Raw genomic sequence first — 44,813 nt, 5'->3', positions numbered from 1 at the left:
GTGGGATCGGAGCGACACCGGGGTGTGCGAGCGGGAAGATGGCGAAGTCGGCAACGGGGTGGGCCGACGTCTCGCGGCCCGGCAGGACGCGGGGGAGCACGACGAGCGGCACGCACGCGGGGAGGCCGCCGTGCATCGACCGCAGCGGCGCTCCGGCGTTGAACCGGCGCCAGAAGAGCGAGTAGATGATGGTCGGCAGATGTCCGTTAGCCGCGAGGGCGAGCGCGAGCGCCGCGCGCTCGACGAGCGGCTGCAGCCGCGCGGGAGCGCCGTCGCGGAGCTCGGCCTCGGCGCCCATGGCCCGCGCGTCGCGGAGCGCGACGGGCGGGGTGCGCCCCCACGGCTCGACCGCGGCGACGATCGCCTCCACGAGCGCGTCGAGCGCACCGCGCTCGCGACCGGAGCCGTCCCCCGACGTCGCTTCGAGCGCCTCGCCGGCCCTCGCGATGGCGGCGTCGAGGGCGACCCACAGCGCATCCGCCTTGGATTCGCAGTAGGAGAAGACGGTCCCGCGCGAGACGCCCGCGCGGCGAGCGATGTCGTCGACGCTCACCGCGCCGTAGCCGCGCTCGAGGAAGAGCTCGAGCGCCGCCTCGTGGATGGTCGCCGGGCTCGAGGCTCGGGGCCGACCGGGCCCTCGCCCCTTGCTCCGCCGCTGCACGCGACCCGTCGCCATGGGAATCTCCTTCCGGCACTATTGTTGCACCCGGTATGACAATGCGCGCCGAACCGGCGCCCCGCGAGGAGATCCCGTGACCACCACCACCGCGCCCTCGGGCGCCGCTCCCGCACGCTCGAGCAGCTCCGCCCGCGTCGCCACCGCGGCGACGGTCGGCACCGCGCTCGAATCGTACGACTTCTACACCTACTCCTACTTCGCCGCGTTCTTCGCCGGCCCCTTCTTCTTCTCGGCGCTCGGCGACGCAGGCGCGCTCGCCGCCTCGTTCGCGACGATCGGCATCGCCTTCGTCGTGCGGCCACTCGGCGCGATTCTCTTCGGCCACCTCGGTGACCGCATCGGCCGCCGCTCGACGCTGCTCATCACGATCGCGCTCATGGGCGTCGCGACCGGGCTCGTCGGGCTGCTGCCGACCGGCGAGGGCTGGGCGCTGTTCGGCGCGATCGCGCTCGTCGTGCTGCGCATCGCGCAGGGCCTCTCGCTCGGTGGCGAGTGGGGCGGCGCGGTGCTGCTCGCGACCGAGCACGCCGACGCGCGACGCCGCCCGTTCTTCGCGTCACTGCCGCAGCTCGGCTCCCCCATCGGCTCGGTCGCGGCGGGCGGCCTCATGCTCGTGATGTTCTTCGGGCTCGGGCCCGAGGCGATGGCGGCGTGGGGCTGGCGCATCCCGTTCCTCATCGCCATCCCGCTCATCGCCGTCTCGCTCTATCTGCGCTGGTCGATCGACGAGACGCCCGTGTTCAAAGAGCTCGCCGCGAAGGGGCAGCGCGAGCGCAACCCCGTGTGGGCGGCGATCCGCACGCAGCCGGACGCGTTCGGCCTCGCGATCCTCGTGGCGCTCCTCGGCATCGGCTCCTACTCGCTCATGAACACCTACACGATGGGCTACGGCGTCACGGCGCTCGGCTTCGACGAGATGCAGCTGCTCGCGGCCGCGACGATCGGCGGCCTGCTGCAGTTCGTCACCGTCCCGGCGTTCGGGTGGCTCGCGACGCGCATCGGCTCGGCGCGCGTCGTCGCGCTCGGCGCGGCGGGCACGCTGCTCATCGCCTTCCCCATCTACTGGCTGCTCGGCAGCGCGACGTTCGCGGTGCTCGTCACGCTCATGATCGTCGGCGGCATCCTGCCGACCGCGTCGTGGGCGGCGCTCGGCGGCACGATGCAGGAGCTCTTCCGCGGCCGGCACGCCTACTCGGCGCTCTCGGTCGCCTACGCGCTCGCCGCCGTGCTCTCGGGCTTCATCCCCTACCTCACGACCGAGCTCGGCGTGCTCACCGGCGGCGCCTGGTGGCACCCGGGCGTCGTGCTCGCGGCGCTCTCGGCGCTCACGCTCGTCGGCGCGATCATGGCGGGGCGGATGCGTCGGCTCGGCGATGAGGACGCCGACGCCGCACAAGCCGCGGTCCCCGAGGAGGCGTCCGCGCCGGTGTGACGCGCGGCCCGGGCAGGATGATGGGGTGCTGCTGCCGACGATCGCGAGGGGCGCGAGCGCCGAGGTCGAGATTTCGCGCTCGCGCTTCACCGCGACGGCGCACCGCATCGCGAGCCTCGACGAGCTCGCGCCGCTCGTGCGCGACGCCCGCCGGGCGCATCCGGACTCCCGGCACGTGTGCAGCGCCGCGATCGCCGGCCCGCACGGCGAGTCGAGCCGATCGAACGACGACGGCGAGCCGGCGGGCACCGCGGGATCGCCGATCCTCTCGGCGATCGCCGGTCGCGGCCTCACGGATGTCGCGGTGCTCGTCGTGCGCTGGTTCGGGGGCGTGAAGCTCGGCACCGGTGGGCTCGTGCGCGCCTACGGCGGCATCGCGGCCGACGCGCTCGACGCGGCCGGCCGGCTCGAGCGCGTCGCCGCGACCGAGCTCGTCGCGCGGCTCTCCCACGCCGACGCGCCGAGGCTCGAGCACGCGATCCGCACCGCGGGCCACGAGCCGACGATCGACTACGAGTCGTCGGGCGCACGGCTCGCGATCGTCGTCGAGGACGCCCGGCGCGCCGAGGCCGATGCGCTGCTGGCGCAGCTCGGCATCGCGGCCGAGCCGGCCGGCACGCGCGTGCTGGAAGTGCCGGCGTGAGCGGCGCTCACGCGAGCGAGCGCCCGACCTCGACCAGCTGCGGCGCGTAGCCGCCGCCGAAGAGCAGCGTGTGCACGAGCAGCGGCTGCAGCTGCTGCATCGGGATGCGCTCGCGCCAGCCCTCGGCGAGCGGCGACGCCTCGTCGTAGGCCGCGAGCACGCGCTCGAGGAGCGGCAGGCCGAAGAGAGCGAGCATCGCGAGATCGGTCTCGGCGTGCCCGCCCTGCGCGTGCGGGTCGATGAGCACGGCCCCCGTGTCGACGTCCGACCAGAGCACATTGCCCGTCCAGAGGTCGCCGTGGATGCGCGCGACAGGCCCGACGAGCCGCGGCTGCGGCGCGTCGAAGCCGCCCGCCGCCATGCGGTCGACCGCCGCCCCGACCGCCCGCGCCTGGGACGCATCCAATCGCCCCTCGTCGACGCAGCGGCGCAGCACCGGCCGCACCGCTGTCTCGGCCCACGCCGCGCCCCACGAGTCGGCGACCGGCTCGGGCGCGAGCGGCACGCGCGAGGAGCCCCACTCGAGCGGCGGCTCGGCGCCCGCCGGCGGGCAGCAGTGCCACGGCGCGCCGGCGGCGTGCAGCGCGGCGAGGCTGCGGCCGAGCGCCTCGGCGCGCACGGGCGTCGGCGCCGCCTCCGCGACGCGGGCGACGTGCAGCGCGCCGCCGTCGAGCCGCGCGCGGGCGATGCGCGTGCCGCCGGCGGGCTCCGCCTCGGCGAGCCACGCGAGCCCGGCCGCTTCCATCGCGAGCCGGTGCTCGGCGCCGCCCGGCACGCGCTTCACGACGTCCACCTGGCCACCTTGGCACGGGTCGCTGAGGAGCGCCCGGCTAGCGTGGAGGCATGGCCGCTCCCCGCAAGCCCGCTCCCCGCAAGCCCGCTCCCCTCTGGCTCTACATCGGCGCCGCCGTGCTCTTCGCGGTCGCCGGCGCGCTGCAGAGCGACACCCTCCCGCGCGTGCTCTTCCTCATCGCCGCCGCGCTCTTCGCCGTCACGGCGGTGCTGCAGTGGCGCTTGCGCCGCAGGGCGTGACGCCCCGCGCGTAGACTGGCGCGGACCACAACCAGGCATCATGCCGTCGCCCCGCCCCGGGGCCCGGCGAGACGCGATGCCGCGCACAGCGAAAGCGAGACGCCATGAGCGCCAGCCCGACGCCCGGGATGCCGGACCGCCCCGCCCTCGAGGGACTCGAGCAGAAGTGGGGCGAGCGCTGGGAGGAGGCCGGCACCTATCGCTTCGACGCGACGGGCCTCGGCCGCGACGAGATCTACTCGATCGACACCCCGCCGCCCACCGCCTCCGGCTCGCTCCACGTCGGCCACGTGTTCTCCTACACGCACACCGACCTCGTGGCCCGCTTCCAGCGCATGCGCGGCAAGCACGTCTTCTACCCGATGGGCTGGGACGACAACGGCCTGCCGACCGAGCGCCGCGTGCAGAACTACTACGGCGTGCGCGTCGACCCGACGCTCCCCTACGACCCCGACTTCACGCCGCCGCACGAGGGCGGCGAGGGCAAGAGCTCGAAGGCCGCCGACCAGGTGCCCGTCTCGCGCCGCAACTTCATCGAGCTGTGCGAGCGGCTGACGGAGGAGGACGAGGAGAAGTTCGAGCACCTGTGGCGCACGCTGGGCCTCTCGATCGACTGGTCGCAGACCTACCGCACGATCTCCGACGACGCGCGCCGCACGTCGCAGCTCGCCTTCCTGCGCAACTTCGAGCGTGGCGAGGCGTACCAGGCGGATGCGCCCACGCTGTGGGACGTGACGTTCCGCACCGCCGTGGCCCAGGCCGAGCTCGAGGACCGCGACCAGCCGGGGGCGTATCACACGCTGCTCTTCACCTCGGAGGACGGCGACCTGCGGATCGAGACGAGCCGCCCCGAGCTGCTGCCGTCCTGCGTGGCCGTCGTCGCGCATCCGGATGACGAGCGCTATCAGCACCTCTTCGGCACGACGGTCTCGACCCCGGTGTTCGGCGTCGAGGTGCCGTTCGTCGCGCACGAGCTCGCGCAGCGCGACAAGGGCACGGGCGTCGCGATGATCTGCACGTTCGGCGACGTGACCGACGTCACGTGGTGGCGCGAGCTCGACCTGCCGAACCGCTCGGTGATCGGCTTCGACGGCCGCTTCGCCGCCGAGGCCCCCGAGGCGCTCGCGAGCGAGGCCGCGCAGGCCGCCTACGCCGAGCTCGCCGGCAAGACCGTCTTCAGCGCTCGCAAGGCGATCGTCGAGCAGCTGCAGGCCGCGGGCCGCATGATCGGCGACCCCAAGCCCATCCAGCACCCGGTGAAGTTCTACGAGAAGGGCGACAAGCCGCTCGAGATCGTCTCGACCCGCCAGTGGTACATCAAGAACGGCGGCCGCGACGAGGCCCTCCGCGAGCGGCTCATCGCGCACGGGCGCGAGATCGCCTGGCACCCCGAGCACATGCGCACGCGCTACGAGAACTGGGTGCACGGCCTCAACGGCGACTGGCTCATCTCGCGCCAGCGCTTCTTCGGCGTGCCGATCCCCGTCTGGTACGCGCTCGACGAGGAGGGCGAGACCGACTTCGACCGCGTGCTGCTGCCTCGGCCCGAGCAGCTGCCGCTCGACCCGACGAGCGACGTGCCCGACGGCTACGACGAGTCGCAGCGCGGCAAGCCGGGCGGCTTCGTCGGCGAGGTCGACATCATGGACACGTGGGCGACCTCGTCGCTCACGCCGCAGCTCGCAGGCGGCTGGGCCGACGGCGCAGAGCTGTGGTCGAAGATCACGCCCTTCGACCTGCGACCGCAGGGCCAGGACATCATCCGCACGTGGCTCTTCTCGACGCTGCTGCGCTCGATGTTCGAGGACGGCCGCGCCCCGTGGCAGCACGCCGCGCTCTCGGGCTGGATCCTCGACCCCGACCGCAAGAAGATGTCGAAGTCGAAGGGCAACGTCGTCACCCCGCTCGGCATGCTCGAGGAGCACGGCTCCGACGGCGTGCGCTACTGGGCCGCCTCCTCGCGGCTCGGCGTCGACGCGACGCTCGACCCGCAGAACCCGAAGATGATCAAGATCGGCCGGCGCCTCGCGATGAAGGTGCTCAACGCCGCGAAGTTCGTGCTCTCGATGGAGGGGCAGCCGGGCGAGATCACCGAGCGCCTCGACCGCGAGATGCTCGCCGAGCTCGCCGCCGTCGTGCGCGGCGCGACGCGCGCGTTCGAGGGCTACGACCACGCGAAGGCGCTCGAGTCGACCGAGGCGTTCTTCTGGACGTTCTGCGACGACTACCTCGAGCTCGTCAAGGAGCGCGCCTACTCGGGCGACGAGCCCGGTCGCGGCTCCGCGATCGCCGCGCTGCGGCTCGCGATCGACGTGCAGCTGCGGCTGCTCGCGCCGTTCCTGCCGTTCGCGACCGAGGAGGTCTGGTCGTGGTCGCACGATGGCTCGATCCACGTCGCGCCGTGGCCGGAGGCCGACGAGCTCGGCGTCGACCACTCCCCGACCGGCATGCTGCAGGCCGTCGGCCAGGCGCTCATCGGCATCCGGCGGGCGAAGACGGATGCGAAGGCGAGCCAGAAGACGCCCGTCGCGTCCGCGGTCATCGGCGTCCCGGCGGCGCTGCGCGAGCACCTCGAGGCCGCGACCGGCGACCTCAAGGCCGTGGGACGCATCCGCGACCTCACGCTGGTCGAGGCGGCGGAGCTCGCGGTGAGCGAGATCGAGCTCGAGGAGGCGTGATGCAGATCGGCACCCGCTGGGCGGTCGGCGGCGAGGCCCCGCAGTCGGTGCCGATCGCGATGCGCGCGGCGATCGACGAGGAGGAGCGCACGCTCGCCGAGCTCGGCGCCGACACCGCCTCGTGGCGATGGACGCTCACGTGGCTCGAGGGCCGGCCCGTCGTCGAGCTCGACGACGGCACGACGATCCGGCTCGAGGGCGACGACGTGATCGTCAGCCGCGAGGAGTGACGCACGAAGGCCCCCGGCAGCTGCCGGGGGCCTTCCTCCCTTGCACAGGAGTGTCCTTCGATCGACTCAGCGCATCGGCCGGGTCAGGATCTGCGCCATCACGAACGAGTCGTTGACGACGGCGATCGGCATGGTCACGGGGTGGTCTTCGCGCTTCGGCATGGTGTCTCCTCTGGATGGTCTCCCGATCAGTCGATCGGGAAGGCGTTGAACTGGATCTGGATGCGGTGGACGGGATCGCTCTCGTCACCGGTGTCTGCGGCGGCCTCGGCGAGGCGCAGTGCGATGAGGCGCTCGACGTCGCGCGTCAAGCGGTGCAGCTCGCTCGCGCGGAGCGAGACGGAGCGGCTCGAGAGGCGCGACGCGTCGAGGATCGGCTCCTCGAAGCGCTCCTCCCCTGTCGCGACGAACTTCGCGAGCAGCGCACTGTCGTGCTGCGTCCACGCGCCGAGCACCGTCGCGGTCGCCGCGCGGCCCTCGGGCACGTCGGCGAGCTCCTTCGTCCACACCTCGACGGGCTCGATCGATCGGCGCCACCAGCGCTCGCGGCCGGTGCCGATCGACGCGTCCTCGGCGATGAAGCCCTTCGCCTCGAGCTGTCGGAGGTGGTAGCTCGTCGAGCCGGTCGACTCGCCGAGCGTCGCCGCGAGCGACGACGAGGTCTGCGGCCCCTCAGTCGTCAGCACGTGCAGGATGCGCACGCGCAGCGGGTGAGCGAGGGCCTTCAGGGAATCGAGATCGACGGCCGGGGCCTCGCTCTCGCCGCCGGGACCGTCGACGGCGGCGTCGAGCATGACTCCATACTACTCTTTGCAAAGACCTCTTTGCAAGAGGAAGTCAGACAGCTCGGCGGGCGCAGAGTGCCGCCACTCTGCGCTCCTCGAGCCGCACCGCAGCAGAGTTCCGGCACTCTGCCGCCGCGAGCGGCGCCGGGCAGCGGCGTGGCGGCACGCTGCGGGGCGGCAGGTCAGTCGCGGGCGATGATCCAGCCGTGCAGCATGGCCATCCAGCCGTCGTCGTCGGCGGTCCATGCGCGCCAGGCGTCGGCGATGCGCTGCCGCTCGGCGGCGCCGGCGAGGCCGAAGCGCTCGGTGCCGTCGGCGAACGCCGAGTGCACGGCGCGCTCCGCCCACTGCCCGCCCCAGAACTCGCGGCCGCGCGCCGACTCGAAGCACCACGTCTCGACGTCGGTCTCGACGCTCGAGAAGCCGGCCTCCCGCGCCCACGCCTTGAGCTTCGCACCCGCGTCGCCGTCGCCGCCGTTCGCGGCCTGCAGCGCGACGACGAGCTCGCGCCAGCGTGCGAGCTCCGGGGTGAGCGGATGGATGGCGGTCGACGAGTAGACGATGTCGCGCGTCGCGACGATCCGGCCAGCGCCCCGCCACGCCGCGAGCGCCGTCACTGGCTCACCGAGGTGCTGCAGCACCTGGTGCGCGTGCACGATGTCGAAGTCCCCGCCCGGGGGCGCGTACGCATCCCCCACCAGGAACTCGACGTTGCCGACGCCGGCCTCCGCCGCCGCACGCCGCGCGTGCTCGACGACCTCCGCGCTCGCGTCGATGCCGACGACGAGCCCCGCGTCGCCGACGCGGCGCGCGAGGTCGATCGTGATCGAGCCGGGGCCGCACCCGACGTCGAGGATCCGCATGCCCGGCTCGACGAGCGGCGCGAGGTACGAGGCCGAGTTCTCGACGGTGCGGGCGGCGTGCGCGCCGACGACGCTCGCGTGATGGCCATGAGTGTAGGTAACCGGGGGCATGAGCACACTCTATGGCCGAGCGCGTGCCGCACCCGCACCTAGGGTGGTGGCATGACCAACCCCTTCCTGGCGCCCAGCGCGCTCCCGTACCACCTGCCGCCGTTCGCCGAGATCCGCGACGAGCACTACGAGGAGGCGCTCGAGGCCGGCTTCGCCGAGCAGCTGGAGGAGGTCCGCGCGATCGTCGAGGACGACGCCGCGCCGACCTTCGAGAACACCATGGAGCCGCTCGAGCGCTCCGGCCAGACGCTCTCGCGCGTCGCCCACGTCTTCTTCAGCATGACCTCGACCGACTCGACGCCGTTCCTCGAGGAGCTCGAGGAGCGCTTCGCGCCGCGCTTCGCCGCGCACGAGGACGCGATCACGCTCGACCCGCGGCTCTACGCACGAGTCGCGGCGCTGCACGAGGCGCCGGATGCGTCGTGGACGGACGAGCAGCGCTACCTCGTCGAGCGGCGCCACACGGAGATGACGGTCGCGGGCGCCGGCCTCGACGAAGCCGCCCGCGCGCGGCTCATGGAGCTCAACCAGCAGATCGCGACGCTCACGACGCGCTTCGACAAGCACCTGCAGGCCGACACGAACGACCTCGCGGTCGTGATCGACTCCGCGGCGGAGCTCGACGGGCTGAGCGACGGCGAGGTCCAGGCCGCCGCGGCCGCCGCGGCCGACCGCGGGCTCGACGGCAAGTGGCTCATCACCCTGCCGCTGTTCTCGGGCCACCCCTGGCTCGCGTCGCTCACCGACCGCGACGTCCGGCGCCGCGTGATGGAGGCATCCCTCGCTCGCGGCACGCGCGGCAACGAGCACGACAACCGCGAGACGGTCATCGAGCTCACGGCGCTCCGCGCCGAGCGCGCGGCGCTGCTCGGCTTCGCGACGCACGCGCACGCCGTCACCGCCGACGAGACCGCCGGCAGCCCCGACAACGTCATGGCGATGCTCACGCGGCTCGCGAAGCCTGCGGCGGCGAACGCGCGTGCGGAGGCCTCAGCGCTGCAGGCACAGATCGACGCCGCAGGCCTCGACTATCGGCTCGCCGCGTGGGACTGGGACTACTGGACCGAGAAGGAGCGCACCGCGCGCTTCGACGTCGACACGGCGGCGCTGCGCCCCTACTTCGAGGCCGAGCGCGTGCTGCGCGACGGCGTCTTCTACGCCGCGACCCAGGTCTACGGCATCACGTTCGAGGAGCGCGACGACCTCGTCGGCTACCACCCCGACGTGCGGGTCTTCGAGGTGCGGAACGAGGACGGCTCCGAGCTCGGCCTCTACCTGCTCGACCTCTACACGCGCGACTCGAAGCGCGGCGGCGCGTGGATGAACTCGCTCATCCAGCAGAACGAGCTGCTCGGCCACCCGACTGTCGTGATGAACAACCTCAACGTGCCGAAGCCCCCGGCCGGCACGCCGACGCTGCTGACCTTCGACGAGACCACGACGCTCTTCCACGAGTTCGGGCACGCGCTGCACGGGCTCTTCGCGCACGTCACCTACCCCTCGCTCGGCGGCACCAACGTCTTCCGCGACTTCGTGGAGTTCCCGAGCCAGGTGAACGAGATGTGGATGCTGTGGCCGGGCATCGTCGAGCACTACGCGCGCCACATCGACACCGATGAGCCGCTGCCGGCCGACGTCATCGAGCGGCTGCAGGCCTCGGAGTCGTTCAACCAGGGGCACGACACGAGCGAGTACCTCGCTGCGGCGCTGCTCGACCAGGCGTGGCACGCTCGCGTCGCGGGCGATGAGGTGACGGATGTCGCGGCCTTCGAGCAGGACGCCCTCGACCGCGTGGGCCTGCTGAGCGAGACCGTGCCGACCCGCTACTCGACCGGCTACTTCCAGCACGTCTTCTCGGGCGGCTACTCGGCCGGCTACTACTCCTACATCTGGTCGGAGGTCATGGACGCCGACACCGTCGAGTGGTTCAAGCAGCAGCCCTCGATCCGCGAGGCCGGCCAGCGCTTCCGCGAGCGCCTGCTCGGCGTCGGCGGCTCGAAGGATCCGCTCGCCGCCTTCCGCGACTTCCGCGGCCGCGACGCGGACATCTCGCCGCTGCTCAAGCGCCGCGGCCTCGACGCCGCGGAGTAGTCCGGGCACGGCGAAGGGGCGCTGCACCGATCGGTGCAGCGCCCCTCCGTCTCACGCGGCTACGGTGTCGCTCCGACCACCGGAGCGGACAGCACCGCCGTCGCCGTCTCCGCCGTCCCGAGGTTGTCGGTGTAGGTCACCGTCACCCGGATGTAGGAGCCGGCGTCGGCCGCCGTCGTCGTGTAGGCGTTCGACGTCGAGCCGAGCACCGTCGAGCCGGCCGGCACCGTCGGGTCGGTCGATCGCGTCCACGTGTAGGTGAACACGACGTCCTCCACGCCGTCGCCATCCGAGATGGGCGTCGCCCTGAGGAGCGTCCCGACCGGCGGGCCGGCCGGAGCGCCGCCGTAGGCGATGCTCAGTCCGACCGCGGGGTCGTTCTGGTTCTCCACCGTGCCCGTCGTGACGGGCGAGGTCGCCGAGTGCCGCAGCCCAGCGCTGTCGGTGAAGTTCACCGTCACCCGCATGAACTGATCGACAGCTGCGTCGTCGGGCGTGTAGCTGCTCGAGGCGGTGACGCCCGATCCAGCCGCGGGACCGGTTCGCACCAGCTCCTCCCACTCGCTCACCGTCGCGGGCGTGTCGCCCTCTCCGGCCCACCAGATGAACTCGATGTTGGTGAACTCGCTCGCGTCGAGCGGCGTGACGCCGTCCGTCGCGACGAGCGTCGCCGTGATCGACTCACCCTCGCGAGGAGCGTCGGTCGACATGGTGACTGCCGCGAGCGGCTCGCACGCATCCCAACCGTCGCCAGCCTCGTTGAGCGTGGCGCAGCCGTCCGAGAACTGGAGTCGCTCGAAACCGCGGATGACATCCGTGCCGTCGCTCTCCTCCGCCTCCACGACGTTGGTGTGCTCGACCTGCCAGTAGCCGTCGGGCAGCGCCGTCACCGTGTAGTCGGCCATCGGGTTGGAGTACACCGACGTGTCGGACGAGTCCGCCGCGTTCGGGTCCATCACGATCTCGCGCACGATCTCGATGTCGCCCGGGTTGAGCGTGCCCGCGAACACCGCCGCCTGGAGCTGCGCCGCGTTGTCGAAGCGCTGTCCGGTCGTCGTGTCCTCGAGCTGCACCACCAGCTGCGCGTCACCGTCGAGGTAGTCGTTGCCACCGCGTCCCTCGATGGTGTCGTCGCCGGCACCGCCGATGATGATCATGCTGACGCCGTCGGCATCGATCGGGGGCGTGTCCCGCATGAACGGCGCCGCGTAGTCGTACGCAGCTCCGGCCGGCCGCAGCAGCGCCTCGAGGCCGTCGATGAGGTCGAGGCTCTCCTGCGTTGCCTTGTGCAGCGGGATCTCGCTCGGCGCGATGTCGTCCGGCTCCACCAGCGGCCCGCGGAGGGTGTCGGAACCGGCACCGCCCGAGAGGGCCTCCATCTGGTCGAAGCGCGACGGCAGCGGGTTGTTCGGCTCGAAGGTCCGAGTGAACTGCCAGTCCGACGTGACTCCGGTGGTCTGCCCGTAGTAGGTCAGCCAGTCGAAGCCGATGTTGCCGAGGTGACGGTCGGTGCCGACGGCTGCGCCGACGAGGATGTCGTCGCCGCCCTCGCCCTCGATGTCGTCGTTGCCGAGACCGCCGATGACGACGTCGTTGCCGCCCAGCGTGTCGTTCTGGAACTGGTCGGCGTTGTCGCCCTGCAGCAGGTCGGCGTGCGAGCTCCCCTCGATCCAGTCGTGCTGCTCGCCGCCGAAGACGGTCGAGCGGCCCGACGTGCCGCGGAAGATGTCGTCGCCCATCCCGAGGAAGAACGTCGACGCGTCGCCGCCGCCGTTGACGACGAAGTCGTCACCGAGGCCGCCGAGACCCAGGTCGACACCGGGACCGACGTGGATGGCGTCGTTGCCCTGGTCGCCGTGGATGGTGTCATCGCCGAACGAGTCGGTGATGATGTCGTGGCCGGGTCCGCCGACGAGCGAGTCGTTGCCCGACCCGCCCTCGATGCGGTCGTCGCCCTCGTAGCCCCACAGCGCGTCGTCACCCTCGTCGCCGATCATGTGATCGCGGTTCGCGGTGCCGTGCATCTCGACGTGCTCGTCGCCCGTCCACCGCAAGCTGCCGTCGTTGCCCTGCAGCAGGCCCGCGGGGAGCGGGTTCGGCAGTGCGTCGAGGTCGATGATCGGGTCCTGCAGCGCGAAGATGTTCGCCGGCAGGTTCGATGCATCCGAGTTGCGCTGGATGAGGTCCGAGAACGAGTTCGCCTCGAGTGCGGCGAACAGCTGCTCGCCCTGGTTGCGGAACAGATAGTAGAACCGGTCGCCGAACTGCAGCTGCTCGAGCTGCGTCTCGAAGACGTAGTTGAACGTCGAGCCGAGCATGCCGCCGAACGCATCGAGCCGCTCCGCGAGACCGCCCACCCAGAACTCCACCGACTCGAGGCCCGTGGTGGTCGAGCCACCCTCGTCGCCCCAGGAGCCCGTGCCGTTCATGAAGTCGAGGCGGTCGTCCGGCGCCGTCACCGGCGTCGGCGCGAACCCGGCGAGCTCGAGCTCGATCTCGGCACTGACGGAGCTCGTTCCACCGACGATGAAGAGCTCGTCGGGGGCGAGCCTCCTGATCTCGGCGCGCAGGCCATCCGTCAGCCCGCCCGTCGGGACGAGCAGGACCGGCGACCGATGCATGCCGGCACCTGGTGCCGCGGCGAGGGCGTCGGGGAACTTGGAGCCGGTCGCGATGTAGACCCGGTCGGCGCCGTCGGGGAAGAATCGCTGGCTGATGTTGACCGCGACCTCGTATCGATCGGCTCCGCCCAGTCTGGTGACCGGACCCGAGGTGTACTGCCCGAGCTGGGACGCCACCGCCGGGCTCACCGAGACCGGGCCGCCCAGGATGACGATCTCTGCCGGATCCAGCCGCTCGAGCTCGTTCGCGGTCACGTCGGGCAGCGAGTCCGGCGTGACGAGGAGCATCGGCGAACCATCGCGCGCTGCGACCGCGGCGCCAGCGAGCGCGTCCGGGAAGTTCCGTCCGTTCGCGACGAACACTCGCTCGACCGGTCCCGTGAAGGTTCCGGAGATCGCAGCAGCGGTGCTGTAGCGATCCGGTCCGGCGAGCCTGGTGACAGGTGCGTCTACCGCGGAGAGGGCGTTGAGCGAGGTCAGGGTCTCCGGCGTCACCGACTCGGGCCCGCCCAGCACCACGATCCGCTGAGGCGCGAGCCTGAGGAGCTCGCTATGCGTCTCGAACGGGATGCCGCCGACAGGATCTGCATTGACGAGCAGGATGGGACCGCCGAGCGACCCGCCAGCGAGGGCGTCCGCGAACTTCGTGCCGTTCGCCACGTAGACGACCTCGGCGCCGCTCGGATAGTGCCGCTGTGAGAACAGCGCAGCGGCGTGGTACCGGTCGGTGCCGGGGAAGCGACTGACGAACTCCGCGCCGACGGGAGCACCGTTTACGAGCAGCGCTGCCGCGGCCCGCCTCTCGTCGAGCGTCGTCGCCGCGAGGATCGTCGGGTGCGTGCCGTACGCGGCGACGAAGTTCACCAGCGAGGCGTTGCTGCCGCCGCGGCCGAAGTTGTTGCCGTTCTTGAGACCGAGCCCGAAGTCGACCCAGTTGCTGTAGGGCTCGAGGGCCGAGTCGCCGGTCGCGGCGTAGAACGCCGCGCGAGCGTCCTGGAGCGGCGGGATGCCGACGTCGCGACCGCGGAGCAGGTTGATCGTCGCGAGGTCGAGCGGCAGGCCGAGCAGGTTGTTGCGCAGCGTGTCGGTGACGTGCTCGTCGATCTGGCTGCCGACGCGGCCGGTCATGCCGTTGATGAGCGATCCCGCCGCCTCGTCCGGCGTCAGGGTCCCGTTCATGTCGTACAGCTCGGGGTTCAGGAAGCCGTCGAGCAGCGGCACGTCCGTCAGTCCCGTGGCGCCTCCCGCGTCCTCTCGCCCGATCTCCTCCGTCATCATCGAGTGCCCGAAGCGGTAGACGACGTGCGCGAACTCAGCCATGATCGCCGGGTCGATGCCCGGGTTGTAGCTGTTCTCGTTGAACACGACGGCATCGATCGTGGGAGCGATCGTGCGCGCGAACTCCTCGAAGACGATGTGCTGGTACTGCATCTCGGTCGCGAACTTCGCGGCCTGGAAGAGCCGCTCCTCGTACGACCAGTCGTCATCCTGCGGGCCGGGCAGCGTCTCCTCCGGCTTGTCGGAGGGATAGCTGTGCAGCTCGCCACGGAAGGCCTTCGCGAACTCCGCGAGGAGCGTCGAGTCGGCCAGCGTCTTGTCGTTCCGCAGGAGCTCGGTGCTCGGGTCCCCGTTCAGGAGCGCCTCGATCTGGCCCACCATCCGGTTGTGCTCGGAGTGGAAGATCGCGTGCACTGCGGTGAGGCCGATGTTCTCGTTGACCCGGCCATCGCCGGCGACGAAGTGCGCGCCGAGCGCGGCGTTGTCGTAGCCGGTCAGGCTCGGGTCGGACACCGGCGCGCCGCTCCCGTCGAACAGCGGGATGCCCGGGTCGATGATGTCGCCGTTCTCGTCGAACTGGATCGGCACGAGGTTGCCCTCGGCATCGAACAGCGGCGTCGCGCCGTGGGCGATGTCGTCGAGGAACGCGTGGTTCGTCGACAGGGCGTTCGTCGTCGAGACCGGTGCTGCCGGGTCGCCCTCGACGAACGTCACGTCCTGGACGTTCGGTCCGTTCGAGACGATGAGCTGCGGCAGGCCGCGGGCGGGGCCGGGGACGTAGTTGCCGTAGGGGTCGACGAGCACCTGCGGGATGTCGAGCAGATCAGCGTCGGTCAGGCCGATGCCCAGGATCTCGTTCGCCTGCTCCTTGAGGTCGTTCCAAGTCGCCATGCCGCCTGCATCGCCCTCGAGCAGACGCCCGGTCGCGTCGCCGTCCGCGTCGTACTCGCGCAGGAAGACCTGGTGCGAGGGGTGCGACGAGTACGTCTGGTTCTGGTCGACGAACGGGGTCGTGAGGTTCGCGTGCTCCGTCGTCGGGTTGCCGTTCGCGTCCTCGATGCGGTCCGCGCGCGTGAGCACGAGGAAGTTCGAGTTCGACTCTGGGTCGTAGAGCGGGTCGTCCTCCTCGAGCGGCACGATGAGCGTGCCGTGGCCGCCCTTGTCGACCAGGTCGAGGCCGTGGTCGAAGAACTGGCCGAAGAAGCCCATGAATGTGTTGAACGGCGCCGACAGTCCTTCGTCGGGCGCCGTGTTCGGGGTGCGAGCCATGTCGGTGCCCTCGATGAGGGTCGCCGTGCCCGCCTCGATCTGGTTCACGATCGCGGGATTGGAGGTCGTCTGGTCGACGATCAGGTTGCTGATGACGCGCGGCTCGCTGTCATACACGAAGCCCTCCGTCTGGGCGTAGCACGTGTCGCCCCACGGGTCCATGCCCGCGCCTGGCGTGCCGGGCGCCGCGCACACCGCGTGCGGGCCGGGCGCCGACCCCGGCGGGTTGCCGCCGAAGTTCGGCGGGGCGTCGGTGCTCGGCGCGGGCTCCGCTTCGAGCCACACCGGGTCGAGCAGCCGCGGGAAGGCGAGGTCTGCGGCACCGTAGTCCGCCTGGCCGGCGCGCAGGTTGTTGTACGAGCCGTCGACGGTGCGCACGCCGGCGGGCCTGGCGACGTCCGGCACGCACGTGCCGCTCGCATCCTGAGGGCTCGAGCACAGCAGCGTGTAGTTCGACGGGTCCAGCTCGTCGGCGGCGTGCGCCTCCGAGATCTGGATCTGCCGGAGGATGAACTCGAGGTCGTTCTGGTTCAGGACGAACGACGGATGCTCGTCGGTGACGGCGAGCGCGGGGCTCGGCGTGGCGACCACCGCGATGGGGATCGCTATCGCGAACGCCGACAGGAGGGCGATCGAGTTGCGCCGCAGCTTCTCGCCGAGGGGGCGAGATCGTGGCGACGGGCGGCTGGGGGCGGGCGCGTGCACGGTGACTCCTCTTGCTGTGCCCGGCGGATGACACCGCCGGGCGGTCGCTCACGTGGTCCGCGGCGCCTTTGCCGCGGCCCGGCCCACGCGATGCGGGGGCCGATGAGCTGTGCTTGCTTCGGTCACCGTCAAGGGTGATTCGTGGCTGCATCTCGCTCAATACACAGACGCTTCAGCGCTGCTGAGGAGATTCGCATCCCGTCCGCGGGGTACGCCGATCTGCCCCCGCCGCTCGCGTCGCACTGAGCGGATCGACGGTGGAGCCTGAGCGAACACTGTTCACAACACGTTCTAGAACATGCTTCGTACACCGTTACGGCTCAGCGCGCGCGGCCCGCCTGGAGCACGAGCCAGATGAAGTACGGGATGCCGACGAGCGCGGTCATCACGCCCGCGGGCAGCTGCGCGGGCGCGATGAGGGTGCGCCCGAGCGTGTCGGCGAGGAGTGTGAGCGAGCCGCCGAGCAGGGCCGCGAGCGGCAGCAGCACCCGGTGCCTGGCGCCGACGAGCGCCCGCGCCGCGTGCGGCGCGACGAGCCCGACGAACGCGACGACCCCGATCGCGGCGACCGCCGTGGAGGCGAGCGCGACGGCGAGCACGAGCGCCACGACCTGCACGGCGGGCAGCCGCACGCCCAGCAGCCGCGGCGTCGACTCGTCGAGCTGCGCGAGGTCGAGGTCGCGGTGCATCCACACGAGCGCGAGCACGGCGACGACGATCGTCACCGCGACCGGCACGACGTCCTCGATGCCCCGGCCGTAGGTGCTGCCGGCGAGCCAGACGATCGCCTTCGCGCGGTTGTAGGGATCGGTGACGACGATGAGCATGCTCGTGAGCGCGGCGGTGCCCGCGGAGAGCGCGAGGCCGGTGAGCACGAGGCGGAGGCTGCCGAGCCGCTGCCAGCCGACGAGGGCGATGACGAGCGCGCCGACGGCCGCGCCGCCCGTGAGCGCGCCGCCCGCGACGGCCCAGCCGACCGCGGCGGGCGCGAGCGTGATGACGCCGATCGCCCCGAGGCCCGCGCCGCCCGCGACCCCGAGCAGGTAGGGGTCGGCGAGCGCGTTGCGGGCGATCGCCTGCACGAGCGCGCCGGAGAGCGCGAGCGCGACACCGGCGAGCACGGCGGCGACGACGCGCGGCGTGCGCGTGTCGAGCGTCACCCGCACCGCGTCGCCGGCTCTGCCCGCGACCCAGTTGGCGACGTCGCCGAGCAGCAGCATGCGGTCGCCCAGCAGCACCGCGCCCACCGCGAGCGCGGCGAGCAGCACGCCCGCGACGACGAGCGGCACCCACGCGCGCGCGGCGAGCGTGCGCGCGCCGAGCACCGTCATCGACTCTGTCTCGGCAGCGCCCGCCATCGAGCGCGCGAGGACGATGATGCAGATCGCGCCGATGAGGCTCGTGACGACTCCGGTCGGCACGTCCATCGAGCGGATCCCGCCGAGCGCGAAGCGCAGCAGCACGTCGGAGCCGACCACGAGCACCGCACCGGTGAGCGCCGCGAGCGGGATGGCGACGACGTGGCGGGCGGCGCCCGGGATCCGGGCCGCGAGCAGCCGCACGACGATCGGCGCGGCGAGCCCGACGAAGCCGATCGGTCCGGCGATCGCGACCGCGGCCGCGGCGAGCGCGACCGAGGCGACGAGCGTCGTGAGGCGGAGGCGGCCGACGCCCACGCCGATCGTGGTCGCCGCCTCCTCGCCGAGCGCGAGCACGTCGAGCCGGCGCGCGAGCAGCAGCAGCGCCGCGATGCCGAGCAGCACGATGGGCAGCAGCTGCGCGACCGTGCCGATGCCGTTCTGCGAGAGGCGGCCGACGCCCCACGCGTACAGCCCCGCGGTCTCCTGCTCGGCGAGGATGATGGCGACCGTCGAGACCGACTGCAGCGCGAGCGCGAGCGCGGTGCCGACGAGCACCATCTGCGTCGTCGAGCCGCGGCCGCGGCCGATCGCGACGACGGCGAGCGCGGCGACGATGCCGCCGCCGAAGGCGAGCGCGGCACCGCCGAGGCCCGGGAGGCTCACGCCGAAGACGGCGGCGAGCGCGATCGCGGCTCCCGCGCCGCCGTTGACCGCGAGCGTGTCAGGCGAGGCGAGCGGGTTGCCCGTGATGGTCTGCATCGCGTAGCCGGCGGCCCCGAGGGCGAGCCCGACGACGATCGCGGCGGCGATGCGCGGCAGCCGGCTCTCGAGGATGACGGCGCTGTCGCCGCGGTCCCCGCCGAGCCAGCCGAGCAGCTCCGGCACGCCGAGCTGGGTCGTCCCCTGCGTGACGTGCCACGCCGCGAGGCCGAGGAGTGCGACGAGGAGGGCCGCGCCGAGCGCGAGCCCTCCCGGTCGGACCCGGGTCACGGCGTGGGCGAGAGCGACGCGAGCACCGCGTCGAGGTACGCGCTCACGGAGTCGACGCCGCCGAAGAGCCAGATGCCGTCGGGCAGCCGGTGCACGCGACCCGCCTGGACCGCCGGCAGGCCCGTCCAGATCGCGTTGGAGGCGAGCTGGTCGACGAAGACGTCGCGGTCGCCGACGGTCATGTAGAGGATGTGCGACTCGGCGTCGAGCGCGGTGAGGCCCTCGACGTCGGTGATCCCGAGCCCGTACTGCGGGTCGCCCTCCCCCGGCCAGCCGTTCTCGAAGCCGATCTCCTGGAACGCGGCGGGCAGGAGCGCGCCGTCGGCGTAGGGGCGGATCTCGATCTGGCCGCCGTTCTCGTAGCCGTCCATGTGCGCGAGCGGCGTGCCCGCGAGCCCGGCGTCCTCGACCTCGGCGGCGAGCTCGTCGACGTGCGCCTCGAACTCCTCGATCGCTGCCTCCGCGGCGTCCTCGGTGCCGGTCGCCTCGGCGACGAGCCGCAGGTCCGCGAGCATCGTGCCGAGCGGGTCGGATGCGTCGGCGCCGGCGAGCACGAGGACGGGCGCGATGGCCTCGAGGTCGCCGTAGGCGGCGTCGTCGCGACCCGCGACGGCGACGATGAGGTCGGGAGCGAGCGCCGCGATCGAGTCCATCGACGGCTCGGTGCGCGCGCCGACATCGGTCGGCTCGCCCTCGAGCGGCGCGCCGACGCCGGCCCAGCTCGAGTACCCCTCGACGTCGGCGACGCCGACGGGGGCGATGCCGACGGTCTGCAGGTGCTCGACCGCGGCCCACTCGAGCGCGACGACGTCCGTGACGCCCGCGGGCACCTCGACCTCGACGCCGCGGGCGTCGGTCACGGTGACCGCCGAGCCCGCGGGCTCCGCGCCCTCGCTCGAGCCGGCGGGCTCGGTCGTGCCGCACGCTGCGAGGGCGAGCGCCGAGAGCAGCGCGGCGCCGGCGAGCAGGGTTCGCTTGGACATGGGGGTCCTTCCTCGGGCGCTGTGCCCGATGGGAGTGCGCGTCACGCGGCGCGCGACACGAGGGGCCGGCGGCGGAGCCGCTGCGGCCGGATGCGCAAGCCCGACGGGTCGGGCTCGACGTCGATGGGCACCTCGTAGGCGGCGCTGAGGCGCTCGGCCGTCAGCACCTCCTCGGGGCTGCCGGTGGCGACGATGCGGCCGTGCACGAGCAGCACGACGTCGTCGGCGACCTCGGCGGCCTGCTCGAGGTCATGGAGCACGATGCCGACGGCCACGCCGTCGTCGGCGAGGTCGCGCACGATCTCGAGGATCTCGCGCTGGTAGCGCACGTCGAGGAAGGTCGTCGGCTCGTCGAGCAGCACGATGCCCGTCTCCTGCGCGAGGCACGTCGCGAGCCACACGCGCTGCCGCTGGCCTCCGGAGAGCTGCGCGACGGGGTGCTCGGCGAGCGCGCCGATGCCGGTCGCCGCCATGGCGCGCTCGATCACCTCGACGCCGCGCGGGTCGCCCGAGCGGAAGCGGCCGCGGTGGGCGAAGCGGCCGTAGGCGACGACCTCGCGCACGCTCACGCCCGAGGGGTCGGGGTGCGACTGCGCGAGCAGCGCGATGCGGCGCGCGAGCTCGCGCTCGGCGAGGCTCGACGCGTCGGCGCCGTCGGCGAACAGCACGCTGCCCGCGCTTGGCCGGTGCAGCGCGGTGAGGCCGCGCAGGAGCGTCGACTTGCCGGAGCCGTTCGGCCCGACGAGCGCCGTCACGCGGCCCGGCGCGAGCGCGATCGACGCGGCGTGCACGATCGTCTCGCGCCCGTAGGCGAGGGTGACGTCGTCAGCGCGCAGCGCGCTCGATCCCGTGCGGTTCACGAGGTAAGGCTAGCCTTACCTGCGGTGGCTCCGCAACGCGGTCAGGCGGAGAGCTCCTGGATGTCGTCGGCGGTCAGCACGATCGGGGGCTCGCCGCCCGCGACGGACTCGCGCGTCACGATCACCCGCTCGACGCCTTCCCGCGAGGGCACGTCGAACATCACCGGCGCGAGCACGGTCTCGAGGATCGCCCGGAGTCCGCGCGCGCCGGTCTTCCGCTCGACCGCGAGGTCGGCGATCGCCTCGAGCGCCTCCGGCTCGAAGTCGAGCTTGACGCCGTCGATCTCGAACATCCGCTGGTACTGCTTCACGAGCGCGTTGCGAGGCTCGGTGAGGATCTGCACGAGCGCGGCGCGGTCGAGCGGCGACACCGTCGCGATGACGGGCAGCCGGCCGATGAACTCGGGGATGAGCCCGAACTTGTGGAGGTCCTCCGGCAGCACGTCCTCGAAGACGTCGAGGTCGGGCTTGAGCGACGCGACGGGAGCGCCGAAGCCGATGCCCCGCTTGCCCGAGCGGTTCGCGATGATGTCCTCGAGCCCGGCGAACGCGCCCGCGACGATGAACAGCACGTTCGACGTGTCGATCTGGATGAACTCGGAGTTGGGGTGCTTGCGCCCGCCCTGCGGCGGCACCGACGCGACCGTGCCCTCGATGATCTTGAGCAGCGCCTGCTGCACGCCCTCACCCGACACGTCGCGCGTGATCGACGGGTTCTCGGCCTTGCGCGCGACCTTGTCGATCTCGTCGATGAAGATGATGCCGGTCTCGGCGCGCTTGACGTCGAAGTCGGCCGCCTGGATGAGCTTGAGCAGGATGTTCTCGACGTCCTCGCCGACGTAGCCCGCCTCGGTGAGCGACGTCGCGTCTGCGACGGCGAACGGCACGTTGAGCTGCTTCGCGAGCGTCGAGGCGAGGTAGGACTTGCCGCAGCCGGTCGGGCCGACCATCAGGATGTTCGACTTCTGGATCTCGACGCCGTCGCCCGCGGTGTCGGCCGACTCGAGCTGCTTCGCGGCGCCGATGCGCTTGTAGTGGTTGTAGACCGCGACCGCGAGCGACTGCTTCGCGCTCTGCTGGCCGACGACGTACTCCTCGAGGAAGTCGAAGATCTCGCGCGGCTTCGGCAGGGTGAAGCGCTCGGGCTGCGTGCCCTCGCCGGCCTCGGCGGCGCGCTCCTCGATGATCTCGTTGCACAGCTCGACGCACTCGTCGCAGATGTACACCGCGGGACCGGCGATGAGCTGCTGCACCTGCTTCTGGCTCTTGCCGCAGAAGGAGCACTTCAGCAGATCGCCGCTCTCTCCGAGTCGTGCCATCGTCGCCCTCCAGACGTGCTACCGGACGCGGCTCGCGCCCTGATGGAAGCCTAGAGCAGGCGGGTGACACGGTCGCCGACCACGCCGCGATCGGCCCGATCGGCCCGGCTCTGCGGCAGGGGCGCTCGATAGGCTGAAGGCATGCATGCCGCCCTCGCCGCGCTCGCGGCCGTCATCCTCCTGCCTGCCCACGCCGCCATGATCGGCTCGACGCCGAGCGACGGCGACACGGTCACCGAGCAGCCGGGCACCTTCAGCGTCGTGATGAACGAGGAGATCCTCTCGCTCGAGGGCGCGGACTCCGCCAACCGGCTGCAGCTGACGGATGCGCAGGGCCTCTTCTACGGCGACGGCTGCGTCGTCGTCGAGGGCGACACGATCTCGCTCGAGGCCGAGCTCGGCGAGGCGGGCGACTACTCGCTCGCCTACCAGGTCGTCTCGGCCGACGGCCACCCCGTCGACGGCACGGTGTCGTTCGCGTTCGAGCCCGCCGAGGGCGAGGCGGGCGCCGCCGGCTCCGAGACCGCGCCCATCTGCGGCGCCGCGCCCGCCGCGAGCGAGCCCGCGTCGACCTCGACGACCGAGCCCGAGGCATCCGTCGACCCCGACGAGGCCGCGCCCGGTCCCGTCGCGACCGACGACGCGACGCCGAGCGACGCGGTGGAGGGCGACGAGGGCGGCGACTTCCCGTTCATCGCGATCGGTGTGCTCGCGCTGCTCGTCGTGCTCGCGATCATCGCCTACACGGTCAACCGCGGCTCCCGCCGCCGGCGCGACGAGGCGTGACCCCGCGCATCCCCCGCGCATGATGAAAGGCCGGCACTCCCTCGGGAGGCCGGCCTTTCAGCGTGGAACGTCAGCCCAGCAGCTGCGGCGCCGTCTTGCGGCTCGAGAGCACCTGGTCGATGAGGCCGTACTCGAGCGCCTCCTGCGCCGAGAGGAACGTGTCGCGCTCGATGTCCTTCGAGACGCGCTCGACGTCGTGGTTCGAGTGCTTCGACAGCGTCTCCTCGAGCCACTCGCGCATGCGGAGCACCTCGCGCGCCTGGATCTCGATGTCGGATGCCTGCCCGCGGCCCGCGTCGGACGTCGCGGGCTGGTGGATGAGGATGCGGGCGTTCGGCAGCGCGAGGCGCTTGCCGGGCTCGCCCGCCGCGAGCAGCACGGCCGCGGCCGAGGCGGCCTGGCCGAGGCACACCGTCTGCACGGCGGGCCGGATGTACTGCATCGTGTCGTAGATCGCCGTCATGGCCGTGAACGAGCCGCCGGGCGAGTTGATGTACATGACGATGTCGCGGTCGGGGTCCTGCGACTCGAGCACGAGCAGCTGCGCCATGACGTCGTCGGCGGATGCGTCGTCGACTTGCACGCCGAGGAAGATGATGCGGTCCTCGAACAGCTTCGCGTAGGGGTCCTGGCGCTTGAAGCCGTAGGCGGTGCGCTCCTCGAAGCTCGGGAGGATGTAGCGCGAGCCGGGCATCTGGAGGGCGCTGCCGCCCGCCTGGAACGTGGGGGTCTCCATCAGTTGCCGCCCTCCTGGTCAGCGATGCCGTCCTGGTCCGTGCCGCCGCCGCCCGTGACGTCGCTCGCCGACGCCCGCAGGTGGTCGACGAAGCCGTACTCGAGCGCCTCCTGCGCCGTGAACCAGCGGTCCCGGTCGCCGTCGGCGTTGATCTGCTCGACGCTCTTGCCCGTGCGCTCGGCCGTGATCTCGGCGAGCCGGCGCTTCATGTCGAGGATGAGCTGCGCCTGCGTCTGGATGTCGCTCGACGTGCCGCCGAAGCCGCCGTGGGGCTGGTGCAGCAGCACGCGCGCGTTCGGCGTGATGTAGCGCTTGCCCGCGGTGCCGGCGGTGAGCAGCAGCTGGCCCATCGACGCGGCCATGCCGATGCCGACCGTGACGATGTCGTTCGGCACGAACTGCATCGTGTCGTAGATCGCCATGCCGGCCGTGATCGAGCCGCCGGGCGAGTTGATGTAGAGGTAGATGTCCTTGTTCGGGTCCTCTGCGGCGAGCAGCAGGATCTTCGCGCAGATCTCGTTCGCGTTCTCGTCCCGCACCTCCTGGCCGAGCCAGATGATGCGGTCGCGCAGCAGCCGGTCGAAGACCGACGGCGCGAGGACGGGTTCAGCCACGGGTGACTCCTTCTCTCGGTTGCTCTCCACACTAGGTGAGCGGGAGGGGCGCTCCTGCGCGTGTTCGCCGCAGGCGGAGGCAAGCGAGAGGGCCGGGCTCGCGCCCGGCCCTCTCGAGGTGCTCAGTCCTCCTGGTGCTGCGCCGCGAGCTTCGCCTCGGCCTCGCGGATCGCGCCCTCGACGTCGTCCTCGTCGACCTCCTCGGCCGGCGGGAGGAAGTCGGAGAGGTCGACCGTCTCGCCCTTGTCGTCGACGACGGTGACGCGGCCGAGCAGGGTCGAGAGCGTCTTGCCGCGCAGGATGTCGCCGAGCAGCACGGGCAGCTGGCCGTTGGCCTCGAGCGCCTGCACGAGCTCCTGCGGCGCCATGCCGTACTGCGCGGCCTGCTGCACGATGATCTGCGTCAGCTCCTGCTGCGTGACCTGCAGGTTCGCCTCCTCGGCGAAGCGGTCGAAGAGCATCTGCTGCTTGAGGAGCTTGCGCGTCTCCTGGCGCACCTCCTCGCCGTGCTCGGTGTCGTCGGCGCGGTTCTCCGCCTCGAGGTGGCGCGTGACCTCGTCCTCGACGACGGCCGAGGGGACCTCGATCTCGACAGCCTCGACGAGCTCCTCCTGCAGGCGCTGGCGAGCCTGCTCGGCCTGGCCCATGCGGCGGCTGCGGGCGGCCTGCTCCTTGAGGTCGGCCTTGAGCTCGTCGATCGTGTCGAAGGCGCTCGCCATCTGGGCGAAGTCGTCGTCGGCCTCGGGCAGCTCGCGCTCCTTGACGGCGTCGACCGTGACCGTGACCTCGGCGTCCTTGCCGGCGTGGTCGCCGCCGACGAGCTTCGAGGTGAAGGTGGTCTCCTCACCCGCGGTGAGCGAGTCGACGGCCTCGTCGATGCCGTCGATGAGCTCGCCCGAGCCGACCTCGTACGAGATGCCGTTGGCGGTGTCGACCACCTCGCCGTCGATCGTCGCGGTCAGGTCGAGGGTGACGAAGTCGCCCTTCGCGGCGGGGCGGTCGACCGTGACGAGCGTGCCGAAGCGGCTGCGCAGCGCGTCGAGCTCCTCCTGCACGGCGTCGTCGCCGATCTCGATCGCGTCGACCGTGATCGTGCGGCCTTCGACCTCGGGGAGGTCGAAGTCGGGGCGCACGTCGACCTCGATCTCGAGCACGAGGTCGCCCGAGAAGTCCTTGAGCTCGGGCCACGCGGTGACGTCGGCCTGCGGACGGCCGAGCGGGCGGATGCCGGCCTCGGCGACGCCCTGGCGGTAGAAGTCGTCGATCGACTCGGAGACGGCCTGGTTGAGGATCTCCTCGCGCCCGATGCGCTGGTCGATGATCGCCGCGGGGACCTTGCCCTTGCGGAAGCCGGGGACGCTGATCTGCTCGGCGACGGCCTTGTAGGCGCTGTCGATCGCGGGGCGCAGCTCCTCGGGCTCGACCGCGATGGTCAGCTTGGTGCGCGTGTTCTCGATCTTCTCGACCGTGGTCTTCACGGGGTGGTCTCCTGAGGTTGGTGGTTGTGCGGCACGAGGGCCAGCGGTGCGTAGGCACGCGAGATCCACCGCGTGCGGGCGGACCATCGTCCGAGTCTAACCGGCCCTCCTGCCGATCGGGCCAATCCGCCTGTTCGCCCGCGACGAATCCCCCGCATGACCGCCATCGCCGAGCCCCGAGCGGCCGCCCGCTGGCGGCCTGCAATACTCGGGCGAGTGGAGACCTCGCTCGAGCAGTGCCTCGTGCGCGCGGCCGATGGCGACGAGCGGGCGTTCGCCGAGCTCTACGACGCGACCGCGGCGCGGGTCTTCGGCCTCGTGCTGCGCATCCTCGTCGACCGCGCGCAATCGGAGGAGGTCGCCCAGGAGGTGTACCTCGAGGCGTGGCGGCAGGCGAAGCGGTTCGACCCGAGCCGCGGCGCCGCGATGTCGTGGCTGCTGCAGATCGCGCACGCCCGCGCGGTCGACCGGGTGCGCTCCTCGCAGTCGCAGCGCGACCGCGACGAGCGCATCGGCGTGCGCGACACGGCCGTGCCGGTCGACGAGGTCGCCGAGCAGGTCGAGATCTCACTCGACGCGGCGAGGGCGCGGCGCGCGCTCGGCGAGCTGAGCGACGCGCACCGCGAGGCGATCGAGCTCGCCTACTTCGAGGGGCTCACGCAGAGCGAGATCGCCGAGCGACTCGGCGCGCCGCTCGGCACGGTGAAGACGAGGCTCCGCGACGGCATGCAGCGCTTGCGCGGGATCCTGGGGGTGACGACATGACCGACGAGTCCCGGCCCGTCGACGAGCTGGCGGCCGCCTACGCGCTCGACGCCCTCGAGCCCGCGGAGCGCGCCCGCTTCGAGGCGGAGGCGTCGCCCGAGGCGCTCGAGGAGGCGCGGCAGCTCGCCGACACCGCCGCGCTGCTCGCGGCCGACGAGGTCGCGCCGCCGCCCAGCCTGCGCGCGAGCGTGCTCGACGCGATCGCCCGCGAGCCGCAGCGCGACGAGGCTCCGCCGCTCGCCCGGCCCACCGCATCCGACCCGCACCGCGATGCAGACGAGCCCCGCGCGCACGTCGCGGCCGCCCGCCCGCCCGGCGCCGCCGAGCGCCGCGCGCGAGCGCGCTGGCGCCCCGCCCGGGTGCTCGGCGCGATCGCGGCCGGATCGGCGCTGCTGCTCGGCGGCGTCGCGATCGGCTCGCAGCTGGGCGGCGAGTCGCAGCAGGAGGCGCTCGGCGCGCTCGTCGCGGCGCCGGACGCGGAGCGCAGCGAGGTGGAGCTCGCCGACGGCGGCATCGCGACCGTCGTCTGGTCGCCCGCGCGGGAGCAGTCGGCGATCCTCTTCGACGGCCTGCCGCCGGCGCCCGAGGGCGCCACCTACCAGGCGTGGTTCATCGACGGTTCGGGCGCGCGATCGGCCGGCGTGTTCGAGGCGTCGAGCGCGTTCCTGCTCGAGGGCGAGCTCTCGGCCGGCGCCGCGATCGGCGTGACGGTCGAGCCGGCGGGCGGCTCCGAAGCGCCGACGAGCGACCCGATCCTCGTCGTCGAGACCTAGGTGGCGCCGCAGGGCGCGGGCCGGCTCGGCGCGGCCGCGATCACCGTCGCGTCGATCGGACTCATCGTGACGTGGAGCTCGGGCTTCGTCGGCGCCGAGCTCGCGGCTCGCGCGGGCGGCGAGCCCATCACGGTGCTCGCGTGGCGCTTCGTCGTGCTCGCCGGCATCCTCGTCGCCGCGATGCTCGTGCTGCGCCGCCGGTGGCCGGGGCGCGCGAGCTGGCTGCGCCAGGGCACCGTCGCGGTGCTCAACCAGGCGGCCTACCTGCTGCTGATCTTCGAGGGCGTGCGCGCGGGCGTCGACGGCGGCACGGCGGCGCTCATCGCGGCGCTGCAGCCGATGCTCGTCGCGACGATCGCCGGCCGCTTCCTCGGCGAGCGCGCGAACGGCTGGACGTGGCTCGGCATGGCGGTCGGGCTCGGCGGCGTCGCGCTCGTCGTCTCGGGCGCGCTCGGCGGCACCGGCGCGCCGCTGTGGGCCTACGCCCTCCCGCTCGCCGCGGTCGTGTGCCTCGGCACCGGCACGGTGCTGCAGCGCCGCTGGCACATGCACGACGACCTGCTGCAGACGCTCACGATGCACTCGATCGTCGCGGGCGCGGTCTTCATGGCGGTCGCGCTGCTGCGCGGGCACGCCGCTCCCCCGACGACGGGCGACGTCTGGTTCGCGGTGCTGTGGCTCGTGGTGCTCTCGAGCCTCGGCGGCTACGTGCTCTACGTCACCGTGACCCGCTCGCACGGGGCGACGTTCGTGAGCACGATGCTCTACTTGACGCCGCCGACGACGATGCTGTGGGTGTGGCTCGTCTTCGGCGTCCCGGTCACGCCGCTCGGGATCGTCGGACTCGTCGTCGCGGCGGCGGGCGTCGCGATCGTGCTGACTGCGCAGCGGCGCGGGCGCGCTCGGCCGTAGCGACGCATCCGGTCCCGTGCTGAGAGGAGTCCGATGATGGAGGAGCAGCTGCTCGACGGCGTGTGCCTGCGCTGCCGCCGCCCACCCAGGAGCACCCGGCCCTGCGTCATCGAGGGCGGCTACGGCGAGCCGACGGTCGGCGAGTGGCCGGCGCACCACCGGGACGACTGGACAAACCCGGAGCTCCGGGAGCTCGGGCTCACGCCATGGCGGTGGCCGCTGCATCGCCGCACCGCGCTGACCGACCTGCGGTGGGCGCAGCTCGAGTCGGAGTGCGAGCGCCACGGGCACGAGGTGATCCGCGAGGATGGCTACGTGCTGTGCGATCGCTGCCACCACCCGCTCGTGTGGGTGCCGACGCAGCACGAACCCTGTTGAGCGCGACGGAGGAGGACCCATGCAGGAGCTCCAGTCGGCCTTCCACGACCTCTCGACGGCTCACGTGGCGGATGCGTGCATGCGCCTCAGCGTGCCGGTCCGGTGCAGTCCCGCCGGGCTGCGGCCCGTGCTGCCGGGCGTGCACGTCGTCGGCCGGGCGCTCCCCGCGCAGCACGTCGGCAGCGTCGACGTGTTCCTCGAGGCGCTCGAGGCGAGCGAGCCAGGTGACGTGCTCGTCGTCGACGACGGCGGTCGCACCGACCGCGCGTGCGTCGGCGACCTCGTCGCGCTCGAGGCGGCGCGCGCCGGCATCACCGGCATCGTCATCTGGGGGCTGCACCGCGACACCCGCGAGCTGCGCGAGATCGGACTGCCGCTGCTGAGCCTCGGCGCCTCCCCGTCTGGACCGGCGAGCGTCGAGCCGCAGGCGGCCGACGCGCTCGTCACCGCGCGGCTCGGCGAGCACGCGGTGACGCGCGACGACCTCGTGCTCGCCGATGACGACGGCGCGATCGTCGTGCCGCTCGCGCGCGCGAGGGACGCGGCCGTGGCCGCCGCGAGCATCCGCGACACCGAGCGCCGCCAGGCCGCCGCCATGCGCGGCGGCTCGAGCCTGCGCGAGCAGGTGCGGTTCCGCGACTACCTCGACGCCCGCAGCGCCCGCGGCATCGGCTTCCGCGAGCACCTGCGCGACGTGGGCGGCGCGATCGAGGAGTGAGCCGATGCATCCGTCACCAACCGATGAGGAGAGCCGCATGACCCGCCAGCACCGCTTCGCCCAGGTCGACGTCTTCGGAGCCGAGCCCTACCTCGGCAACCCCGTGGCCGTCGTGCTCGACGCCGAGGGCATCGACGACGCGTCGATGCAGCGCATCGCGCGCTGGACGAACCTCTCGGAGACGACGTTCGTGCTGCCGCCGACGACGCCCGAGGCCGACTACCGGCTGCGCATCTTCACGCCCGGCGGCGAGCTGCCGTTCGCGGGCCACCCGACGCTCGGCTCGGCGCACGCGTGGCTCGAGCACGGCGGCGAGCCGCAGCGCGCCGACCGCATCGTGCAGGAGTGCGAGGCCGGCCTCGTCGAGGTGCGCCGGGGCGACGTGCTCGCCTTCGCCGCTCCCCCGATGCGCCGCACGGGCGAGCTCGACGCCGACCACCTCGCGCGCCTCGTCGACGCGCTCGGCATCGCACCCGAGCGCGTCGTCGGGCATCAGTGGGTCGACAACGGGCCCGGCTGGTGCGTCGTGCAGCTGCCCTCGGCGCAGGAGGTGCTCGACCTCGAGCCCGACCTCGCGCGCATCCCCGACGCGATGGTGGGCGCGATCGGCGCCTACCCGCCAGGCTCCGAGCACGCGTTCGAGCTGCGCTCCTTCGCCCCCGCGGTCGGCGTGCCCGAGGATCCCGTGTGCGGCAGCATGAACGCCTCCGTCGCGCAGTGGCTCACGAGCACCGGCGCTGCGGAGCGCTCCTACGCCGTCTCGCAGGGGCGCCGGCTCGGTCGCGCCGGCTCGATCGCGATCGACGCGGATGCCGACGGCACCGTCTGGGTGGGCGGTGCGACGGTCACGTGCTTCTCGGGCACCGCGATCGCGTGATGCGGCCTCAGCGCCCGAGCAGCGCGCGGTAGCCGTCCTCGAACGACGGGTAGCGCAGGGTGCCGAGCAGCGCCGCGAGGCGGTCGCCGCGGAGCACCGTGCCGCTCGGCACGGCGGGCTCGACCCTCGGGGGCGGCGGCACGCCGAGCGCCTGGGCGATCCACGTCACGACGTCGCCGAGCGGAGCCGGGCGCGCATCGACGGCGTGCAGCAGCTGCGGCGGCTCCGGCTCGCGGAGCACCGCCTCGAGCGCGCGCACGAGGTCGCTCTCGTGGATGCGGTTGGTGCGCCGCGCGTACTGCATCGGTGCGCCCTCGCGCACCCTCTGCACGAGCATGTCGCGACCCGGGCCGTAGATCCCCGCGGGCCGCACGACGAGCGCGCCGAGGCGGTCGATCGCGAGCCGCTCGCCGTCGAGCAGCGCCGTCGCTCGCGCCGACGCGGGGGCGGGCTCGGCCGACTCCGAGAGCGGCGTCGGCCCGGCGCGACCCTCGAGCACGCGCATGGACGAGACGAGCACGACGCGGCGCGGCGCGACGGGCAGCGCGTCGGCGAGGTGCCGGAGCGATCGCACGTACGGCGACGCCCCGCCGTCGTCCGCGCCGGGCGGCAGCGTGATCACCACGTCGTCGACCGCGGGGACGACGGAGCGGGCCACCGGTTCGCGGAGGTCGGCCGAGATCGGCACGAAGGCGCCGGGCAGCGCGCTCGTGTCGCGACGCAGCGCGAGCACCTCGCCGCCGTCGGCGACGAGCCGCAGGCCGAGCCGCGTGCCGAGCCTGCCGCAGCCGACGAGCAGGGTCCTGCGCGGCTGTGGCGCCGCCTCGCTCAGTCGCACGTCGGGGCGACAGGATTCGAACCTGCGACCTCCCGCCCCCAAAGCGGGCGCTCTAGCCGAGCTGAGCTACGCCCCGTAGGGATCGCTCCCGTACAGCCACCGATCCTACTGGCGCGGCTCGGCCGCCGACCGCCGCCGGCCGCTCACCCGAAGGTGAAGGAGTAGGCCTCGACGCCCTCCGGCACCGTCACCTCGATCGTGCCCTCGCGGCTCGACTCCCCCGCGAGCAGCGGGTACGACCGCGGCGTGCCGCGCACCTCGAGCTCGACCCGCTGCCCGTCGACCGACGCGACGACCGTGCCCGAGCCCGCCAGCACCATCCGCACCTCTCGCCCCCGGTACTCGAGCCGGATGCGCGCCTCGTCGCCCCGGGGTGTGGCGAACTGCGTCTCGAGCCGCCACGCGCCCTCGAGCGCGAACGTGTCGCGCGCCTGCTCGGCGGGCAGGCGGAACGCCTCGGTCTGCGTCGAGTAGCGCTCGTCGCCGCCGAAGTTCTGCACCTTCGTCGTGCCGAGGTACGACTCGGGCGTGACGGATGCGTTGTCGGGCGTCGCGTCGGCGACCTCGGTGGGCGCGGGCAGCGCGACCGCGGGGTCGGCCTGCTCGAGCAGCTCGCGCAGCATCCGCTCCCCTTCGGCGTAGCCGCCCTCGCCGAAGTGCACGTTGCGGACGACGCCCTCGGCGTCGATGAGGTAGCGGGCCGGCCAGTAGGCGTTGCGGTAGCTCGTCCACGTCGCGAGGCGGTTGTCGATCGCGACCGGGTACTCGATGCCGAGCGCGGCCGCGCCGGCGACGACGTTGTCGCGCTCCTTCTCGAACGCGTACTCGGGGCTGTGCACGCCGATGACCTGCAGCCCCGCGTCGCGGTAGGCGTCGTACCAGGCGTTGACGTGCGGCGCCGAGCGCTGGCAGTTGATGCACGAGTAGGCCCAGAAGTCGACGAGCACGACCTGCCCGCGCAGGTCGGCGAGGTCGATCGGCGTGTCGCCCGGCGTGTTGAACCACGACTCGATGCCGCGGATGCTCGGCGCCGTGCCGCACTCCTGCAGCTCGGTCGCTCCCGGGTCGCACAGGTCGAGGTCGCGGTTCTCGTCGGTCTCGAGGCCGCCGATCGCGATGGCCTCCTGCACGCGCTCGTCGCCGGCGATCGCGTCCTGGATCGCGGCGGTGTAGTCGGGCACGAGCCGCTGGAGGCGCGCCGGCACGTCGAGCACGAGGCCGAGCGCGAGCGCGAGCATGAGCGCGCCGGACACGACGCGGATGGCGCCCTGCCGACGGCGGAAGGCCGCGATGCGCTCGGCGAGTCCGCGGCCGGCGAGCGCGAAGAACAGCAGCGGCAGGGCCGCGCCGATCGCGAACGACACGGTCAGGACCACCGTGTCGGCGCCGATCCGCCCGGTGGAACCGGCGACGGTGATCGCGGCGAGCACCGGCCCCGCGCACGGCACGTAGACGGCGCCGAGCGCGAGCCCGAGCGGGAAGCCCTGCAGGCGGCCCGTCTGCAGCTGCGGGATGCGCTGGAAGGGCTTCTCGAGCACGTGCTGGACGACGGGCACGATGAGCCCGACGCCGATGAGCGCGAGCACGACGATGCCAGCCCAGCGCAGCACGTCCTGCGGCAGCCCGAGGAGGCTCAGCAGCAGGCTCCCGAGGAGCGTCATGAGGGTGAAGCTCACGACGATCCCGGCGATCACGAGGTACGGCCGCCAGCGCGAGACCGCGCGGGGACGGGCGGCGACCGCGGTCGCGACCCCGCCGCCCGCCGGTGCCGTCGCGCCCGCGTCGGCAGCCGCATCGGTCGACCGTGCCTCGCGCGCCGACTGCATGCCGCCCGAGAAGAGGATGACGGGCAGCACGGGGATGATGCACGGCGAGATGCCGGTGATGAATCCCCCGAGCAGTCCGATGAGCGCGAGCATGGTGCCTCCTTGGCCTTTCGACGGGTTCGGCGCGGAGGGCGGTGCGGATGGGTCCACGACGCGGATCGGCCGGTTCCAATCCGTGCCGGGCCGGCCTCCGAAGCCCCTGCAGCACCGGCTCGCACGGGCCGGGGACCGAACAGGGAAGGAGAGCAGCGATGCTCACCAAGAAGAACCCCACGATGGCCGGGCTCGTGCTCGCGGGAGCGGCGACGCTCGTGCTCGCGGGCTGCTCGATGGGCGGCTCGACCGAGACCGCCGACGAGTCGATGGCACCGTCGATGGCGCCCAGCACCGCGCCGAGCTCCGAGGCGATGGAGGGCGACGACGCGGAGGCGATGGACCCCGCGTACGCGAACCTCGTCGGCGCGGCCTGCGCGATGTACGACGAGGAGGTGCCCGACGGCGCCGGCTCGATCGTCGGCATGTCGCAGGATCCGGTCGCGGTCGCGGCCTCGAACAACCCGATGCTCACGCAGCTCGTCGCGGCCGTCTCGGGCGAGCTGAACCCGGAGGTGAACCTCGTCGACACCCTCAACGGCGACGAGTTCACGGTCTTCGCGCCGGTCGACGAGGCCTTCGCGGCGCTCCCGGCCGAGACCGTCGAGATGCTGCAGTCGCCCGAGGGCGCCGATGCGCTCACGTCGGTGCTGACCTACCACGTCGTGCCGGGCCAGATCGCGCCCGACATGATCGCCGGCACGCACACGACCGTGCAGGGCGAGGACATCATGGTCGAGGGCGAGGGCGACGACCTCATGGTCGGCGGCGCGAGCGTGCTGTGCGGCGGCGTGCAGACCGCCAACGCGACGGTCTACCTCGTCGACGCGGTGCTCATGCCGCCGTCGATGGGCTGATCCGCCGATCGAGCCCGGGCCGGCCCTGCGGGGCCGGCCCTTCTCGCGCCGCGAGCGTGCGCCGGTGCGGCATGCTTGCCGCATGACCGAGCCCGAGACGCCCACGGCACCGGAGTCGCCGATGCGCGCGCGGTACGGCTGGCGCGACCCCGCCGCGAACGAGTTCACCGTCGGCGACATCGCGTTCGGCTGGATCGTCGGCGTCGGCGGTGTGCTCGCGGGTTCCCTGGTCTTCGGGCTCCTGCTCGTCGCCGAGGGCCTCGTCGTCGCGCTCGTCTACGGCGCGATGATCGGCCTCCCCGCGCTGACGCTCTACGGCGTCCCGGTGGCGGTGGCCGCGGCGACCGCGCTGCGCCGCGTGCCGGCGGAGTGGGTGCACCTCGTGGCATTCGGGGGCCTCGGCGCGCTCGGCGGCGCGCTCGCGGTGGTCGTCTTCAGCGGTGGGGACCCGGCGTGGGGCATCCTCTACGCCCCCGGCACCCTGACGGGTGCGGCGACCGCGGTCTCCGCTCGCGCGCTCGCGAAGCGCCGCGCGCTCCGCACGCGCGGCGCCGAGCCCAAGGCCGCGGGCTAGAGCGTCCGCTCGCGGATCATCCGCGAGAGCTCGCGCCCCGAGTCCTTCACGGTGCGCTCCTGGGTCTCGTAGTCGACCCGCACGATGCCGAAGCGCTTGTGGTAGCCCCACGCCCACTCGTAGTTGTCCATGAGCGACCAGTACATGAAGCCCTTGACCGGCACGCCCGCGTCGACCGCGTCGAGCACCGCGCCGACGTGCGAGCGAAGGAACTCGGTGCGCTCGGCGTCGTGGATGGGCGCCTCGCCCGTGGACGCATCCGTCACGACCTCGTCGTCGTAGGCGGCGCCGTTCTCGGTCACCCACAGCTCGACGCCCTTCGCGCCCGTGTACTCGTCGTGCAGGTGGCGGAGGAGCTTCGTGAGGCCGGAAGGGTTGACCTCCCAGCCCATGTTCGTGGTGGGCACGCCCCGCGGGTGCGCCTGCACGCCCTCGGCCGCCGGGTACGGGCTCGAGATGGGCCGGTCGGTCGGCGCGTCGTTCACGACCGGCACCTCGGGCGTCTCGTACGAGACGGCGTCGTCGTGGTAGTAGTTCACGCCCAGCACGTCGATCGGCGCGGCGATGATCTCGAGGTCGCCCTCCTGCACGACGGCGTCGAGGCCGAGCGGGCCGACGTCGCGCACGAGCGACTCGGGATACTCGCCCGTCATGATCGGGTGCACGAAGAAGCGGTTGTACTGGTCGTTGAGGCGCCGGGCGGCCTCGAGATCGGATGCGCTCGTCGGGTCGACCGGCTCGGCGGGCTGGAAGTTGAGCGTGATGCCGACGCGCTCGGCGCCCGCCTCGCGCAGCGCGCCGACCGCCATGCCGTGCGCGAGCAGCAGGTGGTGGCCTGCCTGCAGACCCGCCTCGACGCTCTGCCGACCGGGCGCGTGCGCACCCGCGGTGTAGGAGAGGAACGACGAGCACCACGGCTCGTTGAGCGTCGTCCAGTTCTGCACGCGGTCGCCGAGCGCGTCGTGCACGGTGAGCGCGTACTCGACGAAGCGATGCGCGGTGTCGCGGCTCGTCCAGCCGCCCTGCTCCTCGAGCGCCTGCGGCAGATCCCAGTGGTAGAGCGTGAGCCACGGCATGATGTCGGCCGCGAGCAGCTCGTCTACGAGGCGCGAGTAGAAGTCGATGCCCTTGGCGTTGGGCTCCCCGCCGTCGGGCCGCACGCGCGCCCAGCTCGTCGAGAAGCGGTAGACCTGCAGCCCGAGGTCGCGCATGAGCGCGACGTCGGCTGGCATGCGGTGGTAGTGGTCGCACGCGACGTCGCCGTTGTGGCCGTCGATGACGGCGCCCGGCACGCGCGCGAACGCGTCCCAGATGCTCGCGGTGCGGCCGTCCTCGAAGGCGGCGCCCTCGATCTGGAAGGCCGCCGTCGCGGCGCCGAGGATGAAGTCGTCAGGGATGCTTCGCTGCACGGTGTCGAGCGTAGCCGGGCCGCGCGGGCACTGACGCCGCACGGACGAAGGGGGCGGATGCGGTAGATTCGTCGCGTCCCTGCGCGCACGTCGCGCTCGGGGCGCGCGGGCGTAGCTCAATGGTAGAGCCTCAGTCTTCCAAACTGATTACGCGGGTTCGATTCCCGTCGCCCGCTCCGCTTCCTGCGGCTGGGCCGCTCCCCCGCCCGCTGAACCGCTGGGCGCGCGCAACGCGCACTGCGCGTCGGGCTCAGCGCCTGACCGGCCAGAAACGGTTCTCCACAGCCCTGCTCTGGACCCGCTCGCGTGTCAGTGGTGCGTGGTGGAATGCGTGCATGGATGAGTGGTCGGGGCTCGATGCGGAGGAGTACATCGCGTCGATCCGTGCGGGCGCGATCGACCCGCGCGGCCGCACCGCCGATGAGCTCGAGGAGGAGCTCGCCGCCTACGACCGCGACTGGGCGGAGCGGCTCGCGCGCCTGACGGACGCGGAGGTCGAGGAGGTCATCGCCGGCCGCATGGAGGTGCCGCCGCTGCCGGGCACGATCGATGTCCGCTCGGAGCACGTGCGCGCTCTCGATGCGGTCGCCGGCCGGATGCGGGCGATCGAGCAGCGCCGCGCGCGGCTCGAGGCGGAGGAGCGCGAAGTGCTCGCAGCGGAGTTGCAGCGACTGCGTGACGCGGGCGGCGACAGCGGCATGGCGGTCAAGGAGAGCGCCTCGGTCCTCGCGGCCGAGCTGCGCCTCTCCGACCGCGCGATGGAGCGCAGGCTCGTCGGCGCGTGGACGACCGTCACCGACCTCCCCGCCGCGCACGCGTCGCACAAGGCCGGCCGCATCACCGGCACCCATCTGCGGGCGATCGAGCAGGCGACGGAGGCGCTGCGCACCGACCCGGCCGTTGACCCGGCCGATCGTGCTCGGGTCGAGGCGGAGCTGGTCGGGATCGCCGAGCGCGTGACCCCCTCGCAGCTGCGCTCCCGAGCCCGCCGGATCGTGGACCGGGCGATGACCGAGCCGCTCCAGCGCCGCCACGACCGGGCGGTCGAGCAGCGCCGCGCCTGGGTCGAGGACCACGATGACGGGATCTCGACGCTGTCGCTGTCGGGCCCCTCGGTGACCACCCACGGCGCCTTCAACCGGGCGACCGACGCCGCCCGGGCCAAGCCGAAGGACGACCCGCGCACCTTCGACCAGTACCGCTTCGACGCCCTCATGGAGACGCTCCTCACCGGCCAGACGCCGGACGACCTCCACGGCATCAACCCGATCTCAGCGACCGTGACGATCACCATCCCCGCGACGGAGCTGCTCAAGCGGAGCGATGACGAGGATGAGCCGCAGCTGCGCTTCTCGGGCGCGCTCGAGGGCGGGGCGCTCGTCGACGCGGCGACCGTGCGAGCCCTGGCCTCGGAGACGATCACCTGGGAGCGGCTGTTCCTCCACCCCGTCACCGGCGTCCCGGTCGCGGTCGACACCTACAAGCTCAACCGGGCCATGCGCCGCTGGCTCCAGCGCCGCGACGGCCGCTGCCGCTGGCCCGGCTGCACCAACCGCGTCTCGAGAGCCGACGCCGACCACACCATCACCCACGCCGACGGCGGCCCCACCAGCATCCGAAACCTCGCCCACCTCTGCCGCCGCCACCACCTCATGAAGCACGCCACCGCCTGGACCGTCCGCCAGCTCGACCAAGGCGTCCTCGAATGGACCAGCCCCACCGGCAAGATCTACCTCGACGAACCCGAGCCCGCCGGACCCGCCTTCGTCGACCGCGGCGTCGACATCTGGGACCTCACGAGCGACCAACCCGCCAAGTGCACCGCGAGCGACCCACCATGGGCACACCTCAAGGACTGCACCTGCGACCTCGCGGACGCCGCACGCTGACCCCCTCTCGCGTCGGCCGCCTCGCGACATCCATAGGCGGCAGCGACGCCCGCGCGAGCCGCGGCCGGTAGCGTTGCGGGGTGCGCTCCACGCTCGTGACCCGACCCGCTCGACGCGGTTCCGCCCGCGCGGGCGCCGCGCTCGTCGCGGCCGCGACCGTCGCGCTCGCCCTCGCGGCGTGCATCGCCGCACCCGCCTCGGTGCCGGAGGACCCCGCGATCCCGGCCAGCGCATCCCCCGTCTTCACCGACCTCAACCCGGCGCCGACGACCAACGGACCGACCGAGCCGCCCGTGCCGACGACCGCGCCGGGCGAGTTCTCCTACGGCGACACCGTCGTCGTGCACACCGATCGCGGGTCGACGTGGGAGATCACCGCGCTGCGCTCGATCGACCCTGCGGACTCGCTCGCCGCCCAGTCGGGCGCGTCGCCCCGATCGGGCGAGCGCTTCGTCGTGCTCGAGCTCGAGATCGAGAACGTCGGCGTCGTCACGACGCACCCGATGTTCGACATGACGTTCGCCTACCAGCCCGACGGCGGGCCGTTCTCAGACCAGAACTCCGCGTCGACCGCCGCGGCCCCCGACGACCTCGGCTACGTGTGGGAGATGCGGCCGGGCGATCGCGAGACGGCCCAGGTGATCGTCGCCGTGCGCGAGGAGGACCCGACCGGCTCGTGGGTCGTGAGCCCGTCGGCATCCGGCATCGACGGCGCGACGCTCTACCGCTGGCGCTGACGCGACCGCCCGCCGGGCGCCGCCGTCACAGCTGGCAGCCTGGGCACCAGTAGAGCTTGCGCCCCTGCATCGTCTCGAGCGCGATCGCGGTGCCGCACCGGCGGCACGGCAGCCCCTCGCGCTTGTAGACCCAGTGCCGGTCGGCGCGGTTCGCGAGCGCCGCCGCGCGACGCGCGCCCCGCAGGCCGTCGATCGTGAGCATCTGGCCCGTCTCGACGCCGATTCGCAAGAGCTTGACCCAGTCGCGCCAGAGCCCGCGCAGCTCGTCGTCGGTGAGCTTCGCGCCGGGCCGGTGCGGGTCGATCGCGGCGCGGAAGAGCAGCTCGGCGCGGTAGACGTTCCCGATGCCGGCGACGACCGACTGGTCCATGAGCAGCTGCCCGATCGGCTGGTTCGACCTCGAGGCGCGCTCGACGAAGCGCTCCTCCGCGCGGCGCTTCGACTCCGTCGGCGCCTCGGGGTCGGGTCCGAGCCGCTGCGCGAGCGCCTCGACCTGGCGGTCGTCGAGCACTTCGCACACGGTGGGCCCGCGCAGGTCGGCGACGGCGGTGTCGGTGAGGATGCGGACCCGCACCTGTCCGATCGGGTCGGGCGGGAAGGCGGTCACGGCGGTCGCGGTCTCGTGCTCCCCCGCGCGCAGCCGCGTCAGTCGTGGCGCGCCGATCGAGTGGATCGAGTCCTCCGACTCCCCCTCGGTGCCGGCCCCGCGCATCCCCGTCTGGCCCATGCGGCCGTCGGCGGCGAGGATCGTCGGGTCGAGCGAGATCTCGCCCGCGAAGTCCCACGCGCCGTAGATGCCGAGGTGCACGTGCAGCGTCGGCCCGTCGAAGCCGACGAGCAGGTGCTTGCCGATAGCATCCGACGTCGTGATCTCGCGCCCGTCGAGCTCAGCGGCGCCGATGGCGAAGCGGCCCTGCGGACTCGACACCGCGGCCGTGCGGCCGACGAAGTTCGCCCGGAACTGGCGGGCGATGCGGTGGACGGAATGCCCCTCCGGCATCAGCGGATCTCGTGGCCCGCGATGCCGCCCGTCGTCTCGTACTCCCCAAGCTGCGCGATGCGGCGCGCATGGCGCTCGGCACCGCTGAAGGGCGTCGCGATGAAGGCGTCGATGATCTCGAGCATCTCGGCCTCCTCGTGCTGGCGGGCGCCGACGGCGACGACGTTCGCGTCGTTGTGCTCGCGCGCGAGCTCGGCCGTGCGGAGGCTCCACGCGAGCGCGGCGCGCACGCCCTCGACCTTGTTGGCCGCCATCTGCTCCCCGTTGCCCGAGCCGCCGAAGACGACGCCGAGCGCCTCGACGCCCGCGCGCTGGTCGCGCACGACCGCGCGGGCAGCGTTGATGCAGAACGCCGGGTAGTCGTCCTCGGCGTCGTACTCGGTCGGTCCGTGGTCGACGCACTCGTGGCCGCGCTCGGTCAGGTGCTGGACGAGCCGCTTCGACATCTCGAAGCCGGCGTGGTCGGTGGCGATGTGGATGCGCATCACGCCTCCTGCTGATCGGTCGCGTCGGTCGCGAAGACGGGCCCGCGCGTGCGCGAGCGCTTGAGCTCGAAGAAGCCGTCGATCGACGCCGCCGCGACGATGCCGTCGAAGAGCTTGAGCGCCGCCTCGCCGGTGGGCGCGGGGCTGATGACGGGTCCGAAGAACGCGACGTCGTCGACCGCGATGACCGGCGTGCCGACGTCGTCGCCCACGAGGTCGATCGCCGCCTGGTGGCTCGCGCGCAGCGCCTCGTCGTGCTCGTCGGTCTCCTCCGCGAGCGCCGCGTCGAGACCCGCGGCCTCGAGCGCCTCGGCGATGATCGCGTCGTCGTCCTTCCGGCGCTCGTGGTGGATGCGCTCGCCGAGCGCGTCGTAGAGCGCCTTGACGGCCGCGTCGCCGCCGGCGGCGCGCGCCGCGGTCGCGAGCCGCGTGAGCCGCATCGAGCGCGGCATGCGCGCGGCGTACTCCTCGGGCAGGTCGCGGCCCTCGTTGAGCACGGCGAGGCTCATGACCTGCCAGTCGACGTCGAAGCCGCGCGCGTCGGCGACCTCGCCGAGCCAACGGCTCGTCATCCACGCCCACGGGCACGTGGGGTCGAACCACATGCGGACGCTGCTCGGCTGCTCGATCGTCACGTCGGTGCTCATGCCTCGATGCTATCCGGGCGGGCGCTGCGGGCCCGGGCGAGCACCGGGCGCCCGGGCGCGCGCGACTACGCTGGAGGGCACTGCCCACCAGCACCTGAGAGACAAGGGAGTGCCAGCGTGCCCGGAGAGAACCTCACCCGCGCCGAGGCCCAGGAGCGCGCTGCGCTCGTCGAGGTCGACAGCTACGAGATCCATCTCGACCTCACCACCGGCGACGAGGTCTTCCGCTCGACGACGACCGTGCGCTTCCGCGCCCGCGAGGGTGCGTCGACCTTCATCGACCACATCTCCCGCGAGGTGCACTCGGTCGTGCTCAACGGCACCGAGCTCGACCCCGCCCTCGTGAACGACGGCGTGCGCATCCAGCTCGACGACCTCCGCGACGACAACGCGCTCACGATCGTCTCCGACGCGCTCTACGTCAACACGGGCGAGGGCCTCCACCGCTTCGTCGACCCCGTCGACGGCGAGGTCTACCTCTACTCGCAGTTCGAGGTGCCCGACTCCCGCCGTGTCTTCGCCGTCTTCGAGCAGCCCGACCTCAAGGCGACGTTCCGCTTCACGGTCGTCGCGCCCGCGCGCTGGCAGGTCGTCTCGAACCAGCCGACGCCCGAGCCGGTCGTCGAGGGCGACACCGGCACGTGGAGCTTCGAGCCCACCCCGCGCATCTCGAGCTACATCACCGCCCTCGTCGCGGGCCCGTACACCGTCACCCGCTCCGAGCTGACCTCGAGCGACGGCCGCACGATCCCGCTCGGCAGCTTCTGCCGCGCCTCGCTCGCCGAGCACATGGACGCCGACTACATCTTCGACACGACCCGCAAGGGCTTCGCCTTCTTCGAGGAGCAGTTCGGGGTCGCCTACCCGTTCGAGAAGTACGACCAGCTCTTCGTGCCGGAGTTCAACGCGGGCGCGATGGAGAACGCCGGATGCGTGACGTTCACCGAGTCGTACGTGTTCCGCGCGCAGGTGACCGACGCCATCCGCGAGCGGCGCGTCGTGACGGTGCTGCACGAGCTCGCCCACATGTGGTTCGGCGACCTCGTGACGATGCGCTGGTGGAACGACCTGTGGCTCAACGAGTCGTTCGCCGAGTGGGCCTCGACGCTCGCGACCGCCGAGGCGACGGAGTGGACGGGCGCGTGGACGACGTTCCAGGCGATGGAGAAGACCTGGGCGTACCGCCAGGACCAGCTGCCCTCGACGCACCCCATCGTCGCCGAGATCCGCGACCTCGAGGACGTGCAGGTCAACTTCGACGGCATCACGTACGCCAAGGGCGGCTCGGTGCTCAAGCAGCTCGTCGCGTGGGTGGGCCTCGAGTCGTTCATGGAGGGCGTCGGCGCCTACTTCCGCAAGCACGCGTGGGGCAACACCGAGCTCGCCGACCTGCTCGCCGAGCTCGAGGCGGCGAGCGGCCGCGACCTCGGCGAGTGGAGCGAGCTGTGGCTCGAGACGGCCGGCGTCAACACGCTGCGCCCGACGATCGAGACGACGCAGGACGGCATCATCACCGCGTTCACGATCGAGCAGACCGCGCCGGCCGAGTGGCCGACGCTGCGCCCGCACCGCCTCGCGATCGGCTTCTACGACGAGGTCAAGGGCAAGCTCGTGCGCCGCGAGCGCATCGAGCTCGACGTCGCGGGCGCGGTGACGAACGTGCCGCAGCTCGTCGGCCACCTGCGCCCCGCGCTCATCCTGCTCAACGACGACGACCTCGCGTACGCGAAGATCCGCCTCGACGAGCAGTCGATGGCGACGGCGCTCGCGAGCCTGCGCGACATCGACGACCCGCTCGCTCGCGCCCTCGTGTGGGGCGCCGCGTGGGATGCGACGCGCGACGGCGAGACCCCCGCGAGCGACTACGTCGACCTCGTGCTCGCGAACATCGGCGCCGAGACCGAGTCGACGACCATCCGGCTCGCGCTCGCGCAGCTCGCCCAGGCGGCGCGCACCTACGTGCACCCCTCGCGCCGCGCCGCGACGATCGAGCGCATCGGCGACGCGCTGTGGTCGCTCGTCGTGGATGCGGAGCCCGGCTCCGACGCGCAGTTCCAGTTCGTGGGCGCCTTCGCGGGACTCGCCTCGACCGAGCAGCACGTCGAGGCCCTCCGCGGCCTGCTCGACGGCTCGCGCTCGCTCGAGGGCCTCGAGGTCGACGCCGACCTGCGCTGGCAGCTGCTCGACGGCCTCGTGCTCAACGGTGCCGCGGGCGAGGCGGAGATCGCGGCGGAGCTCGCGAGCGACGACACCGCGACCGGCCGGCAGTTCGCCGCTCGCGCGCGGGCGACGATCCCCACGCCGGAGGCGAAGGAAGCGGCGTTCGCGTCGGTCGTCGACCAGGCGGGTGCCTCGAACATGATCGTGCGCTACACGGGGCTCGGCCTCGTGCACGTCAACGACGCATCCAGCCTCGACGCGATCGTCGATCGGTACCACGAGGCGATCCACGGCATCTGGGACACGCGCACCTACCAGGTCGCGGAGGGGCTGCTCGTCGGCCTCTACCCCGCCGTCGTCGCCGACGAGCGGCTCGCGCGCACGACGCGCGAGTGGCTCGAGCGCAACGAGTCGGCCGCGCCCGCGCTGCGCCGCATCGTCGTCGAGCACCTCGCCGGCGTCGAGCGCGCGCTCGAGGCGCAGGAGCGCGACGCCTGATCGGAGACGGGATGCGGACTGCGGCGACGGATGAGGCGTCGGCGACCGGCTGGGCCGCCGTCGCCGAGTGGTGGGAGAGCTGGGGCCAGCCGGTCGGCGTGCTGCTCGCGATCCTCGGCGCGTTCGTCGCCTACTGGATCGTCAAGGCGGCGATCGGCCGGGTCGTGCACGGCGTCGTCTCGGGCGTCAAGCGCCGGGCCGACGCCGCCGACACCGAGGCGCTGTCGAACTCGCCGCTCGCGCAAGTGCGGGTCGTGCAGCGCACCCGCGCGATCGGCAGCGTGCTCAACACGCTCGCGGCGTGGGTCATCGGCGCGCTCGCGCTCATCCTCATCCTGTCCATCCTCGGCGTGAACGCCGCCTCGCTCGTCGCGATGGCGGGCTTCCTCGGGGCGGCGGCCGGCGTCGGCGCGCAGGGCGTCATCAAGGACTTCCTCAACGGCCTGTTCATGGTCTTCGAGGACCAGCTCGGCATCGGCGACGTCGTCGACCTCGGCGAGGCGTCCGGCGTCGTCGAGTCGGTCGGCATCCGCGTGACCCAGGTGCGCGACGTGCACGGCACGCTCTGGTACGTGCGGAACGGCGAGATCGTCAGGGTCGGCAACGAGTCGCAGGGCTGGGCGCGCGTCATCATCGACCAGGCCGTGCCGTACGACGTCGACATCGACCGCGTGCAGGAGCGGCTGCTCGAGATCGCCACGCGCATGAGCGAGGACCCGGCGTGGCTCCACCGCATCATCGACAAGCCCGAGGTGTGGGGCGTCGAGTCGGTCTCGTCGGAGGCGATCGTCATCCGGCTCGTCGTGCGCACGAAGGCGAGCGCGAAGTACGAGGCGGGCCGCGAGCTGCGGCGCCGCGTCAAGCTCGGCCTCGACGACCTCGGCCTGCACCTGCCGTCGATGCAGAGCATCGTCGTCAAGGGGATGGAGCAGTCGAGGTGACGAACCAGAGCATGCACGAGGCCATCGGCGGGGAGGCGTTCTTCCGTGCGCTCGTGCACGAGTTCTACGAGCGCGTGTGGGCCGACGAGGTGTTGCGCCCGATGTACCCGGCCGACGACCGCGCCGGCGCCGAGGACCGGCTGCGCATGTTCCTCGAGCAGTACTGGGGCGGACCGACGACCTACGGCGAGCAGCGCGGCCACCCGCGCCTGCGGATGCGCCACGCCGCCTACGCGATCGACCCGGATGCGCGCGACCGGTGGATCGCGTGCATGCGTGGCGCGCTCGACGCGCTCGACCCGGCGCCGCTGCTGCGCGCCGAGGTCGAGGACTACTTCGAGCGGGCCGCGACCGCCATGCTCAACCGCAACCCGCTCATCCGCTGACCCAGCCCTCGAGGAGGAGCACCATGGCCGACGACGTCCTGGTGATCGGCGCCGGCCTCGCCGGTCTCGTGACCGCGAGCGAGGCGCTCGAGCGCGGCCGCCGCGTGCGCATCATCGACCAGGAGGGCCCGCACGCGATCGGTGGCCAGGCCTACTGGTCGTTCGGCGGGCTGCTGCTCGTCGACTCCCCCGAGCAGCGCCGGCTCGGCATCGCCGACTCCCTCGAGCTCGCGCGCGCCGACTGGGCTGCGTCGGCAGGCTTCGACCGGGACGAGGATGCGTGGGCCCGGCAGTGGGCGGACGCCTACCTCGACTTCGCCCACCGCGAGCTGCGGCCGTGGCTGCGCGCGCTCGGCGTCGGGCTCTTCCCCATCGTCGGGCATGCCGAGCGCGGCGCGCGGACGCCCGGCGGCCACGGCAACACGGTGCCTCGCTTCCACATCGTGTGGGGCACGGGCCCCGGGCTCGTCGCGCCGTTCACGCGGCGGCTGCGCGACGCGGTCGCC

The 44,813-nt window shown here is 72.6% G+C and carries 39 protein-coding genes and 2 tRNA genes (1 of these 41 cut by a window edge); 22 read left to right on the top strand and 19 right to left on the bottom strand.

All coding sequences use genetic code 11. The annotated features are described in order from the left end of the window. A partial coding sequence (locus JQT67_RS10445) for a TetR/AcrR family transcriptional regulator (RefSeq protein ID WP_208064610.1) occupies positions 1-676 on the bottom strand: 676 nt, incomplete at its 3' end. A gap of 76 nt (positions 677-752) precedes the next feature. Here JQT67_RS10445 and JQT67_RS10440 point away from each other — a divergent pair. Together JQT67_RS10440 and JQT67_RS10435 are read left to right on the top strand one after the other, a co-directional pair. After that, positions 753-2,111 (top strand): MFS transporter, encoded by a 1,359-nt coding sequence (locus tag JQT67_RS10440; protein WP_307864302.1) that lies wholly within the window; start codon positions 753-755, stop codon positions 2,109-2,111. Between the two features lie 25 nt (positions 2,112-2,136). Next, positions 2,137-2,754, top strand: coding sequence for a YigZ family protein (locus JQT67_RS10435; RefSeq protein WP_208064608.1), 618 nt, complete (start codon positions 2,137-2,139; stop codon positions 2,752-2,754). A gap of 7 nt (positions 2,755-2,761) precedes the next feature. Here the strand turns inward: JQT67_RS10435 and JQT67_RS10430 are convergent, their stop codons facing one another. Next, entirely contained in the window at positions 2,762-3,547 is a 786-nt protein-coding gene (locus tag JQT67_RS10430) for a fructosamine kinase family protein (RefSeq protein ID WP_307864301.1), read from the bottom strand. 50 nt (positions 3,548-3,597) lie between these two features. On the opposite strand from JQT67_RS10430, the gene JQT67_RS10425 reads away from it, so the two are divergent. The 3 genes from JQT67_RS10425 to JQT67_RS10415 all read left to right on the top strand — a co-directional run bounded on the left by JQT67_RS10425 (position 3,598) and on the right by JQT67_RS10415 (position 6,694). Continuing rightward, positions 3,598-3,786 carry a hypothetical protein gene (locus JQT67_RS10425; protein ID WP_021011694.1) on the top strand — a complete coding sequence of 63 codons (189 nt, stop codon included), beginning with the start codon at positions 3,598-3,600 and terminating at the stop codon, positions 3,784-3,786. A 104-nt stretch (positions 3,787-3,890) separates the two neighbouring features. Continuing rightward, positions 3,891-6,464, top strand: coding sequence for a valine--tRNA ligase (gene valS / locus JQT67_RS10420; RefSeq protein ID WP_208064607.1), 2,574 nt, complete (start codon positions 3,891-3,893; stop codon positions 6,462-6,464). Continuing rightward, positions 6,464-6,694 (top strand): hypothetical protein, encoded by a 231-nt coding sequence (locus JQT67_RS10415; RefSeq protein ID WP_208064606.1) that lies wholly within the window; start codon positions 6,464-6,466, stop codon positions 6,692-6,694. Before valS ends, JQT67_RS10415 begins: the two co-directional genes overlap by 1 nt. Positions 6,695-6,882: 188 nt before the next feature. Here the strand turns inward: JQT67_RS10415 and JQT67_RS10410 are convergent, their stop codons facing one another. Both JQT67_RS10410 and JQT67_RS10405 read right to left on the bottom strand, forming a co-directional pair. Then, on the bottom strand, positions 6,883-7,488 hold the full coding sequence (locus JQT67_RS10410; RefSeq protein WP_208064605.1) for a helix-turn-helix domain-containing protein: 606 nt from the start codon (positions 7,486-7,488) through the stop codon (positions 6,883-6,885). Positions 7,489-7,661: 173 nt separating this feature from the next. Further along, complete coding sequence (locus JQT67_RS10405; RefSeq protein WP_208064604.1) at positions 7,662-8,453, bottom strand: methyltransferase domain-containing protein; 792 nt, start codon at positions 8,451-8,453, stop codon at positions 7,662-7,664. Between the two features lie 51 nt (positions 8,454-8,504). Here JQT67_RS10405 and JQT67_RS10400 point away from each other — a divergent pair, with 51 nt between their 5' ends. Next, positions 8,505-10,544, top strand: coding sequence for a M3 family metallopeptidase (locus JQT67_RS10400; protein WP_208064603.1), 2,040 nt, complete (start codon positions 8,505-8,507; stop codon positions 10,542-10,544). 59 nt (positions 10,545-10,603) lie between these two features. Here the strand turns inward: JQT67_RS10400 and JQT67_RS10395 are convergent, their stop codons facing one another. From JQT67_RS10395 to clpX, 5 genes are all read right to left on the bottom strand, one after another. Further along, on the bottom strand, positions 10,604-16,417 hold the full coding sequence (locus JQT67_RS10395) for a peroxidase family protein (RefSeq protein ID WP_208064602.1): 5,814 nt from the start codon (positions 16,415-16,417) through the stop codon (positions 10,604-10,606). A 320-nt stretch (positions 16,418-16,737) separates the two neighbouring features. Continuing rightward, positions 16,738-18,768 carry an iron ABC transporter permease gene (locus tag JQT67_RS10390; RefSeq protein ID WP_208064601.1) on the bottom strand — a complete coding sequence of 677 codons (2,031 nt, stop codon included), beginning with the start codon at positions 18,766-18,768 and terminating at the stop codon, positions 16,738-16,740. Beyond that, complete coding sequence (locus JQT67_RS10385; RefSeq protein WP_208064600.1) at positions 18,765-19,751, bottom strand: iron-siderophore ABC transporter substrate-binding protein; 987 nt, start codon at positions 19,749-19,751, stop codon at positions 18,765-18,767. The genes JQT67_RS10390 and JQT67_RS10385 overlap by 4 nt, the downstream gene beginning before the upstream one ends. A 41-nt stretch (positions 19,752-19,792) precedes the next feature. Next, on the bottom strand, positions 19,793-20,611 hold the full coding sequence (locus tag JQT67_RS10380) for an ABC transporter ATP-binding protein (RefSeq protein ID WP_208064599.1): 819 nt from the start codon (positions 20,609-20,611) through the stop codon (positions 19,793-19,795). 41 nt (positions 20,612-20,652) lie between these two features. Next, positions 20,653-21,930, bottom strand: coding sequence for an ATP-dependent Clp protease ATP-binding subunit ClpX (gene clpX / locus JQT67_RS10375; protein WP_208064598.1), 1,278 nt, complete (start codon positions 21,928-21,930; stop codon positions 20,653-20,655). Positions 21,931-22,071: 141 nt separating this feature from the next. Here clpX and JQT67_RS10370 point away from each other — a divergent pair, with 141 nt between their 5' ends. Beyond that, positions 22,072-22,716: a copper resistance CopC family protein gene (locus JQT67_RS10370; protein WP_208064597.1), complete on the top strand. Its 645-nt coding sequence runs from the start codon at positions 22,072-22,074 to the stop codon at positions 22,714-22,716. A 70-nt stretch (positions 22,717-22,786) separates the two neighbouring features. Here JQT67_RS10370 and JQT67_RS10365 read toward each other — a convergent pair whose 3' ends face one another. The 3 genes from JQT67_RS10365 to tig form a co-directional block, all read right to left on the bottom strand. Beyond that, positions 22,787-23,452, bottom strand: coding sequence for an ATP-dependent Clp protease proteolytic subunit (locus JQT67_RS10365; protein ID WP_026373794.1), 666 nt, complete (start codon positions 23,450-23,452; stop codon positions 22,787-22,789). Further along, the gene (locus JQT67_RS10360; protein WP_208064596.1) at positions 23,452-24,066 is read right to left on the bottom strand and encodes an ATP-dependent Clp protease proteolytic subunit; all 615 of its coding nucleotides are present in this window, start codon (positions 24,064-24,066) and stop codon (positions 23,452-23,454) included. Before JQT67_RS10360 ends, JQT67_RS10365 begins: the two co-directional genes overlap by 1 nt. A 122-nt stretch (positions 24,067-24,188) precedes the next feature. After that, positions 24,189-25,544: a trigger factor gene (gene tig / locus JQT67_RS10355; RefSeq protein WP_208064595.1), complete on the bottom strand. Its 1,356-nt coding sequence runs from the start codon at positions 25,542-25,544 to the stop codon at positions 24,189-24,191. A 156-nt stretch (positions 25,545-25,700) separates the two neighbouring features. On the opposite strand from tig, the gene sigK reads away from it, so the two are divergent. Genes sigK through JQT67_RS10325 form a run of 6 tightly spaced genes read left to right on the top strand, consistent with a single transcriptional unit; the run spans position 25,701 to position 29,967 of the window. Next, positions 25,701-26,309, top strand: a complete 609-nt coding sequence (gene sigK, locus JQT67_RS10350; protein ID WP_208064594.1) for an ECF RNA polymerase sigma factor SigK — start codon at positions 25,701-25,703, stop codon at positions 26,307-26,309. Then, on the top strand, positions 26,306-27,082 hold the full coding sequence (locus JQT67_RS10345) for an anti-sigma factor (protein ID WP_208064593.1): 777 nt from the start codon (positions 26,306-26,308) through the stop codon (positions 27,080-27,082). The genes sigK and JQT67_RS10345 overlap by 4 nt, the downstream gene beginning before the upstream one ends. Continuing rightward, positions 27,083-27,994, top strand: a complete 912-nt coding sequence (locus tag JQT67_RS13795; RefSeq protein WP_208064592.1) for a DMT family transporter — start codon at positions 27,083-27,085, stop codon at positions 27,992-27,994. It begins immediately after the preceding gene. Between the two features lie 36 nt (positions 27,995-28,030). Next, positions 28,031-28,372 carry a hypothetical protein gene (locus JQT67_RS10335; protein WP_208064591.1) on the top strand — a complete coding sequence of 114 codons (342 nt, stop codon included), beginning with the start codon at positions 28,031-28,033 and terminating at the stop codon, positions 28,370-28,372. A gap of 19 nt (positions 28,373-28,391) precedes the next feature. After that, the gene (locus JQT67_RS10330) at positions 28,392-29,090 is read left to right on the top strand and encodes an RraA family protein (protein WP_208064590.1); all 699 of its coding nucleotides are present in this window, start codon (positions 28,392-28,394) and stop codon (positions 29,088-29,090) included. Positions 29,091-29,127: 37 nt separating this feature from the next. Further along, entirely contained in the window at positions 29,128-29,967 is an 840-nt protein-coding gene (locus JQT67_RS10325; protein WP_208064589.1) for a PhzF family phenazine biosynthesis protein, read from the top strand. A 7-nt stretch (positions 29,968-29,974) separates the two neighbouring features. Here the strand turns inward: JQT67_RS10325 and JQT67_RS10320 are convergent, their stop codons facing one another. The 3 genes from JQT67_RS10320 to JQT67_RS10310 form a co-directional block, all read right to left on the bottom strand. Further along, a complete protein-coding gene (locus JQT67_RS10320; RefSeq protein ID WP_208064588.1) occupies positions 29,975-30,805 on the bottom strand; it encodes an SDR family NAD(P)-dependent oxidoreductase in 831 nt (276 codons plus the stop codon). Between the two features lies 1 nt (position 30,806). Then, positions 30,807-30,881 (bottom strand) — tRNA-Pro (locus JQT67_RS10315). 67 nt (positions 30,882-30,948) lie between these two features. Then, positions 30,949-32,724, bottom strand: coding sequence for a cytochrome c biogenesis protein DipZ (locus JQT67_RS10310; RefSeq protein WP_208064587.1), 1,776 nt, complete (start codon positions 32,722-32,724; stop codon positions 30,949-30,951). A gap of 158 nt (positions 32,725-32,882) precedes the next feature. Here JQT67_RS10310 and JQT67_RS10305 point away from each other — a divergent pair, with 158 nt between their 5' ends. Together JQT67_RS10305 and JQT67_RS10300 are read left to right on the top strand one after the other, a co-directional pair. Continuing rightward, positions 32,883-33,581, top strand: coding sequence for a fasciclin domain-containing protein (locus tag JQT67_RS10305; RefSeq protein ID WP_208064586.1), 699 nt, complete (start codon positions 32,883-32,885; stop codon positions 33,579-33,581). An 82-nt stretch (positions 33,582-33,663) separates the two neighbouring features. Continuing rightward, positions 33,664-34,155, top strand: a complete 492-nt coding sequence (locus JQT67_RS10300) for a hypothetical protein (protein ID WP_021011671.1) — start codon at positions 33,664-33,666, stop codon at positions 34,153-34,155. Here the strand turns inward: JQT67_RS10300 and JQT67_RS10295 are convergent. Then, positions 34,152-35,564 (bottom strand): GH1 family beta-glucosidase, encoded by a 1,413-nt coding sequence (locus JQT67_RS10295; protein ID WP_208064585.1) that lies wholly within the window; start codon positions 35,562-35,564, stop codon positions 34,152-34,154. The genes JQT67_RS10300 and JQT67_RS10295 overlap by 4 nt on opposite strands. 105 nt (positions 35,565-35,669) lie before the next feature. Here JQT67_RS10295 and JQT67_RS10290 point away from each other — a divergent pair. The 3 genes from JQT67_RS10290 (at position 35,670) to JQT67_RS10280 (ending at position 38,190) form a co-directional block, all read left to right on the top strand. Next, a tRNA-Gly gene (locus JQT67_RS10290) sits at positions 35,670-35,740 on the top strand. 159 nt (positions 35,741-35,899) lie between these two features. Continuing rightward, positions 35,900-37,453 (top strand): HNH endonuclease signature motif containing protein, encoded by a 1,554-nt coding sequence (locus JQT67_RS10285; protein ID WP_208064584.1) that lies wholly within the window; start codon positions 35,900-35,902, stop codon positions 37,451-37,453. A gap of 80 nt (positions 37,454-37,533) precedes the next feature. Further along, entirely contained in the window at positions 37,534-38,190 is a 657-nt protein-coding gene (locus JQT67_RS10280; RefSeq protein WP_208064583.1) for a hypothetical protein, read from the top strand. Between the two features lie 25 nt (positions 38,191-38,215). Here JQT67_RS10280 and JQT67_RS10275 read toward each other — a convergent pair whose 3' ends face one another. From JQT67_RS10275 to JQT67_RS10265, 3 genes are read right to left on the bottom strand one after another with little or no spacing between them, the layout of a single operon-like run. After that, positions 38,216-39,190, bottom strand: a complete 975-nt coding sequence (locus tag JQT67_RS10275) for an Fpg/Nei family DNA glycosylase (protein ID WP_208064582.1) — start codon at positions 39,188-39,190, stop codon at positions 38,216-38,218. Continuing rightward, the gene (locus JQT67_RS10270) at positions 39,190-39,675 is read right to left on the bottom strand and encodes a ribose-5-phosphate isomerase (protein WP_208064581.1); all 486 of its coding nucleotides are present in this window, start codon (positions 39,673-39,675) and stop codon (positions 39,190-39,192) included. Before JQT67_RS10270 ends, JQT67_RS10275 begins: the two co-directional genes overlap by 1 nt. Beyond that, entirely contained in the window at positions 39,675-40,322 is a 648-nt protein-coding gene (locus JQT67_RS10265) for a DsbA family protein (RefSeq protein ID WP_021011665.1), read from the bottom strand. Before JQT67_RS10265 ends, JQT67_RS10270 begins: the two co-directional genes overlap by 1 nt. A 117-nt stretch (positions 40,323-40,439) precedes the next feature. Between JQT67_RS10265 and pepN the strand changes: the two genes are divergently transcribed. The 4 genes in view from pepN to JQT67_RS10245 are tightly spaced (at most 23 nt apart) and all read left to right on the top strand, a layout consistent with a single transcriptional unit that may run on beyond the window. Next, positions 40,440-42,980, top strand: a complete 2,541-nt coding sequence (gene pepN / locus JQT67_RS10260; RefSeq protein ID WP_208064580.1) for an aminopeptidase N — start codon at positions 40,440-40,442, stop codon at positions 42,978-42,980. Positions 42,981-42,991: 11 nt separating this feature from the next. Continuing rightward, complete coding sequence (locus tag JQT67_RS10255; RefSeq protein WP_208064579.1) at positions 42,992-43,921, top strand: mechanosensitive ion channel family protein; 930 nt, start codon at positions 42,992-42,994, stop codon at positions 43,919-43,921. After that, entirely contained in the window at positions 43,918-44,307 is a 390-nt protein-coding gene (locus JQT67_RS10250) for a globin (protein ID WP_307864300.1), read from the top strand. Before JQT67_RS10255 ends, JQT67_RS10250 begins: the two co-directional genes overlap by 4 nt. 23 nt (positions 44,308-44,330) lie before the next feature. Beyond that, a protein-coding gene (locus tag JQT67_RS10245) for an FAD-binding dehydrogenase (protein ID WP_208064578.1) crosses the window boundary here: on the top strand, positions 44,331-44,813 show its beginning. It continues 1,146 nt past the right edge of the window; only the first 483 of its 1,629 coding nucleotides appear in the window; its start codon is at positions 44,331-44,333; its stop codon lies beyond the right edge, outside the window.

The sequence above is a fragment of the Agrococcus sp. TF02-05 genome (assembly GCF_017565345.1).
Taxonomy (GTDB): Bacteria; Actinomycetota; Actinomycetes; order Actinomycetales; family Microbacteriaceae; genus Agrococcus; species Agrococcus pavilionensis.
Note: the sequence above shows the minus strand (reverse complement) of the source record. Positions and strands in the feature narration are given on the sequence as shown.

Excerpts from the sequence above, each read along its gene's own strand:
- JQT67_RS10425 (WP_021011694.1), top strand. The coding sequence starts at position 3,598 with ATGGCCGCTCCCCGCAAGCCCGCTCCCCGCAAGCCCGCTCCCCTCTGG.
- valS (WP_208064607.1), top strand. The coding sequence starts at position 3,891 with ATGAGCGCCAGCCCGACGCCCGGGATGCCGGACCGCCCCGCCCTCGAG.
- JQT67_RS10415 (WP_208064606.1), top strand. The coding sequence starts at position 6,464 with ATGCAGATCGGCACCCGCTGGGCGGTCGGCGGCGAGGCCCCGCAGTCG.
- JQT67_RS10410 (WP_208064605.1), bottom strand. The coding sequence starts at position 7,488 with ATGCTCGACGCCGCCGTCGACGGTCCCGGCGGCGAGAGCGAGGCCCCG.
- JQT67_RS10405 (WP_208064604.1), bottom strand. The coding sequence starts at position 8,453 with ATGCCCCCGGTTACCTACACTCATGGCCATCACGCGAGCGTCGTCGGC.
- JQT67_RS10400 (WP_208064603.1), top strand. The coding sequence starts at position 8,505 with ATGACCAACCCCTTCCTGGCGCCCAGCGCGCTCCCGTACCACCTGCCG.
- JQT67_RS10385 (WP_208064600.1), bottom strand. The coding sequence starts at position 19,751 with ATGTCCAAGCGAACCCTGCTCGCCGGCGCCGCGCTGCTCTCGGCGCTC.
- clpX (WP_208064598.1), bottom strand. The coding sequence starts at position 21,930 with ATGGCACGACTCGGAGAGAGCGGCGATCTGCTGAAGTGCTCCTTCTGC.
- JQT67_RS10370 (WP_208064597.1), top strand. The coding sequence starts at position 22,072 with ATGCATGCCGCCCTCGCCGCGCTCGCGGCCGTCATCCTCCTGCCTGCC.
- JQT67_RS10365 (WP_026373794.1), bottom strand. The coding sequence starts at position 23,452 with ATGGAGACCCCCACGTTCCAGGCGGGCGGCAGCGCCCTCCAGATGCCC.
- sigK (WP_208064594.1), top strand. The coding sequence starts at position 25,701 with ATGACCGCCATCGCCGAGCCCCGAGCGGCCGCCCGCTGGCGGCCTGCA.
- JQT67_RS10345 (WP_208064593.1), top strand. The coding sequence starts at position 26,306 with ATGACCGACGAGTCCCGGCCCGTCGACGAGCTGGCGGCCGCCTACGCG.
- JQT67_RS10335 (WP_208064591.1), top strand. The coding sequence starts at position 28,031 with ATGGAGGAGCAGCTGCTCGACGGCGTGTGCCTGCGCTGCCGCCGCCCA.
- JQT67_RS10330 (WP_208064590.1), top strand. The coding sequence starts at position 28,392 with ATGCAGGAGCTCCAGTCGGCCTTCCACGACCTCTCGACGGCTCACGTG.
- JQT67_RS10325 (WP_208064589.1), top strand. The coding sequence starts at position 29,128 with ATGACCCGCCAGCACCGCTTCGCCCAGGTCGACGTCTTCGGAGCCGAG.
- JQT67_RS10310 (WP_208064587.1), bottom strand. The coding sequence starts at position 32,724 with ATGCTCGCGCTCATCGGACTGCTCGGGGGATTCATCACCGGCATCTCG.
- JQT67_RS10305 (WP_208064586.1), top strand. The coding sequence starts at position 32,883 with ATGCTCACCAAGAAGAACCCCACGATGGCCGGGCTCGTGCTCGCGGGA.
- JQT67_RS10300 (WP_021011671.1), top strand. The coding sequence starts at position 33,664 with ATGACCGAGCCCGAGACGCCCACGGCACCGGAGTCGCCGATGCGCGCG.
- JQT67_RS10285 (WP_208064584.1), top strand. The coding sequence starts at position 35,900 with ATGGATGAGTGGTCGGGGCTCGATGCGGAGGAGTACATCGCGTCGATC.
- JQT67_RS10275 (WP_208064582.1), bottom strand. The coding sequence starts at position 39,190 with ATGCCGGAGGGGCATTCCGTCCACCGCATCGCCCGCCAGTTCCGGGCG.
- JQT67_RS10270 (WP_208064581.1), bottom strand. The coding sequence starts at position 39,675 with ATGCGCATCCACATCGCCACCGACCACGCCGGCTTCGAGATGTCGAAG.
- JQT67_RS10265 (WP_021011665.1), bottom strand. The coding sequence starts at position 40,322 with ATGAGCACCGACGTGACGATCGAGCAGCCGAGCAGCGTCCGCATGTGG.
- JQT67_RS10255 (WP_208064579.1), top strand. The coding sequence starts at position 42,992 with ATGCGGACTGCGGCGACGGATGAGGCGTCGGCGACCGGCTGGGCCGCC.